53 protein-coding genes (1 of these 53 running past the window's edge) are annotated in these 57,671 nt (G+C 47.6%); 19 read left to right on the top strand and 34 right to left on the bottom strand.

Features of this window, described 5'->3' with window-relative positions; genetic code table 11:
• The 6 genes from A1OO_RS03815 to A1OO_RS03790 form a co-directional block, all read right to left on the bottom strand.
• Window positions 1-510: the 5' portion of a glutamate-5-semialdehyde dehydrogenase gene (locus A1OO_RS03815; RefSeq protein ID WP_017004691.1), read on the bottom strand. Its footprint begins 759 nt before the window's first position; only the first 510 of its 1,269 coding nucleotides appear in the window; it begins with the start codon at window positions 508-510; the stop codon falls past the left edge of the window.
• A 55-nt stretch (window positions 511-565) separates the two neighbouring features.
• Window positions 566-1,723 carry a glutamate 5-kinase gene (gene proB / locus A1OO_RS03810; RefSeq protein ID WP_016959686.1) on the bottom strand — a complete coding sequence of 386 codons (1,158 nt, stop codon included), beginning with the start codon at window positions 1,721-1,723 and terminating at the stop codon, window positions 566-568.
• Window positions 1,724-1,828: 105 nt separating this feature from the next.
• The gene (gene crl, locus A1OO_RS03805) at window positions 1,829-2,233 is read right to left on the bottom strand and encodes a sigma factor-binding protein Crl (protein WP_016959687.1); all 405 of its coding nucleotides are present in this window, start codon (window positions 2,231-2,233) and stop codon (window positions 1,829-1,831) included.
• A 225-nt stretch (window positions 2,234-2,458) separates the two neighbouring features.
• The gene (frsA, locus tag A1OO_RS03800; protein ID WP_017004690.1) at window positions 2,459-3,712 is read right to left on the bottom strand and encodes an esterase FrsA; all 1,254 of its coding nucleotides are present in this window, start codon (window positions 3,710-3,712) and stop codon (window positions 2,459-2,461) included.
• Window positions 3,713-3,868: 156 nt separating this feature from the next.
• Window positions 3,869-4,327, bottom strand: a complete 459-nt coding sequence (gene gpt, locus A1OO_RS03795; RefSeq protein WP_016959689.1) for a xanthine phosphoribosyltransferase — start codon at window positions 4,325-4,327, stop codon at window positions 3,869-3,871.
• A gap of 66 nt (window positions 4,328-4,393) precedes the next feature.
• Window positions 4,394-5,680 carry an NCS2 family permease gene (locus A1OO_RS03790; RefSeq protein WP_016959690.1) on the bottom strand — a complete coding sequence of 429 codons (1,287 nt, stop codon included), beginning with the start codon at window positions 5,678-5,680 and terminating at the stop codon, window positions 4,394-4,396.
• A gap of 898 nt (window positions 5,681-6,578) precedes the next feature.
• On the opposite strand from A1OO_RS03790, the gene A1OO_RS03785 reads away from it, so the two are divergent.
• Together A1OO_RS03785 and A1OO_RS03780 are read left to right on the top strand one after the other, a co-directional pair.
• Window positions 6,579-8,219 (top strand): methyl-accepting chemotaxis protein, encoded by a 1,641-nt coding sequence (locus A1OO_RS03785; protein WP_017004689.1) that lies wholly within the window; start codon window positions 6,579-6,581, stop codon window positions 8,217-8,219.
• Between the two features lie 126 nt (window positions 8,220-8,345).
• Complete coding sequence (locus A1OO_RS03780) at window positions 8,346-9,806, top strand: aminoacyl-histidine dipeptidase (protein ID WP_017004688.1); 1,461 nt, start codon at window positions 8,346-8,348, stop codon at window positions 9,804-9,806.
• An 82-nt stretch (window positions 9,807-9,888) separates the two neighbouring features.
• On the opposite strand, the gene dinB is transcribed toward A1OO_RS03780, so the two are convergent.
• From dinB to bolA, 10 genes are all read right to left on the bottom strand, one after another.
• Window positions 9,889-10,947, bottom strand: a complete 1,059-nt coding sequence (dinB, locus tag A1OO_RS03775; protein ID WP_016959693.1) for a DNA polymerase IV — start codon at window positions 10,945-10,947, stop codon at window positions 9,889-9,891.
• Window positions 10,948-11,106: 159 nt separating this feature from the next.
• Window positions 11,107-11,328 carry a (Na+)-NQR maturation NqrM gene (nqrM, locus tag A1OO_RS03770; RefSeq protein ID WP_016959695.1) on the bottom strand — a complete coding sequence of 74 codons (222 nt, stop codon included), beginning with the start codon at window positions 11,326-11,328 and terminating at the stop codon, window positions 11,107-11,109.
• Between the two features lie 10 nt (window positions 11,329-11,338).
• Complete coding sequence (locus A1OO_RS03765; protein ID WP_017004687.1) at window positions 11,339-12,355, bottom strand: FAD:protein FMN transferase; 1,017 nt, start codon at window positions 12,353-12,355, stop codon at window positions 11,339-11,341.
• Between the two features lie 257 nt (window positions 12,356-12,612).
• Window positions 12,613-13,836, bottom strand: a complete 1,224-nt coding sequence (gene nqrF / locus A1OO_RS03760; protein WP_016959697.1) for an NADH:ubiquinone reductase (Na(+)-transporting) subunit F — start codon at window positions 13,834-13,836, stop codon at window positions 12,613-12,615.
• Window positions 13,837-13,867: 31 nt separating this feature from the next.
• Window positions 13,868-14,464 carry an NADH:ubiquinone reductase (Na(+)-transporting) subunit E gene (gene nqrE / locus A1OO_RS03755; RefSeq protein ID WP_016959698.1) on the bottom strand — a complete coding sequence of 199 codons (597 nt, stop codon included), beginning with the start codon at window positions 14,462-14,464 and terminating at the stop codon, window positions 13,868-13,870.
• Between the two features lie 7 nt (window positions 14,465-14,471).
• The gene (locus A1OO_RS03750) at window positions 14,472-15,104 is read right to left on the bottom strand and encodes an NADH:ubiquinone reductase (Na(+)-transporting) subunit D (RefSeq protein ID WP_016959699.1); all 633 of its coding nucleotides are present in this window, start codon (window positions 15,102-15,104) and stop codon (window positions 14,472-14,474) included.
• Window positions 15,097-15,888, bottom strand: coding sequence for a Na(+)-translocating NADH-quinone reductase subunit C (locus A1OO_RS03745; RefSeq protein ID WP_016959700.1), 792 nt, complete (start codon window positions 15,886-15,888; stop codon window positions 15,097-15,099). Before A1OO_RS03745 ends, A1OO_RS03750 begins: the two co-directional genes overlap by 8 nt.
• Window positions 15,875-17,119: an NADH:ubiquinone reductase (Na(+)-transporting) subunit B gene (locus A1OO_RS03740; RefSeq protein ID WP_016959701.1), complete on the bottom strand. Its 1,245-nt coding sequence runs from the start codon at window positions 17,117-17,119 to the stop codon at window positions 15,875-15,877. Before A1OO_RS03740 ends, A1OO_RS03745 begins: the two co-directional genes overlap by 14 nt.
• Window positions 17,120-17,122: 3 nt before the next feature.
• Window positions 17,123-18,463 carry a Na(+)-translocating NADH-quinone reductase subunit A gene (locus A1OO_RS03735; RefSeq protein ID WP_035008722.1) on the bottom strand — a complete coding sequence of 447 codons (1,341 nt, stop codon included), beginning with the start codon at window positions 18,461-18,463 and terminating at the stop codon, window positions 17,123-17,125.
• Between the two features lie 499 nt (window positions 18,464-18,962).
• Window positions 18,963-19,286, bottom strand: coding sequence for a transcriptional regulator BolA (gene bolA, locus A1OO_RS03730; RefSeq protein WP_017004686.1), 324 nt, complete (start codon window positions 19,284-19,286; stop codon window positions 18,963-18,965).
• A gap of 126 nt (window positions 19,287-19,412) precedes the next feature.
• Here bolA and A1OO_RS03725 point away from each other — a divergent pair, with 126 nt between their 5' ends.
• The 8 genes from A1OO_RS03725 (at window position 19,413) to A1OO_RS03690 (ending at window position 26,138) form a co-directional block, all read left to right on the top strand.
• Window positions 19,413-20,540: a methyltransferase gene (locus A1OO_RS03725; protein WP_017004685.1), complete on the top strand. Its 1,128-nt coding sequence runs from the start codon at window positions 19,413-19,415 to the stop codon at window positions 20,538-20,540.
• A gap of 27 nt (window positions 20,541-20,567) precedes the next feature.
• A complete protein-coding gene (locus tag A1OO_RS03720) occupies window positions 20,568-21,140 on the top strand; it encodes a YajG family lipoprotein (RefSeq protein ID WP_017004684.1) in 573 nt (190 codons plus the stop codon).
• Window positions 21,140-21,709 (top strand): peptidylprolyl isomerase, encoded by a 570-nt coding sequence (locus A1OO_RS03715; protein ID WP_016959706.1) that lies wholly within the window; start codon window positions 21,140-21,142, stop codon window positions 21,707-21,709. The genes A1OO_RS03720 and A1OO_RS03715 overlap by 1 nt, the downstream gene beginning before the upstream one ends.
• A 16-nt stretch (window positions 21,710-21,725) precedes the next feature.
• Entirely contained in the window at window positions 21,726-22,094 is a 369-nt protein-coding gene (locus A1OO_RS03710; RefSeq protein WP_016959707.1) for a hypothetical protein, read from the top strand.
• A 48-nt stretch (window positions 22,095-22,142) separates the two neighbouring features.
• Complete coding sequence (locus tag A1OO_RS03705) at window positions 22,143-23,537, top strand: AmpG family muropeptide MFS transporter (RefSeq protein ID WP_017004683.1); 1,395 nt, start codon at window positions 22,143-22,145, stop codon at window positions 23,535-23,537.
• A gap of 255 nt (window positions 23,538-23,792) precedes the next feature.
• Window positions 23,793-24,542, top strand: coding sequence for an outer membrane protein OmpK (locus A1OO_RS03700; RefSeq protein ID WP_017004682.1), 750 nt, complete (start codon window positions 23,793-23,795; stop codon window positions 24,540-24,542).
• A gap of 119 nt (window positions 24,543-24,661) precedes the next feature.
• On the top strand, window positions 24,662-25,552 hold the full coding sequence (locus A1OO_RS03695) for a 2-dehydropantoate 2-reductase (RefSeq protein WP_017004681.1): 891 nt from the start codon (window positions 24,662-24,664) through the stop codon (window positions 25,550-25,552).
• A complete protein-coding gene (locus A1OO_RS03690) occupies window positions 25,539-26,138 on the top strand; it encodes a DJ-1 family glyoxalase III (protein WP_017004680.1) in 600 nt (199 codons plus the stop codon). Before A1OO_RS03695 ends, A1OO_RS03690 begins: the two co-directional genes overlap by 14 nt.
• A gap of 93 nt (window positions 26,139-26,231) precedes the next feature.
• On the opposite strand, the gene thiI is transcribed toward A1OO_RS03690, so the two are convergent.
• The 3 genes from thiI to pomA form a co-directional block, all read right to left on the bottom strand.
• Window positions 26,232-27,680: a tRNA uracil 4-sulfurtransferase ThiI gene (gene thiI, locus A1OO_RS03685; RefSeq protein WP_016959712.1), complete on the bottom strand. Its 1,449-nt coding sequence runs from the start codon at window positions 27,678-27,680 to the stop codon at window positions 26,232-26,234.
• A 129-nt stretch (window positions 27,681-27,809) separates the two neighbouring features.
• The gene (locus A1OO_RS03680) at window positions 27,810-28,739 is read right to left on the bottom strand and encodes a flagellar motor protein MotB (RefSeq protein WP_016959713.1); all 930 of its coding nucleotides are present in this window, start codon (window positions 28,737-28,739) and stop codon (window positions 27,810-27,812) included.
• Between the two features lie 10 nt (window positions 28,740-28,749).
• Window positions 28,750-29,511 (bottom strand): flagellar motor protein PomA, encoded by a 762-nt coding sequence (gene pomA / locus A1OO_RS03675; RefSeq protein ID WP_017004679.1) that lies wholly within the window; start codon window positions 29,509-29,511, stop codon window positions 28,750-28,752.
• A 351-nt stretch (window positions 29,512-29,862) separates the two neighbouring features.
• Between pomA and xseB the strand changes: the two genes are divergently transcribed.
• The 4 genes from xseB to A1OO_RS03655 all read left to right on the top strand — a co-directional run bounded on the left by xseB (window position 29,863) and on the right by A1OO_RS03655 (window position 36,089).
• The gene (xseB, locus tag A1OO_RS03670) at window positions 29,863-30,108 is read left to right on the top strand and encodes an exodeoxyribonuclease VII small subunit (RefSeq protein ID WP_016959715.1); all 246 of its coding nucleotides are present in this window, start codon (window positions 29,863-29,865) and stop codon (window positions 30,106-30,108) included.
• Entirely contained in the window at window positions 30,101-31,000 is a 900-nt protein-coding gene (ispA, locus tag A1OO_RS03665; RefSeq protein WP_016959716.1) for a (2E,6E)-farnesyl diphosphate synthase, read from the top strand. Before xseB ends, ispA begins: the two co-directional genes overlap by 8 nt.
• A gap of 29 nt (window positions 31,001-31,029) precedes the next feature.
• Window positions 31,030-32,892 (top strand): 1-deoxy-D-xylulose-5-phosphate synthase, encoded by a 1,863-nt coding sequence (gene dxs, locus A1OO_RS03660; protein ID WP_026024030.1) that lies wholly within the window; start codon window positions 31,030-31,032, stop codon window positions 32,890-32,892.
• Between the two features lie 260 nt (window positions 32,893-33,152).
• Complete coding sequence (locus tag A1OO_RS03655; protein WP_017004677.1) at window positions 33,153-36,089, top strand: sensor domain-containing protein; 2,937 nt, start codon at window positions 33,153-33,155, stop codon at window positions 36,087-36,089.
• A 72-nt stretch (window positions 36,090-36,161) separates the two neighbouring features.
• Here the strand turns inward: A1OO_RS03655 and pgpA are convergent, their stop codons facing one another.
• The 9 genes from pgpA to glyA all read right to left on the bottom strand — a co-directional run bounded on the left by pgpA (window position 36,162) and on the right by glyA (window position 43,671).
• Entirely contained in the window at window positions 36,162-36,650 is a 489-nt protein-coding gene (gene pgpA, locus A1OO_RS03650; protein ID WP_016959720.1) for a phosphatidylglycerophosphatase A, read from the bottom strand.
• Between the two features lie 14 nt (window positions 36,651-36,664).
• Entirely contained in the window at window positions 36,665-37,636 is a 972-nt protein-coding gene (gene thiL / locus A1OO_RS03645; RefSeq protein ID WP_016959721.1) for a thiamine-phosphate kinase, read from the bottom strand.
• 67 nt (window positions 37,637-37,703) lie between these two features.
• Window positions 37,704-38,177, bottom strand: coding sequence for a transcription antitermination factor NusB (gene nusB, locus A1OO_RS03640; protein WP_371732996.1), 474 nt, complete (start codon window positions 38,175-38,177; stop codon window positions 37,704-37,706).
• Window positions 38,171-38,641, bottom strand: coding sequence for a 6,7-dimethyl-8-ribityllumazine synthase (gene ribH, locus A1OO_RS03635; RefSeq protein ID WP_016959723.1), 471 nt, complete (start codon window positions 38,639-38,641; stop codon window positions 38,171-38,173). The genes nusB and ribH overlap by 7 nt, the downstream gene beginning before the upstream one ends.
• Before the next feature lie 212 nt (window positions 38,642-38,853).
• Window positions 38,854-39,963: a bifunctional 3,4-dihydroxy-2-butanone-4-phosphate synthase/GTP cyclohydrolase II gene (gene ribBA / locus A1OO_RS03630; RefSeq protein WP_016959724.1), complete on the bottom strand. Its 1,110-nt coding sequence runs from the start codon at window positions 39,961-39,963 to the stop codon at window positions 38,854-38,856.
• Between the two features lie 96 nt (window positions 39,964-40,059).
• Window positions 40,060-40,722, bottom strand: coding sequence for a riboflavin synthase (locus A1OO_RS03625; RefSeq protein WP_017004676.1), 663 nt, complete (start codon window positions 40,720-40,722; stop codon window positions 40,060-40,062).
• An 8-nt stretch (window positions 40,723-40,730) separates the two neighbouring features.
• The gene (ribD, locus tag A1OO_RS03620) at window positions 40,731-41,843 is read right to left on the bottom strand and encodes a bifunctional diaminohydroxyphosphoribosylaminopyrimidine deaminase/5-amino-6-(5-phosphoribosylamino)uracil reductase RibD (RefSeq protein WP_017004675.1); all 1,113 of its coding nucleotides are present in this window, start codon (window positions 41,841-41,843) and stop codon (window positions 40,731-40,733) included.
• Window positions 41,844-41,851: 8 nt separating this feature from the next.
• On the bottom strand, window positions 41,852-42,301 hold the full coding sequence (gene nrdR / locus A1OO_RS03615; RefSeq protein ID WP_016959727.1) for a transcriptional regulator NrdR: 450 nt from the start codon (window positions 42,299-42,301) through the stop codon (window positions 41,852-41,854).
• A 119-nt stretch (window positions 42,302-42,420) separates the two neighbouring features.
• The gene (gene glyA, locus A1OO_RS03610) at window positions 42,421-43,671 is read right to left on the bottom strand and encodes a serine hydroxymethyltransferase (RefSeq protein ID WP_017004674.1); all 1,251 of its coding nucleotides are present in this window, start codon (window positions 43,669-43,671) and stop codon (window positions 42,421-42,423) included.
• Window positions 43,672-44,202: 531 nt separating this feature from the next.
• Between glyA and A1OO_RS03605 the strand changes: the two genes are divergently transcribed.
• Window positions 44,203-44,772: a YitT family protein gene (locus A1OO_RS03605; protein ID WP_371732997.1), complete on the top strand. Its 570-nt coding sequence runs from the start codon at window positions 44,203-44,205 to the stop codon at window positions 44,770-44,772.
• A 127-nt stretch (window positions 44,773-44,899) separates the two neighbouring features.
• Here A1OO_RS03605 and glnB read toward each other — a convergent pair whose 3' ends face one another.
• The 3 genes from glnB to purL form a co-directional block, all read right to left on the bottom strand.
• The gene (gene glnB / locus A1OO_RS03600; RefSeq protein ID WP_016960918.1) at window positions 44,900-45,238 is read right to left on the bottom strand and encodes a nitrogen regulatory protein P-II; all 339 of its coding nucleotides are present in this window, start codon (window positions 45,236-45,238) and stop codon (window positions 44,900-44,902) included.
• 113 nt (window positions 45,239-45,351) lie between these two features.
• Entirely contained in the window at window positions 45,352-45,789 is a 438-nt protein-coding gene (locus A1OO_RS03595; protein WP_017004673.1) for a GNAT family N-acetyltransferase, read from the bottom strand.
• A 132-nt stretch (window positions 45,790-45,921) separates the two neighbouring features.
• The gene (purL, locus tag A1OO_RS03590; protein WP_017004672.1) at window positions 45,922-49,830 is read right to left on the bottom strand and encodes a phosphoribosylformylglycinamidine synthase; all 3,909 of its coding nucleotides are present in this window, start codon (window positions 49,828-49,830) and stop codon (window positions 45,922-45,924) included.
• Between the two features lie 370 nt (window positions 49,831-50,200).
• Here purL and mltF point away from each other — a divergent pair, with 370 nt between their 5' ends.
• Both mltF and A1OO_RS23520 read left to right on the top strand, forming a co-directional pair.
• Window positions 50,201-51,682 carry a membrane-bound lytic murein transglycosylase MltF gene (mltF, locus tag A1OO_RS03585; protein ID WP_016960915.1) on the top strand — a complete coding sequence of 494 codons (1,482 nt, stop codon included), beginning with the start codon at window positions 50,201-50,203 and terminating at the stop codon, window positions 51,680-51,682.
• Between the two features lie 109 nt (window positions 51,683-51,791).
• On the top strand, window positions 51,792-51,953 hold the full coding sequence (locus tag A1OO_RS23520; RefSeq protein ID WP_016960914.1) for a hypothetical protein: 162 nt from the start codon (window positions 51,792-51,794) through the stop codon (window positions 51,951-51,953).
• Between the two features lie 16 nt (window positions 51,954-51,969).
• Here the strand turns inward: A1OO_RS23520 and tadA are convergent, their stop codons facing one another.
• Window positions 51,970-52,491, bottom strand: a complete 522-nt coding sequence (gene tadA / locus A1OO_RS03580; protein ID WP_016960913.1) for a tRNA adenosine(34) deaminase TadA — start codon at window positions 52,489-52,491, stop codon at window positions 51,970-51,972.
• Between the two features lie 4 nt (window positions 52,492-52,495).
• A complete protein-coding gene (locus A1OO_RS03575) occupies window positions 52,496-53,428 on the bottom strand; it encodes a LysR family transcriptional regulator (RefSeq protein ID WP_017004670.1) in 933 nt (310 codons plus the stop codon).
• 171 nt (window positions 53,429-53,599) lie between these two features.
• On the opposite strand from A1OO_RS03575, the gene A1OO_RS03570 reads away from it, so the two are divergent.
• Window positions 53,600-54,730 (top strand): S-(hydroxymethyl)glutathione dehydrogenase/class III alcohol dehydrogenase, encoded by a 1,131-nt coding sequence (locus A1OO_RS03570; RefSeq protein WP_017004669.1) that lies wholly within the window; start codon window positions 53,600-53,602, stop codon window positions 54,728-54,730.
• A 58-nt stretch (window positions 54,731-54,788) separates the two neighbouring features.
• Window positions 54,789-55,634 (top strand): S-formylglutathione hydrolase, encoded by an 846-nt coding sequence (gene fghA / locus A1OO_RS03565; RefSeq protein WP_016960910.1) that lies wholly within the window; start codon window positions 54,789-54,791, stop codon window positions 55,632-55,634.
• Between the two features lie 204 nt (window positions 55,635-55,838).
• Here the strand turns inward: fghA and A1OO_RS03560 are convergent, their stop codons facing one another.
• The gene (locus A1OO_RS03560) at window positions 55,839-57,398 is read right to left on the bottom strand and encodes an AbgT family transporter (protein WP_016960909.1); all 1,560 of its coding nucleotides are present in this window, start codon (window positions 57,396-57,398) and stop codon (window positions 55,839-55,841) included.
• Between the last annotated feature and the right edge of the window lie 273 nt (window positions 57,399-57,671).

Genomic DNA, 57,671 nt, shown 5'->3' with positions numbered 1-57,671 from the left:
TTCCAGCGCGGTTTGGATAATTTTCACCAACTCAACGTTTGAATGGAAGGTTTCTCGACCGCCACGAAGGATGCTTGCGTTGCCCGTTTTTAGGCACAAAGAGGCAATATCAATCGTTACGTTAGGTCGAGCTTCATAAATCACGCCAATCACGCCGATAGGCTCGCGACGACGGCTCAACGTCATGCCGTTCTCAAGCACTTTGCAGTCCATTTCGCTACCGACCGGATCAGAAAGCGAAATCACGTTACGAACGTCGGCGGCAATACCAGCCAAACGTTCGTCGTTCAGCAGAAGACGATCTAGCATTGCATCAGGCAAGCCCGCTTCACGACCAGCATCGATATCTTTTGCGTTTGCAGCAAGGATGCTAGCTGCATTCGCTTCTAATTCATCAGCAATCACTGCTAACGCTTGATTCTTCTGCGCTGTTGGTGCCGTTGCCAATACATATGCAGCGTCTTTGGCTGCGCGTCCCATGGTTTGTAGACCGGTTGTTTGCAGACTCATGTCAGCCTCTATTGCTTATCCATAGCGTTAGCAGCAATGCTACTAACCAAATTAATTAATCAATGACGACGAGATCGTCGCAATGTATTGCAACGGCGCCGTGTGCATAGCCCAGAATATCTTGAATATCCTGACTGTGTCGACCTGCGATGGCACTTAAATCTGTACTTGAGTAGCGGCAGATACCGCGCGCTAATAGCTTACCGTTTTGATCACAAATACGCGCGACTGCACCACGATCAAAACGGCCTTCCACGCCGATGATGCCTTTAGACAATAGGCTGCTATGGCGTTCTACCACGGCTTTCGCTGCGCCTTGATCGATAATGATGTCGCCTGCAGGCGGAGGGCCGGCCAATATCCAACGTTTGCGGCTTTCAAGCGGTGATGCCAACGGTAAAAAGCGTGTGCCTGCAGGTTTTCCTTCAACCAAATGTTGAATCACCTCTGGGCGGCTACCTGCTGCAATAGTCACTTCAATACCCGCTCGACGTGCTACGTCAGCGGCCTGTAGCTTGGTCGCCATGCCCCCCGTACCCAAACCACTGACACTGCCGCCAGCTAACTTGTGTAAGGTCTCATCGATCGTATGCACTTCGCGGATCAGTTCAGCGTCTGGGTTGTTACGCGGATCTGCAGTAAACAAGCCAGGCTGATCGGTTAGAAGTAGTAATTTGTCAGCTTCAGCAAGAATCGCCACAAGCGCCGACAAATTATCGTTATCGCCCACTTTTATCTCAGCCGTCGCAACCGCATCATTTTCATTCACAACGGGAACGATATGATTATCTAGCAGTGCTTGAAGCATATCGCGGGCATTGAGATAGCGCTCGCGATCATCCAAATCTGCGCGTGTTAGCAGCATCTGGCCAATGTTAATGCCATAAATAGCGAACAGGCTTTCCCATTCTTGAATTAAACGGCTTTGCCCTACCGCTGCCAGCATTTGCTTGTTGGCAATAGTATTGGGGAGATCGGGATGATTGAGGTGTTGTCGACCCGCCGCAATAGCGCCGGAAGTGACAACAATAACCTGATGACCTAGGCGAATAAGCTTGGCACATTGACGCACCAATTCGACGAGGTGAGCGCGATCGATTTTGGTTGAGCCACCAGTAAGCACACTGGTTCCCAATTTTACAACGATGGTCTGGCGATCTTGTGTATCGCCAGATTCAGAAATCAAAGATGAAACGTTTTCTTGGCCTGACATGACATTGACAACATAAAAGCGAATATGCCTTTCTTTTATCAATCCCAGACCAAGATAACAAGTGATTAAAGCAACTGTCTCGCGATAATCGACAAATTAAGGCCTTTAAGCGGCAGTGCCCAATTTCGGTTTCTTCAAAGATGGTAGCGCTGTGATTTCTAGCGCCAACTCCCCTTCAACAAAGCCCGCAATTTTTTTATAGAAAGTATCGAGAGATTCCGTCACTTCCTGCACACATTTCTTCGGTAATTTTTCTTCCAGCCATTCGCCTTCGGTATTAAATTTCCCAAAGGTGTAGGAATATTCGAAGCCGCCTTCTTTTGGCGTTAACTTCATCCACCACCCCCAAAACTCACGACTTTCGGGCGTTTTTTTGGCATTAACACAAGCAGAAAGGCAATCAAAAAAGTAGCTTTCCCCCGTCGATTTCTTTTGACGCAAATAAGGACCAAGCTGAGCAAACCTTGTCAGCAGGCGTCCATGAGATAAGGTTTTAGTTTCTTCGGTCATAGCAAGCTCCCTTAAGGCGAATATCCATCTCTTTATTATCAATCGCATGTTTACTAGCGTAAGAAGTTGGCTGTACCGCCATTCCGTACTTTTAATCACCCCCAAAAGGAGGAAACGCTTAAACAGCAAACAATCACTGTATAACATGCAACCGGATAAAATTCGTCCTTTGGCAGAGAGCTTTGATTAATCTGTCTTTATCCCAAGGCAGTATAAAGATCTAGATCACAATGTTCTTGTGAACCACTCAATAGCTTCAAGCATAATTCTGTGATATCCGTCATGAATAGGTTTGCTCGGCAAGGTTTTTGCCCTTCCTCCATAACTGTATAGCGCAGCCAGTTGATTATCAGAATCTGGGCACACTGGATCGCCATCCAGACCAAGCGCCAAGATCGGTACCTTGGTTTTTCTGCCGTTGAGCAATCCCTGATGACGAAGTGATAATGCTTGAAGTTGTGTCAGCAGCGACGCAGACGCACTACTTTTCCCCATACGAGAAGCAATCGTATCTAAGTGCATTGGGGGGATATTCTTGAGACGCTTAGCATCTGTCAGCATGGCATGAAGAATACCGCCAACAGAAACGCAAGACTTAATTAGATTTTGCTCTACAAACGCCATTCTCACTGCGGCATTCGCACCAAACCTAATGCCTAAACAACCAACTCGATGTTGATCAACCCAAGGCACTGAGACCAACTCATGGAGCATCGCTTGATGCAAACGACTGCTATCTTCAGTGAGCTTCCACGCGCTGCTTCTACCAACCGAAGGCATATCAAGGGTTAACATCGCGATGTTTGCAGGCGCGAAATAGGTTTGGAATAAATGCCAGAGATCGGTCTGCAAACTATCTAAGCTACCACTCACAATAACAGTCGGAAGCGGCTCATCGGTATGAGGAATATAAAGAAACCCTTCTAGCGACTTACCGTCAACTTTAGTCACCACTTTTTCAATTCTGAACGTCGACTTTTCCATCGCGGAATGAAACGCTTTGTTAGCAAGGATTTCGGTTTGCTGTGAAAGAGGGTCACCTTTTAGGTGAGGATAGCCTGCAATGCTGAAACAGGTGCTCGCACGTAACCAATCAGTAAACGCACCCTCTTTATCGCCTTGTTCTTCTTTCAATAGCGCCGTTTTCTGGTGGCTGATACCCGTCTGTGTCCATTCATAAGGCCAGTTTCCCGAACGGTAACCCACTACGGTATCAAGCAGCTTATCATTGCTTCGGTCGTTGTCTGAGGCAGCAATGCGCGCAAGCGTTTCTTCCATCTCAATCGGATCAACACCTTGCCATGTCCATTGCGGACGACGCAGCACGCGATACCAACTGTTGTCACTGTCACCGTCTAATACGCTATCAATGTCGTTTGACGCTTGATTGACACTCCCTACGATGGTGGAGGTTTCTTTTGCATGTTTGGTGGGTTTGAAAAGCTTAACGGATAGGTTTTCTGACTCTGTTTCTCTCACGGAATATCTCCAGAGCATTCATTTCAACTGGCTCCAGTGTAAACCATGGTAAACAGAAAACCATGATCTTACCGAGGGGTAATAATACCGAACAACATTTACTTAACTCTGAGCATAAAAAAAGCCCCTTTCGGGGCTTTTCAGTAAATCGTTATTTTAGCGCTTAGCAACAGGCTCGACAAACGTCACAGCCATATCCCAAGGCTGCTCAATCCAGCAATCTTGAGCAATGTCGACAACGTAGTCATCCACTAAGTGTTTGCCCGCCGGTTTCGCACATACCGTCACGAACTTGGCTTTCGGGTACATGTTACGAATGACTTCAGCAGTACCGCCAGTGTCGACCAGATCGTCAACCACGATAAAGCCTTCGCCATCGCCGTCAGCTTTCTTTAAAACTTGCATATCACGCTGATGATCATGGTCGTAGCTCGCGATACAAACCGTATCTACATGACGAATACCCAGCTCACGCGCCAAAATCGCAGCAGGAACCAAACCACCACGGCTCACCGCGATAATACCTTTCCACTGCTCAGCAGGTAAAAGCTTTTCAGCCAATTGGCGGGTATACATTTGCATGTTGTCCCAGGTGATAACAAACTTGTTGCTCATTTCAGAAAACCTCGGAGGCGATGGTCGCCTTTTAACTCACTAAAAAATATTGCGGCATATTGTGTCTTACATAACGAATTTCAGCAAGAACAGGGCAGCCAGAACCCAAATACTGATAGGTACATCACGTCCCTTACCACTAAATGCTTTGATTGCGCAGTAAGAGATAAAGCCTAAACCGATACCGTGTGCAATTGAGTAGGTCAACGGCATCAGTAAGCAAACAACCACAACGGGTGCCGCTTCTGTTAGGTCACGCCAGTTAACGCTAACCAAACCAGACATCATCAAAATAGCCACGTAGAACAAAGCACCTGCTGTTGCGTAAGCTGGCACCATACCCGCCAATGGCGAGAAGAACAGTGCAAGCAGGAACAAAATACCGACCACAACAGCGGTCAACCCCGTGCGACCACCAGCAGCAACGCCTGACACACTTTCAATGTAAGACGTCGTATTTGACGTACCCAGCATTGCACCCACAGTGGTTGCAGTACTGTCCGCCAACAGCGCACGGTTCAAGCGTGGTAGTTTACCATCTTTGTCCATCAGGTCCGCTTTTTGTGCCACACCGACTAAGGTGCCAGCTGTATCAAACAGGTCGACGAAAAGGAATGCAAACACAACAGAAATCATGCCGACTTCAAATGCACCGGACAAGTCCATTTGCATGAAGGTTGGAGCAAGACTTGGCGGCGCAGACATTATGCCACCGTACTGAACGTTACCTGTCGCAACAGCAATACCTGTCACAACAAGAATAGCAATCATCACTGCGCCTTTAACGCCGCGATTCACCAAGCCAATGGTCAGGAAGAACCCGAGTGCTGCCATTGCAGGTGCAAATGAGGACAGATCTCCCATGGACACCAAGGTTGCTGGGTGTGCCACAACGATGCCGGAGTTTTGCAGCGCAATCAGCGCCAAAAACATACCGATACCGGCAGAGATACCTGTTCGTAGAGAAAGAGGTATGGAGTGAATAATCAACTCTCGAACCTTAAACAGGCTCAAAGCGATAAAACACAAACCAGACAAGAAGACCGCACCCAATGCTACCTGCCACGAATATCCCATTTGGAATACGACCGTGTAAGTAAAGAAGGCGTTCAAACCCATACCTGGTGCTTGGGCAACAGGATAGTTCGCAACCAAACCCATCACGAAACAGCCAATTGCCGCAGCCAAACAGGTCGCAACAAATACCGCTCCACGGTCCATGCCTGTTTCAGACAAGATCGCTGGGTTCACAAAAATGATGTAGGCCATTGTCAGGAAAGTTGTCAATCCCGCAATGATTTCGGTTCGAATATCTGTACCTTGCTCTTTTAACTTAAATAGACGCTCAAGCATGGCTTTCGGTTCCTTGGAAAGTGTGTGTATGCCAGTCAATAAGACACGAACGTTTTACGAAAACGTTTGCGTCGAAATTTGACGCGAATCTTACCCGCCACTTCGTGAAATTTCCAGTGTGAATTGCATCACTTAGACTCCGATCGGTGGCGAAACAAGCGACTTATCATCATCCTGATGATTTAGTCAGTTTAAGGCATACATATTAGAGGGGAATTTAGATTAAGAAATGAACAAACCGTAAATCTGAGACGAGCATACCCCCCATTTACCTCAAGGTGCCTGTTCAATCAGAGACAAAGCCAATATTTCAGAATTTAAGACAAAAAAAACGCCACTAAAAAGTGGCGCCAGATAAAAGTCTGATTTCCAAAATGGAAACGAAATATCTGTTAGAGCGGGGTAATTCTTCTATCAGCAAGCCATTAGTTACTTGCTTTTGTATCCGAACGTCGCCGGATAACGAAAATTATTGGTGTATACGGAACTACGATTCCAGTAATGACACGCAGAGTTGCCTTTCATCATTTGTACCTCAAAAAATTCGAATCGAATAAATGCAGCTTTAGTAAAGCTCGGTTCCGTGGAGACGAATAATTTCGGGTTTATCCATAAACAAATGCTAGCGCATGGCTGTGTCTTTGGGCTCACTGCCCATCCAGAAGACGGTGAGATAGTAGCCTTTACGTTATTTAATTACAATGCAAAAAGAGATCTAAATCACATTAACTACTGCATATGAAACTATTGTGTAATTAAATTACACAATAAAAACGTCTCGAAAATAATAATGTTATATGTGGCAACAATTTAGGCTCACATGCTTGCAGCGTAACCAGTTAGTTGAAAAAGTATCCATCCCGAAACAACAAAACAATAGAAATAGGGATTGTTATTGATGCTTGTTGACGTAATTCGAAATATCAATATACGCAACCGCGTATTCTTCCTGGTTGCAATCACACTAAGTGCAATGCTACTGCCGATCTACCTCTTTGCCACTCAGAACTACAACAATCTGATGGTCTTTAAAAAGGATGAAACTAAGGTACTGGTCGATAGTGCTCATAGCTTGGTAAAACATCATTATCAGCGTTTTATCGATGGCGAACTAAGTGAAGCGCAAGCCAAGAAACTCGCTCTCAACGCTGTAGCCTCACTCCGCTATGATCAAAATAACTACTTTTGGATAAATGACAGTCACCCAACCATGATCCTTCACCCTATCAAGCCAAAGCTTAACGGTCAGGATTTGACAATGTTTGAGGATAAGGCTGGGAAACGGTTGTTTGTCGAAATGGCACAGGTTGCCACTCAGTCTGGGGGTGGTTTTGTTGACTACTACTGGAGTAAGCCCAGTTCAGACAATCCCGTCGAGAAAGCGTCTTATGTAAAATTGTTCAAACCATGGGGATGGGTGCTAGGCACTGGCATCTATGTGGATGACGTTGCTACCGCGTTCACCAAAGAACTCACCTTTTTGCTCATCAACGTCTTTGGCATATTGGTCATCGTTCTATTGATCAGTGCCGTCATTGGGCAATCTATCGTTGCACCCAGTACGCAAACGGCCAAAGCACTACGAGACATATCAAGCGGAGAAGGTGATCTCAGCCATAAGCTATCACTCAAAGGGCGAGATGAACTTAGTCAGATAGCCCGCTTTTTTAACCGATTTATCGATCAGATCCGTGGCATAGTCAGCGAGATCAACCCAGTCTCTGACACTATCTCTCGTTCGGCAAATGAGATAACCCGTCTATCCGAGACCTCAGAACGCCTTGCCAACCAACAAAGTACGGAGATAGATAGTATTTCTGCCGCGGTCAACGAATTACTTGCCAGTAATCAGGAGATCGCAACGTCAGCAGCCCATGCTGCGGATGAAGCTCAAAACGCAGCAGACGAATGCAATGGCGGGCAAAGCGTGGTTAATGATATGCGCGAGCAAATGTTGGCAATGGTAGATAGCCTTCAAAGCGCCGCAACCGAAGCCACGGTGTTGGCTGATGATTCTAAAAATGTCGGTAAAGTATTGGACGTTATCCGCACTATTGCTGAGCAAACCAACCTTTTGGCACTCAATGCGGCCATTGAAGCTGCTCGTGCAGGCGATCAGGGACGCGGCTTCGCCGTGGTTGCAGATGAAGTTAGAACACTGGCTATTCGCACTCAACAAAGCACAGACGAGATAGAAAACATCATCACGACATTGCAAACACGTGCCACATCGTTAAATAACACACTCGGTACAACACAAAATCTGTCGAAAGCCACCGCAGAACATAGTCAGCATGTCCTCCACTCTCTGACTGAAATTGATGGTAAAGTTTGCGAAATCACCGCCATCAATCAATCCATCGCGTCCGCATGCCACCAAACGGCGGCGGCTACGGAGGAGATCAATGTCAATCTTCACAACCTTGTCGACAAAGGGAAAGAGACGGTAGAACAAAGTCGCGATTTGACTGAGCAAAGCTTGGCGCTTTCGGCAGTTGGCGTTCAGCTTAAAAGCGCTATCGGGCAGTTTAAGATGTAGGCATTTCATACGATATGTAGCGATATGCTTTTAACAAGGCATACTTTTCGGCTGCAAATTCTGTTAGCTTATTGGCATGCAGTACTGCATGCCTTTTTTCATTCTGTGTTTTTCTGGAGATCGCCCGTGTCAGAGATCAGCCAATTGTCGCCGCAACCTGTGTGGCAGTTTTTCGACAAAATTTGTTCCATTCCTCACCCGTCAAAGCATGAAGACCAGCTCGCACAATACATTGTGGACTGGGCAACCCATGAAGGTTTGTCGGTGTGTCGAGATGATGTGGGTAACGTCATCATCAAGAAACCAGCAACACCAGGAATGGAAAACAGAAAAGGCGTGGTGCTTCAAGCTCACATAGACATGGTGCCTCAGAAAAACGAAAACACAGATCATGACTTCGTCACCGACCCGATTCGTCCGTACATTGACGGCGATTGGGTAACGGCTGACGGCACAACGCTTGGCGCAGATAACGGTATGGGCATGGCAACCTGTCTTGCTGTACTTGCCGCCAATGATATTGCTCATGGCCCTCTCGAAGTGCTACTCACTATCGACGAAGAAGCGGGCATGACTGGCGCATTTGGCCTCAAAGAAGGCTGGTTAGACGGTGACATTTTGCTAAACACTGACTCGGAGCAGGAAGGCGAAATTTACATGGGCTGTGCAGGCGGTGTCGATACTTCCATTGCGTTCACCCTAGAGCGAGAAGCACTAGGAGAAGGCTATGTGGGTAAAGCACTGCAAATCAAAGGTCTCAAAGGCGGACACTCTGGTGTTGATATTCACACTGGTCGCGCCAACGCCAACAAACTTCTTGGACGCTTTCTTGCCGGTCACGCTGACGATTTAGGCTTACGCCTTATCTCTATTCGCGGTGGTACATTGCGTAATGCAATCCCACGCGAAGCCTTTGCCCATGTCGCGATACCTGCTGAGAATGCCGAAAAATTAGCGTCACTCTTTATGCATTTTGAAACAGTGCTAAAAGAAGAATTGGCGGCCATTGAAACCTCTATTGCATTATCAGTATTAGATAACGAGATCAGCGAGCAAGCACTGACATCTAACGTACAAGGTCGCATCATTGCCAGTATTAATGCCTGTCCTAACGGCGTGATCCGTATGAGTGATGATATTGACGGTGTCGTAGAGACATCGTTAAATCTCGGTGTGATCACCACAGAAGAAAATACCATGACACTGCTTTGCCTTATCCGCTCACTGGGGGATAGTGGTCGCAGTTATGTTGAAAGCATGCTGCGATCATTGGGTGAACTAGCCGGCGCTGAGGTGACATTCTCAGGCGCTTACCCAGGCTGGAAACCAGATCCAGAATCAGAAATTATGCACATCTTCCGCAAAACCTATGAAGACATCTACGGCCGCGTGCCGGACATCATGGTGATCCACGCAGGTTTGGAATGTGGTTTGTTCAAAGAGCCATACCCAAACATGGACATGATCTCTTTCGGCCCAACGATCAAGTTTCCGCATTCTCCCGATGAGAAAGTCAACATTGCTACTGTTGGTCTGTTCTGGGAACAAATGATTGCTATGCTCAGTGCCATTCCGGAAAAAGCATAATTGCATTAAATAAGAGCGCATTAATCATGACAAATGATTGATGCAAGGAAGCTAAACGTTAAGAGCGCCGATTGGCGCTCTTTTACCATTCAAAACTCAACTGTGCGGCCTTGTCTTTGTCTTCCGATTTAAGCCCGACGCTTAACCCTATCAAACGCACACCTCTTCCTTGTTGGCGAGCTAGCGCTTCTTTTAAGAGATCAGGAAACACATTCGTATCGAAGCACCACTGACGATGTTCAACCGAGGTTAACTGAAAATCGGAAAATTTAAGTTTGACCCCTTGGCGCGCAATGTCCATATCAGGACACACTCGCTTTAAACGCGTTTCCATCTCATCATAAAGTGACTCCATGACGGCCAAGCACTCCGCTTCGGTGCGAATGTCTTCTGGCAAAGTCCGCTCCACCCCCACCGACTTGCGAACACGGTCGGTTTCAACGTCTCTTTCATCAATGCCCTGACATCGATTCCATAACGCATGACCGAATTTACCAAATCGCTGAAGTAATAGATTTTGATCAAACTGCTGAACGTCTTCACCTTTAAATAAGCCAAGTTCATGCAGTTTCACCAAGGTCACTTTACCCACGCCTGGAATTTTCTCCAACGGCAAGTTCTTCACAAATGCATCGATTTCATCCGGCGTGATCACATAGATACCGTCAGGCTTGTTTAAATCAGATGCCACTTTGGCGATGAACTTAACGGGTGCCACCCCGGCTGACGCTGTTAATCCGAGCTCGCGTTTAATCGCTTGTCGAATGTCTTCAGCGATAAGCGTTGCTGAGCCTCTAAATAGTGAGCAGTCACTCACATCAAGATAAGCTTCATCAAGGGATAGGGGCTCTACTTTGTCGGTATACCGAGCAAAAATGGCTCGAATTTGAAGAGAAACGGCTTTGTACTTGTTCATGTCACCACGAACTACCGTGAGGTTGGGGCAAAGTTTCTTAGCATGTGCCGTCGCCATCGCTGAGCGAACACCATATTTTCGAGCAAGGTAATTACAGGTCGATATCACACCTCTGCGCGTTTCTGAGCCGCCAATGGCAAGAGGAATATCCCGCAACTCAGGGCTATCACGCATCTCTACAGCGGCATAGAAACAATCCATATCGATGTGCACAATTTTTTTCATGGATAGAGAGCCTGACAATCAGATACTGTATGTATACACAGCAACCGATGCGGTTGTCAATCTTCGAAGCAAAGGTGTTAGGGGCTTTGGAGGCAGGGAACTACCGATAAAAAAGGCCAGTCTGTGACTGGCCCTCATGAGTCAGATGATTCAAATAGATCAAATGATTTGATTCTTCTTCCACTCAGCTGCTTTGGCAGCACGCGCTTCGCGCTTTTGCCTTGCATCACAAGGTTCTGGACAGTCACATTCTTTTTCAATGCCAACAGAGCCCAGACCACCACAGCTTCCACTGATGGTTTTGCGTTGAATAATGTAGCCGATCGCCATGCCAGCAATCACTAGCAAGAAAACCGAAAACGTTATCAGATACTCAGACATCTCATTACCCTTAACGTGTTAGATATTGTTTAAATGCGTCCGATGCGATTTCTTTAAATCCATTATCGGTCTTTACAATGAAAAATGCTGGAATATTTTCACTGTTAGCCAGCGCTAGTGCATTTTCTGGCCCCATCACCATAAAGGCAGTCGAGAAGCCATCAGCCGTCATACATGATTTATCCAGCACAGTCACCGACACCAAACGATGATTGATCGGCTTGGCTGTTTTTGGATCAATGGTGTGAGAGTAACGTATGCCATCTTCTTCAAAATAATTGCGATAATCCCCTGACGTCGCAACGGCCATATCACCCGGCGCAATGATTTCTTGGACAGTTTGCTGTTCAGTGCTTGGTTTTTCAATCGCGATACGCCAAGGCACACCTTCGGCATTCACGCCATGAAGTTGAAGTTCACCACCAATCTCAACCAAGTAGTTTTTAATCCCTAACTCCGCCAAATAGTTAGCAACCACATCAACACCAAACCCCTTCGCAATCGACGATAAATCGACATAAAGATCAGGGTTGGTTTTCGTCAGAAAATGACCATCAACCTCGATAAATTCGATGCCGGTCATTGCTCTGCGTTCAGCCACTTGAACATCACTAGGCGCGCGATCAGGTCGTCCCTCAGGACCAAAGCCCCAGAGATTCACTAATGGCCCAACAGTAACATCCAGCGCACCCTCAGACAGCTTATTGAGACGAATGGCTTCAGCGACAACCAATGCGGTATCTGCCGACACAGAAAATGGCTCACTGCCTTTTTGCTGATTAAAGCGACTCAACTCGGAGTCCTTGCGGTACGTCGACATTTGGTCGTTCACCCGCTCCAAGCGAATATCGATCTCGGTCTGAATAACATCATGACTTGGCACGTCACCATCCGACATGTATTTCACCGAATAGTAGGTCCCCATAGTAGAACCAGTGAGATGAACTTGTTTTGGTGCTTGTTCACATCCTGTAAGCACAAGCAGGCTGCTTACAATAAGACCGAGAGACAACAGGAATTTTTTCATTACTTCATCCAGTTGGTTGAAATTAGACACACAGACCATGATTACGATGGGAGATTGAGGTCCGCTTAATACGAATCGCAGTATGTATTTGCGGTGAGATAGCAACGTATCTCAGTCGCAGAGACAGCCAATTGATGAGACGCGAAAATATCTACTGAGATTGGTATCTGTGTATTCATATCGATGTGTTCGTATCGATGTATATGCAAAATGGCTGACCCTAAGGCCAGCCATTTGTCTTTTCGACTTAGCGGTGTTTAGCCACCGAAATCATCAAGCAGGATGTTTTCGTCTTCAACACCAAGGTCTTTCAGCATGCCGATAACTGCCGCATTCATCATTGGAGGACCACACATGTAGAACTCACAATCTTCTGGGGCGTCGTGATCTTTAAGATAGTTCTCAAACAACACGTTATGGATAAAGCCAGTGTAGCCTTCCCAGTTATCTTCTGGCAGTGGATCAGAAAGCGCACAGTGCCAAACGAAGTTTTCGTTTTCAGCAGCTAGGCCGTCAAAATCTTCTACATAGAACATTTCACGCTTAGAGCGAGCACCGTACCAGAAAGACATCTTACGCGTAGAGTTCAGACGCTTGAGCTGGTCGAAAATGTGAGAACGCATTGGTGCCATACCTGCACCACCGCCCACAAATACCATTTCTGCATCAGTATCTTTCGCGAAGAACTCACCAAACGGTCCTGAAATCGTACACTTATCGCCTTCTTTCAACGACCAAATGTACGAAGACATAATGCCTGGCGCAACAGTTGGGTTGTTAGGTGGCGGCGTAGCAATACGCACGTTTAGCATGATAATGCCAAACTCTTCAGGGTAGTTCGCCATTGAATACGCACGAATGGTTTCTTCGTTAACCTTGGACTCGTAACGGAACAGGTTAAACTTCTCCCAGTCTTCACGATATTCTTTAGGAACATCGTAATCTGCGTACTTAACGTGGTGAGCAGGCGCTTCGATTTGGATGTAACCACCCGCACGGAAAGGCACTGACTCGCCATCTGGAATTTGCAGCTTCAGTTCTTTGATGAAGGTTGCTTTGTTATCGTTAGAGATAACTTCACATTCCCACTTTTTCACACCAAAAATTTCTTCTGGCAGCTCGATGTCCATGTCAGTTTTCATTGCTACCTGACAGGCCAAGCGCTCGCCTTCACGTGCTTCACCTTTGCTGATGTGATCAAGCTCAGTCGGCAGAATGTCACCGCCACCTGATTTGATCTTCACGCGGCACTGACCACAAGAGCCACCGCCACCACAAGCTGAAGAAACGAATACGCCAGCGCCCGCAAGAGCGGTCAGTAGCTTGCCACCTGGCTGTGTGGTAATTGCCAGATTTGAATCGCCATTTACAGAGATGATGATGTCACCTGAAGGTACCAGTTTTGATTTGGCGAACAAGATCACCAGAACCAATACCAGTACGATAAGAGTAAACATCACTACACCAAGAATAATGTCCATTGACTAATCCTTATATCGCGGTTTACCCGACTTACAGTTGAACACCAGAGAAAGACATAAAGCCCAACGCCATCAAACCTACGGTGATAAAGGTAATACCCAAACCACGTAAAGCAGGAGGAACATCAGAATACTTCATTTTTTCACGAATACCTGCCAGCGCAACAATCGCTAGCATCCAGCCGATCCCCGACCCTGCGCCGTATACCACTGATTCTGCGAAATTGTAGTCACGCTGAACCATGAAAGATACACCACCGAAAATCGCACAGTTAACTGTGATAAGCGGAAGGAAGATACCCAGTGCGTTGTAAAGTGGCGGGAAAAAGCGGTCTAGGACCATTTCCAGAATCTGAACCAACGCCGCGATAACACCGATGAAGGTGATAAAGTTCAGGAAGCTCAGATCAATGCCTGGTGCCAACGCGCCGTCTTTCAAAATCAGGTTATAAACCAGATTATTGACAGGAACAGCGATGGTCAGTACGACGATAACTGCGACACCTAGGCCAAACGATGTTTTTACTTTCTTGGAAACAGCCAAGAAAGTACACATACCTAGGAAGAATGACAGCGCCATGTTCTCGATGAAAATCGAACGAACCATAAGGCTAATGTAATGTTCCATTACGTCCTTACTCCTTCGCTTCTACTTGTTCAGGTTTGAACTCACGTATAACCCAGATCATAAAGCCGATCAGGAAGAACGCTGATGGAGCCAGCAACATCATACCGTTTGGCTGATACCAACCGCCTTCTGAAGTCAGAGGCAGAATAGACACGCCAAACAATTTGCCAGAACCCAACAGTTCACGGAAGAAACCAACAGTGATCAGTACGAAGCCGTAGCCAAGACCATTACCAATGCCGTCAATGAATGATGGCAGTGGCGCAGACTTCATCGCATACGCTTCTGCACGTCCCATAACGATACAGTTGGTGATGATCAGGCCAACGAATACAGATAGCTGTTTAGAGATATCGTAAACGTACGCTTTCAAGATCTGGTCAACCACGATGACCAGCGATGCAATGATCGCCATCTGCACGATGATACGTACAGAGTTAGGAATGTGGTGACGAATAGCCGAAACAAACAAGTTAGAAAACGCGGTTACAAACGTAACTGCTATCGTCATAACAAATGCAGTTTCTAGCTTGGTGGTCACTGCCAATGCAGAACACACACCTAGAACCTGAAGGGCAATCGGGTTGTTGCTAAGTATCGGCGCCCATAGATTCTCTTTCAGTTCTTTAGTATCAGCCATTGTTCAGCTCTCCCTTTTGAACCATCTTCAGGAACGGGCCAAAGCCATTGTTACCGAGCCAGAAGTCGAATGTGTGCTGAACACCGTTTGAAGTCAGTGTTGCACCCGACAGTCCATCTACACCATGGATGTCACCCGGTTGTGCGCCACCTTTAACGATGCGAATTGCTGGCTGACCTTTGTCATCAAACAGCACTTTGCCTTCGAATTGTGAACGCCAGCGCGGGTTTTCAACTTCACCACCCAGTCCCGGAGTTTCGCCTTGCTGGTAGTATGTGATACCACCAACGGTGTTACCGTCAGTCTCAACAGCAACAAAAGCGTACATCATTGACCACAGACCATTACCGTGCATAGGAAGAATCACTTCGTCAGTCCCGCCTTGGTCATTCTTAACCAAGTAGACCTTCGCTAAATTAGCGCGACGACCAATCTTCGCCAAATCCTGCTCTGCAGCAAGCTTGACTGATTGAGAGGGATCCGACGCTGCAACGCGTTGGTCATAAGCTTCAGCTTCAGCTTCCGTACCCGTTAGCTCACCCGTTGAAAGATCAACAAGGCGAGGAACGATGAATTTTTCAAAAGCTTGGTTAACTTCGGTCTTGCTCGCTCCAACAGGAATACCAGCAACAGACAGGATGTTGCGCTGAACATCGAGTACTGCATTTTCCTGCTGTAGTGGACGCAAAGACACCGCTGCAAAAGAAACCACGACTGAACAAACTAGGCTCAGCGCGACAACTACGGTCAGCGTTTTTTTAATGCTATCGTTATTGCTTGACACGAGCCAGTCTCCGTTTGATGTTACCCTGTACTACCAGGTTGTCGAACAGCGGGGCAAACAGGTTCGCAAACAGGATAGCCAGCATCATACCTTCTGGGTACGCTGGGTTAACCACACGAATCATCACTGCCATCGCACCAATCAGGATGCCATACCACCACTTCGCTTTATTGGTGAAAGACGCTGAAACTGGGTCGGTTGCCATGAACATCATACCGAATGCAAAGCCACCCAAAACCAAGTGCCAGTGCCAAGGCATGCTGAACATTGGGTTGGTGCTAGAGCCTGCAATATTGAATAGCGTTGCCGTTGCAACAAGACCAATCAACGTACCCAGAATGATGCGCCATGATGCAATTCGCATTGCAACAATCATTGCGCCACCAATCAAGATAGCCAGCGTCGATACTTCACCGATGGAACCAGGGATGTTACCGATGAAAGCATCCATCCAAGTGATCGTGCTACCAGAAACGTTGTTCACTAGTGCGCCTTGACCGCCTGCAGCCCATTGGCTAAGCGCCGTTGCACCAGAGAAGCCGTCAGCCGCAGTCCAAACCAAATCACCAGAGATTTGTGCAGGATAAGCGAAGAACAGGAATGCACGGCCAGCAAGAGCAGGGTTCAGGAAGTTACGACCAGTACCACCAAAGATTTCTTTTGCAACAACAACACCAAAGGTAATACCTATAGCTGCTTGCCACAAAGGAAGTGTAGGCGGAACGATCAACGCAAACAGGATAGAAGTGACAAAGAAACCTTCGTTGACTTCATGCTTACGCACCATACAGAACAACACTTCCCAGAAACCACCGACGATAAATACCGTCGCGTAGATTGGTAGGAAGTAGGTTGCACCAAGCAACATTTTGCTTGCCCAACCTGCATCAGGAGACAGCGACCCCCCTAGCATTTCTGTTAACCAGTAATGCCAGTTACCACCCACAATGGCTGCAAGTTGATCAGCGCTATACATCGAGTTCAGTGCCATAACAGCCTGATTACCCGAGTTGTACATACCGAAGAACATTGCTGGGAATACAGCCAGCCATACCATGATCATAATGCGCTTCAGATCGATGCTGTCACGAACGTGAGCACCGCGCTTTGTCACTAGACCAGGGGTGTAAAAAAGTGTCGCTGCAGCTTCGTAAAGCGCAAACCATTTCTCGTGCTTACCGCCCGGTTCAAAATGCGGTTCGATATCTTCAAGAAATTTTTTCAAGCCCATCGGTTACCCTTCCTTCTCAATTTGATCAAGGCACTCACGTAGCATCGGACCAAAATCGTATTTGCCAGGGCAAACAAATGTACACAGAGCAAGATCTTCAGGATCCAGTTCAAGTGCACCTAGCTGAGCCATGCTGTCCAGATCGCCTGCACAGATATCTCGTAGCAAAAGTGTTGGCTCGATGTCCAGTGGCATAACACGCTCATAGTTACCAATTGGTACCATTGAACGCTCACTACCATTAGTGGTAGTCGTCATGTTAAACAGCTGACCTTTAAAGAACTGACTCAAATACGCACGCGTAACTGAGAATTTGTTTTTACCTGGAGTGATCCAGCCAAACAGTTCTTTTTCACGACCTTCGCGCAACGCACTTAATTGTAAGTGGAAACGACCAAGGTAACCGTGAACACCACCAGCTTGTGTTCCACTTAGTACGGAGCCAGAAATGAGACGGATTTCTCCAGGCATCAATTCGCTGTTTGTCAGCTCATTGATTGACGCACCGATTTGCGTACGGATAAGGCGTGGGTTGTTAACCACTGGACCTGCCAAAGCAATCACGCGGTCGGTATACAGCTCACCCTCAAGGAAAAGCTTACCGAACGCAATCACGTCTTGGTAGTTCAGGTGCCAAACCTGCAACTCTGCGCCAACAGGGCGAAGGAAGTGAATGTGAGTACCCACCAGACCAGCTGGGTGAGGGCCATTAAACACTTGCTCTTCAACGTTAGACTGCGAGCTACGTGGCAGGCTAGACTCACCTTTACACACGTAAACTTTGCCGTCTGTCAGACGCGAAAGAACATCCAAGCCTGCTACAAACGCTTCTTGCTGCTCATTAATGATCAGCTCAGGGTTTGCTGCGAGAGGGTTGGTATCCATTGCGGTGACGAACACAGCAGAAGGTTTCGCATCAACCGCAGGGTTTTTACTAAATGGACGAGTACGAAGCGCAGTCCACAGACCCGATTCCACCAATTGGTCAACAACCATTTGGCGATCAAGACCTGCAATTTCAGAGGCTTCATATTTATTGAAAGTGACTTGCTCGTTGCCTTCGATTTCGATGACAACAGACTGAAGAACACGTTTTGCACCACGGTTAATCTCAACCACAGTACCCGCTGCAGGCGCAGTGAATTTAACGCCAACATTCTTTTTATCTTCAAAAAGAATCTGACCTTTTTTCACTACATCCCCAACACGAGCATGCATTGTTGGACGCATGCCAACGTACTCTTCGCCTAGCAAGGCGACTTTTGTGATGGCTGAGCCATCATTTATCACCTGAGCAGGAGTCCCTGAAATTGGGATATCCAAGCCCTTTTTTATTGTAATCATACGCACTTGCACTACATTAACGGGAAAAATTCTGTTATTGCGCAGTTGATACACGACTTTCTACTGTTTGGCGGGATGATACACACCCCAAGCCTTCGCAACTTCCTCATCACCAATCCGCAACAATTGTGCGGACGGGGTCAGTTTTCAAGCGATGGATTCTATCATCAACCAAAGATGCTATTCCACGGCAATCACCGTGATGCACCCTGAAATTTCAACAACTGAGCAAACTATCGCCAATTGAGAGTGATAAGTATGAGCCGGTGCACAAAATGTCATGCAAACGTAGTGTGTAAAAAGTGTTACAAAATCAACATAACTCACGAAAGCCTGTCTTAATGTTGAATTGATTAATACACTACATTTCTTAACAATCTGCTGACGACCATTGCCATACTCTGAATCCAAAGCCGTTATGTTGAACAGCTGGAAATCTTAGTCGAACATATTACTGCGCAGTAATGGGTTGTTTGTTTAACAGCCCATCGCGATATTATTATTTCTTATCGTGTAAAGACCCACCACGACACGGTGGTGAGTTCGGTGAATGCCCAATCAAATCATGCCACTCACTCTCAGTATATGTATGAATTGCCAATGCATGGATATCATTTTTCAACTCATCCGCCAGTGTTTGGTTTACCGCACGATGCCTTGTGATTAAACGCTGCCCTTCAAAGTCACCACTAACAACCGTCACTTTGAAATGACTTTCTGACCCAACAGGCACATTGTGCATATTACTTTCATTAAGCACTTCTAAAAAGATAGGCGAAAAAGCAGTGTTCAGTTTCTGCTCAATATTTTTTTGAACAATCATACGTCCCTCTTTTACATATTAGCTTTTTTCTGCATTGTCTTTCTTCGATCGCTGCAAGACAATTGCAGTATTCCTGTCATCTGCGACAATATACCTCATTCTCACAAGCGCTTCGCTGATACCCCCATGAAAACCACATTACAAATCGAAGGCATAGCGTTAGAACTGCGTCGCTATCCCCTTCAAAAAAACGAAACATTACAAGCTTGGGATGCTGCCGATGAATATCTCATCGAGCACATCGAAGCGACAGATTTGGAATCCGGTGCACATATTCTGTTCATGAATGACGGATTCGGTGCGCTTAGCTGCTGGGCTTCACTGAAAGGCTACCAAGTCACTGCGGTTAATGATTCTTTGTTATCGCAACAAAGTATTCAACATAACCTGAATAACAATGCGCTTTCTCATGTTCGGTGTTTGTCATCGCTGGATACACTACCTGACGATGTCGATCTGGTTGTGATGAAGTTGCCAAAAAACAACCGCCTTTTGATTTGGCAGTTGCAGCAAATTGCACAACTTGAACGCGCCCAACTCACCACGATCACGGGCGCGAAAACCAAAGACATTCATACATCTACACTTAAACTGTTCGAAAAACACTTGGGGTCAACCCATACTTCTTTGGCAAAAAAGAAAGCGCGTTTAGTTTTCTGTAACAAAGAGAAGTCGTTGAATATATTGCCCCCAGCAACGACGTCATTTGATGTTCCGGACTACCAATTGTGTCTGGTAAATCATGCCAACGTGTTTTCTTCAGAAAGTTTGGATATTGCCGCCTATTTGATGCTTCAACACATGCCACATGACGAAAGCATCAAACACATTATTGACCTAGGGTGTGGAAACGGTGTTTTGGCGATTCAAGCGGCGAAGCTAAATCCTCAAGCACGCGTTACTGCCGTAGATGAAAGCCACATGGCAATCGCTTCTGCCTCGCTGAATTTAGCCACCCATGGTATTGAGCCGACAAGAACGCATTGCCTCGTCAATAACTGCCTTGATGACTTTGCACCTGAAAGCGCAGATGTCGTGATGTGTAATCCGCCGTTTCATCAACTACAAGCAGTAACGGATCACATTGCATGGCAAATGTTTTGTGACGCTCAGCGAGTTCTTGAACCCAAGGGCAGAATTGTGGTCATTGGTAATAGGCACCTCGGCTATCATACTAAATTGAAACGTCTTTTTGGCAATGCACAAGTCATTGCTTCCAACCGTAAGTTTGTTATTGTCGAAGCTTACAAATAGCCAGACTCTAAAGGGATGCGTTAACTCATGAAAAAACTTCTGCTTGTTTCCGGACTTGTCATCGGCTTGAGCGCCTGCTCTGCACCTCAAGAGCCTCAATTGACTGTCGCACCTCAACCTACAATTTCACCCGTACCCGTTGCTCAAAACAAATCTGTTGCGGTTGAAAGTCGTGATTTACGAACCGCACAGTTTGTCGCAGTTGTAGATAATGGCCGTAAAAATGTGCAACCCATTCAATCCACATCAAATGTGCGTGTCGTTCTGGAAGATGCACTCACCCGACAGCTAAACTCTCAAGGCTATCGTGTTATTACCGAAGGCAAAGGAAAACTTCGCTTAGATCTGCTCGACGCATTGGTGAAAGTGGAGCACTCAGTGTTCTCACACGACATGATTACCAATGTGCAGATCCAACTGGTTGCAGAAACCGGTGAAAACAAATTTGTTAAGCGCTATACAGGTAAATCAACGTCTGAAGGCGCGACCAGTGCGTCAGTTGAAGATATGGAAATCGCACTTAACAGTCTGCTAGAAGCCGTGTTGCAAGACATTGCTCAAGACAAACAACTGATGACCTTTATGAACGAGAACTTTTAATGCGAGCTTTGTTTAAATCAATCGTTGTTGCGGCAACAATGACGTTGGCACTTCCTACACTGGCTGCCAATCCTATTGTTGATGTAGAAACCAACATGGGCAATTTCAAGCTGGAGCTTTATCCAGATAAAGCGCCCAAGTCCGTTGAGAATTTTTTACGTTATGTCGAAGATGGCAGTTACGTAGATACCCAGTTTCATCGCGTGATAAAGGGGTTTGTGGTTCAAGGTGGCGGCTATGATGCTTCTTTTAATCCGCGCCCGAGCACTTATGGTGAAGTGGTTAACGAATCAAAGAACGGATTGAACAATGACCGCGGCACCATTGCGATGGCGCGTAAATCCACGCCAGATTCAGCCACGCGACAGTTCTATATTAATCTACAAAATAACAGTAACTTGAATGGTTCTACCAACAAGTTTGGTTATACCGTTTTTGGTAAAGTGATCTCAGGTTTCAACGTTATCGAAAACATGGCGAACACGAAAACGGTCACAATCGCTCAAGCTGGCATGCGAGATGTTCCACAGCAACCTATACTAATTGAGAAAATTATCATTACCAATTAGTCGTAGGAATCAGGGAATGCTAAAACTCATTGCAGACAATCCCGAACCTGAAATAAATCAAGCACTCGCCGATGAGCATATTCACACTTATGCCCCGGCGTTTGCCGCTGAAGTCATCCGCTTCATTTTAAGGCAATCGCCTTATGATGAGCTGAAAGATATATGCCGTCAGCAGTTTATTGATTGGTGGAAGCTTTCGATGCCCAGCGGCTCACCAAAAGACAACTATGAATCTGTTTATTGGTACTTGTTGTACTTAATCGAGTCGAGACGAGAAGATGAATTACGTGGTAATCGCTTCGCCAATCGGCGCGTAAAAGAATGTGCTTGTTATTTGATGAACAAGGGAAAATTTCCTGATTACGCGCGTGGCATTCGCCCTTGAAGCACGGTAGCATGACGTTACTTATGTTACTCACAAGGACGTCACTACATGTCCCAAGCACCATCCCCTACTTGGCGAGAAACCGTTCACAGTTACCTTGACCGCCGACTCTTATGGGTTTTTCTTCTTGGCTGTGCAAGTGGCTTTCCTTGGCTTTTAATTGGGTCAAACATGTCGGGTTGGCTCAAGGATGCAGGTCTCACTCGAACAGCGATTGGTTTATTTGGCTCCATCTTTGTGGTTTATGCCATTAACTGGATGTGGGCGCCGCTCATTGACCGAATTAAACTTCCCTATCTTTACAATAAACTAGGTCAGCGTCGCAGTTGGATCGTGCTCATGCAATCGATCATGTTAGTGTGCACCTTATTTATTGCAAACACCGACCCTTCATTCAACTTGTGGCTCACCTCGGTGCTGGCGCTTACCATTGCCCTTGCATCATCGACTCAAGATATCGCCATTGATGCCTTTCGTATCGACAGCTTCAAGGAGCAGGAAAAGTCTAAAATGCCTCAAGCTGCTGCCATGGCAGTGATTGGATGGTGGACAGGCTACAGCCTCCCCGGTTATTTCGCTTTCATCAATGCTGATAGCATTGGTTGGAATGGCGTGTATTACGGGATGGCCGTCTTTATTGGACTATTAATCCTATTTACACTTTTCGTCGGGGAACCCGATTCTGAGCGTGAAGCATTGCAGGCAGAAGCCGAAGCGCGCTATGCAAAGCGACTTAAACATGGCGAAAACAGAGTCTTGCTATGGTTGTCAGTCACCCTCGTTGAGCCTTTTGCGGAGTTCTTTCGCCGAAACGGCGTGAAAGTCGCATTAACCCTGCTGTTATTCGTTTTCCTGTTCAAAATTGGGGAAGCATTCCTTGGTCGAATGTCGATCGTTTTTTACAAAGAAGTCGGTTTCAGTAACGAACAAATTGGCCACTATTCCAAACTCATTGGCTGGGGTGCCATGGTGGTGTTCACCTTGATTGGTAGTGCTATCAACGTTCGTTTCGGCGTGGTGAAAGGGCTGCTGATTGGTGGTATTTCCATGGCAGCTAGCAATCTTATGTTTGCGCTCATGGCGCAAGTGGGTCCAAACGAAGATCTTTTCCTTGCCACCATTATCGTGGATAACTTCACGAGTGCATTTGCCACGATTGCTTTTGTCTCTTTCTTGACCTTTCTAACAGGACGCGCCTTTTCGGCCACACAGTATGCTCTGCTCGCATCGCTAGGCAACTTAGGGCGAACGACACTGTCATCGTTTAGCGGCGCCACTGTCGATTGGATAGAGGGCTTTGAGTGGCTGCATGACATCACTTGGCTCAATCCATGGTCATTTTTCTTCATTCTTACCACGGTCATGGTTGTACCAAGTCTCGCCATGATTATTGGACTCAAGCATCACTTCCAAGCGCTTACTGACAAGCAAAACCTCACTTAAATGTGTTTAATCCGCGACGCCTGTCGCGGATTACCCCCCCTCAAACCTGTTGAATCCTTTATCCCTGTCATCTTTTGAAACACTTATCTCTCATGCAATCTATTTCAACGAGATCTAAATCACATTTAGCAAACGATTGCGGTTTCATTGCATTTTCTTTTTTGAACTTTCCCATAGAATGGCGCTCGCAACGGCGAGGTCCAACCATTTGGTGTCTTTGCCACTCCAATCCTTACGATGTAAAGAGAGCTAACGATGCGTAAATCTGTAGTAGCACTGAGCGTTCTGGCAGCAGCAGCGGCTGTCCCTGCACAAGCGGAATACCTATTTGGTTTTGGTGGCATGTATGCTGACTACCAAGTTTGGGATCATGGTATTGGTAACGATAACGATAACTTCGGTGGCGACATTTCAGATCGCAACCAAGCAGTAGTCGGTATCGAAGGCGGCGCAGGCTTTACTTGGGGTCAAATCTACGGATTCTACGACTACGAAGGTGTGGATCGCGGAACTGGCGATCGTGGTGCATCGGCAAAAGGTACTATCCACTACAACCTGACTGATGCTGGTGTAAGCCTTTATGCTCAAATTTATAACACTGATGCTGACAACGGTTTCCACGAACAAAACCGCGTATTGGGTCTAGGTTATACTGGCCTTAACGGTGACGGCTGGGCATTCACGCCATTCATCGGTGTACACGAAATCAACTCGGGTGACATCAGCGGCGCAAACGGTGGTATGGCTGGTTTCGTAGGTTTCTACAACACCAACATCGGCAGCCAGAACTTTACGTTCTCTTCTTGGGCTGAATACGAGTTTGGTCGCCAAGAAGCATACGCAGCAGTGCAAGGCGATGACTGGGGTCTAAACGGCTCTGTTAATGCAATGTGGAACATCAACCAAAACTGGTCAACGGGCGTACTTTACCGTTACACCGTAAACAAGTTGGCGCGTAAAGATTACCAAGACATCATGATCTACCGCGTACAATACAACTTCTAATTTATAGAAGTATAAAAGCGCTTCAAGAGGCAGCCTTCAGGCTGCCTTTTTTGTTTTCCATTCGATGAAAGAACCAATAATGGTATGCTGGTTTTCGAAACAGGAAAGAGGAATAAAAAATGCATTTCACGATTGTTGGCACCGGTGCAATCGGTTCGCTTTGGGGCTTAAAGCTACGACAAGCAGGCCACCAAGTGCACCTTCTCACTCGCCATCAAGAAGTCACGCTTGAGCGCGCTTTTGAGAAGGCTCAGCCAGTGTATTTTGCTGCCAACCAGCCAGATTTACTCAAAGACAGTGATTGCATAGTGATCTGCGTGAAAGCATTTCATGTCGAAGCCGTGATACACCGCATACTTCCTAACCTGCATCCTGATATACCCGTGGTACTGATGCACAACGGCATGGGAACCACTGACACGGCGCTACGTTTAGTGAGCAACAATCCTTTGCTGTTTGCTACCACGTCTCACGGCAGCCTGATGTTGTCCTCTACCGAAGTTAAACATACGGGCATTGGTGAAACGCGAGTGGGTGGCATTAACGCACTTGGTAAGCGCTGCGATTTTCTCGCGGACGTATTAGATCACGCACTCTCCCCATGTTGCTGGGATGAGCATATCCAGCAAGCGCTTTGGCACAAGCTCGCTATCAATTGTATGATCAATCCATTGAGCGCCATTGATCAAATACCGAATGGGGACCTGTTGCTTCCGCGTTATCAGGAGCAACTGCTTTTACTCAGCAAAGAAATTGCCCAAGTAATGAATACAGAAGGAATAGCGACCAGCGGTGGCGACGTTCTTCACAAAACACTGGACGTTGCTCAAGCGACCGCAAGTAACTACTCGTCGATGAATCGCGATATCTTCCACCAGCGACGCTCAGAGATTGATTTCATTACGGGCTATTTAATCAAAAGAGCTGCATTACACGGTATCGCCACACCAAAAAATACGGCGCTCTACAAGGCTATCAAGAATTTGGAATCATCCTATGACAACACCTAGTGTATTGGTGTGCCTCGCTCCAGGCACGGAAGAAATTGAAGCCGTAGCTGTGATGGATATTATGGTACGAGCCGGTTTTAACGTCACTACCGCCAGTGCGGCAGAAGATGGAGACCTTACCGTGACTTGCTCCCGCGGCGTAAAGATCCTTGCCGACGCACCATTAGTCAAAGTCGCTGACGAAGAGTACGACTGTATTGTGGTACCCGGTGGAGTCGAAGGCGCGACGTGTTTAGGCGAAAGCGCGTTGGTATTAGAAATGATCCGTCAGCAGCAGTGCGATCAAAAGTGGGTAGCCGCTATCTGTGCAGCCCCTGCGCTCGTACTAGAGAAAAACGGCTTATATCCAGACGCACACAAAGCATGCCACCCTGCGTTTATTGAACAGATTAACGCGGAAAAGCGTAACAGCAAGCGTGTGTTTACCGATCACGACCACAAGCTGATCACCAGCCAAGGTCCGGGCACTGCGTTAGAGTTTGCCGTTGAGATTGTGTTGGTGTTGGCAGGAAAAGAGAAGGCGAAGGAAGTCACCGATCCTATGGTGATGATCCCGAGCCTTCACTATGACAAGAAGTTTGCGTAGTTAATCCAAGCCCTTACAATAAAAACAAAAAGCCAGCATACATGCTGGCTTTGGTTTTCTCGACCCTATGAGCTGCGCTTCCTAGGACCTGCTTTAAGGGCGATATACCTTCACATTCGCGTAGCCATTTTCTTGCAAATACAACGCTTGCAATCGGCTCATTACGCCACGGTCACAGTAAAGCAAATAGGTCTTGCTCTGATCTAAATCGCCAAACTTGGTTGCCAATTTGAAGAAAGGAATGTGAGTGACTTCCACACCGTCAATCACCAATGGGTTACCATCTTCTTCATCAGGGCTGCGAATATCTAGCACCACTGCACCATGAGCAATTTCATCAACCAGTTCAACGTCTGGCGCTTTTTCTTTACTTTGCTTTTCAATCTCACGAATATCAATGGTACGTGCATCACGTACCACCTGATCGAGAATATCAAAGTTGAAGTTCGCTTCTTCAATATCTAGCTTCGCTTTCTCGGCCTTGATCGTTGGCTTACGAGAAATCACACCACAGTACTCTGGCATGGTTTTAGCAAAATCTTCAGTACCGATATGGCGCGCCATATTGATGATGTCTTCTTTGTCCCAGTTGATCAAAGGACGCAGGATTAATGTGTCGGTCACGTTGTCGATATGACGAAGGTTGGTCAGCGTCTGGCTAGAGACCTGCCCTAATGCTTCACCTGTCACCAACGCTTGAATACCGTTTCGCTCAGCCATCATCGATGCAGCACGCATAAACATACGTTTTAGTACTACACCCATCTGACCATCTTCAACCTTTTCCAAGATCTCAGCCACAACAGGTTCAAAATCGATAGAGACAAATTTCACCTTTGCAGAAGAACCAAATTTCTCCCACAAGTAATAAGCCGTTTGTCGAACACCAATTTCATGTGCCGCACCACCAAGATTAAAGAAGCAGTAATGCACCTTACTGCCGCGCTTAATGTGAAGATAGCTCGAAACGCCTGAATCAAAGCCACCCGAGATCAAACTCAGCACTTCTTCTTGTGTACCTAGCGGGAAGCCGCCCAAGCCTTTAAAGCGCTCGCGCACAACGTTGACATTTTCTCTATCCACATCAAGGTGAACGGTGATGTCAGGGTTCTTTAATCGGACACTCGCAGATTCAACATCTTGATTCAAACCACCCCCCACGTAGCGCTCTACCTCAGTAGAGGTAAATGGATGATTACCACGACGCTTAGCGCGCACACAGAATGATTTACCTTCCAGTTGGTGGCTTACTGTTGCAGCGACGATCTCATAGATGTTGTGCAAATCAGTGAATGGCGTTTGTTCAACTTCCAGCACATGGTGAATACCTGGCGTATTCGTGAGGACTGAGAGTGCAATATCACGATCAGAAGCATTTTTCAGCGAAACCTCGATATGGTCACGACGGTTGAATACCGCCACAGCATCTGACTTTCGCTTAAGAATAGTTCTGATGTTCGATTCCAGAATTTTCGTGAAGCGCTTCCGTACAGATTCACTTTTAACCATCACCTCAGGGTGAATTTTTACGATAAATTTCATATCAGGTTTCGCTACAGCTTCTTTAAAGGCGCGGATTATACATCAAGCATAACGTATTCGAAATAACCGACTAAAACGAAAAAGGCAGTGCCTTCGCACTGCCTTAGTAACATAAGCGCATCGATGCACTTAATTTTCCTGAATAGGTTGCACTGGCGTATCTGCTGAAATCTCATCAGATTCTCGCGGCTTACCTTGCATAACAGCAATTTCCACACGGCGGTTTTGTGAGCGATTCTCTGGCGTATCATTCGCCACACGAGGCGTCGTACCCGCCATCCCTTCTACTCGCATTCGCATCGGGTCAAACCCGTCTACTTTTTCCATCTCCTGAGCCACCGACACAGCGCGCTGCGCGGACAAATCCCAGTTGGAACGGTAGAGCTCTGAATCCAACGGCGTATCATCGGTATGGCCGGAAACTCGGACAATACCGGGCACATCTTTGACCAAACCAGCAATTTGTCGCACCAATGGCCTAAACTTCGGCTGTAAGAACGCGGAGCCCGCAGGGAAAGCACCATTTTCACGAATACGAATAATCAGCTGCTGGCCAAGGTTTTCAACCTCAACAGCCCCTTCTTCTACTTCCCGCTCTAATGCCTGCACGACCATTTGCGCGGTACTGGACATCTGTTCGGTGTCTTGTTCTTGCTCTTGCATCGACGCTTCAGTCGCGGTTGAACCACCATCTAGTTTGGCGGACTCACGTTGAGAGCCACCCGCCCTGTCAGATTCACCATCCTGAAAATCCAATGACCGCTGTGTCATGTCGATGGTCTGCTGCATAATCACTTCAATGGGTGTCGGCTCAGGGCGACCAGGGCGAAATTCTTGCGCAATCACGCTGGTACCTTTGGGTATGTCTTTCACTTCAAGAAGATTTTGCACACCAAACGCAAATTTCATTGAGCCCGCGATTTGCTTGAACTTCAGTACGTCCATTTCCGAAAACGAAAGGAGCAGTACGAAAAAGCACATCAATAGCGACATCAAATCCGCGAACGTACCCATCCAAGCTGGTAGGCCTGGGGGGGGACATTTGCATTCTTCTTCCATACCAGACTCCTTATGCGTCTACGTCAACGGCGCGTTTTTTCTCGTTGAGGTAGTTTTTCAGGTAGCCATCGATAACGCGTGGGTTTTGACCATCTTGTATCGCAAGCAAACCGTCCATAATTAAACGACGATTTAGCTTTTCCTGATCTTTGCGTAAACGCAGTTTGTCCGCGATAGGGATCGCGACCATATTCGCAAGCATCGCACCATAGAGTGTAGTAAGAAGTGCTACCGCCATTGCGGGACCGATCGCCTTGGGATCATCCATGTTTGAAAGCATGGCGACCAGACCAACCAGTGTGCCGATCATCCCCATCGCTGGTGCAACGTCAGCGAGCGCACTATAAAATTGAGCCCCACCATCATGGCGTTCATCCGTCATGAGGATATCTTTTTGCAGTGTCATCTTAACAACTTCAGCATCGTGACCATCCACCAGCATGTCGACACCTTTCTTCATAAAAGAGTTAGTCACTTCCATCTCTTCTAATGCAAGAAAACCGCCTTTACGTGCTGCGTCTGCCATTTCAACTATTTTGGCAATCAGATCTTCCGGATCATCAGCTTTGAACATAAAAGCCTTGCCCGCAATTTTGAAAGCACCGAAGAACTGCCCCATTGGGTATTTCATCATCACAACGAAAAGACTACCGCCAAATACAATCAGCGCAGACGGTACGTCGGCAAACATACTCAAAGTACCACCGAGTAGCATCGCCATTATGATGAAGGCAAAGGCGCCAATAAGTCCTATGAGTGTCGCCAGATCCACAGAACGATCCCCTTAATTTTCGACAAAAGAGTGAATGTTGAAGTATGAATAACGCTATTCGCTGACCAAGTTATCGGCAGCAACAAAAATAGATTTAGCGCGTATTAATGATTTTATACCCAACTCGTCTCAAGATGCAGATTTCGTTCGCAACTTTAAGCTCAATCTCCAGTATTAAGCAAAAACCCTCGCAGAACGAGAGTAAATCGGTCTTTCTTTCTCTTCATTTTTTGCTCACGCAACGAATTCACCTTGAAATCCCTTTTAGATACACAGAAATTCGTTCAAGAGTTTGACCGCTATCAGGCACTGAGTTAACTTCTCCGCCATTCCCTACTATCTAGGATTATCATGGCGACCAAGAAACCCGAAAACATGACCTATGAGGAAACCCTCAAGGAACTAGATACGATTGTTAATGGCCTAGAAAATGGCGAACTGCCGTTAGATGTGGCACTAAAACAATTCGAACGCGGTATTTCGCTCGCCCGACAAGGTCAAAAAACCTTGTCGGATGCAGAGCAACGCGTCGAAATCCTTCTTGCACAAGACGACAATACCCCTTTAGAGCCCTTTGAAGACGCGCGCGATGAGTAACAACGATTTAAAATCCACTCTTCTTCATTATCAACAACGTAATAATGAGCAACTAGGGCTTTGGATTGATGCGCTAGGTAACACTGACCAATCTTTAATTAAGGCCATGAAGTACGGCACATTAATGGGAGGGAAGCGCGTTCGCCCTTACCTCACCTACGTCACTGGCCAGTTGTTTGGCATGGCTGACGATGCGTTAGATACGCCTGCTGCTGCCGTTGAATGTATACACGCCTATTCACTGATCCACGATGATTTGCCCGCCATGGATGACGACAGTCTGCGTCGCGGCCAAGCGACCTGCCATATTGCCTTTGATGAAGCCAATGCGATTCTTGCTGGCGATGCACTGCAAACCTTGGCGTTCAGTATTTTGGCAGACGGCAAGCTTTCGACTGAAGGTGACACTTACCGCATTCATATGGTCAAAGAACTGGCAACCGCTTCGGGTGCCATGGGCATGTGTCTTGGTCAAGCGCTCGACTTGGCGGCAGAAGGGAGGCAGGTCGATTTAACTGCTTTAGAAACTATTCATCGCAACAAAACGGGTGCTCTGATACGCTGTGCAGTCAGATTGGGCGCTTACGCCGCTGGTAATAAAGGGGTTGCCTGTCTTACACAACTTGATACCTTTTCAAATGCCATCGGCCTTGCCTTTCAAGTGCAAGATGACATTCTGGATATCATCAGTGACACAGAGACGCTCGGTAAGCCTCAGGGGTCAGATCTAGCGGCAGAGAAAAGTACTTACCCTGCTCTTCTTGGTCTTGAAGGCGCGCAAGAAAAAGCCGCGCTTTTGTATCAAGAAGCACTACAGGCTCTGCATGCGATCCCCTACAATACAGAGCAATTGGAGCTGTTCGCCCGGTACATCATCGAGCGAAATAATTAAAAGCAATGACGTTGCGCCAAAACGAATTTATGACTCTCAATATCGCAAAATACCCAACGCTCGCGCTGGCGAATACGCCCGATGAATTGCGGACTCTTCCGCGTGACATTCTGCCTACGCTATGTGATGAGCTAAGAACTTATCTATTGAACTCCGTCAGCCACTCAAGCGGACACTTTGCGTCTGGCTTGGGCACAGTTGAACTGACGGTGGCGCTTCATTTCGTCTATAACACACCATTTGATCATTTGATTTGGGATGTTGGCCATCAAGCCTACCCACACAAGATCCTAACTGGTCGCCGTGAACAGATGCCAACCATTCGTCAAAAGGGCGGGTTACACCCTTTCCCATGGCGTGAAGAAAGTGAATACGACGTTCTTTCTGTCGGCCATAGCTCCACCTCTATCAGCGCCGCATTAGGCCTCGCTATTGCCGCAGCCAAAGAAGGCCGTGAGCGAAAAGTGGTGAGCGTGATTGGTGACGGTGCAATTACCGCAGGTATGGCGTTTGAAGCCATGAACCATGCCGGTGATGTTCACCCCGACATGCTGGTTGTCCTCAATGACAATGAGATGTCGATTTCTGAAAATGTCGGTGCACTCAATAATCATTTAGCCCAATTGCTATCTGGTAATTTCTATACCTCAATCCGCGAAGGCGGAAAGAAGGTACTTTCTGGTGCACCACCGATCAAAGAATTGGTTCGTCGCGCAGAAGAGCACCTTAAGGGCATGGTGGTCCCTGGCACCTTGTTCGAAGAACTCGGCTTTAACTACATTGGCCCCGTTGATGGGCACGATGTAGAAGAGTTGGTTAAAACGTTGAAAAATATGCGTGGACTGAAAGGCCCGCAATTCCTTCACGTGATGACCAAAAAAGGCAAAGGCTACGAGCCCGCGGAAAAAGATCCGATTGGTTATCACGCTGTGCCTAAGTTCAACCCAGCTGACAACAAACTGCCCAAAGCCCAAGCCTCAGGCCCAACATTTTCCAAAATCTTTGGGGATTGGTTGTGCGACATGGCCGCAGAAGATGAAAAGCTACTTGCTATCACGCCAGCGATGCGCGAAGGCTCAGGCATGGTGCGTTTTTCGAAAGAATTCCCAGATCGCTACTTTGACGTCGCGATTGCCGAACAACATGCCGTTACTTTAGGCACAGGCATGGCCATTGGTGGCTATCACCCCGTTGTTGCCATTTACTCGACATTCTTACAGCGTGGTTATGATCAGCTGATCCACGACGTTGCCACCATGAACCTGCCTGTGATGTTCGCTATCGATCGCGGCGGATTGGTCGGTGCTGATGGTCAAACTCACCAAGGTGCGTTTGACCTAAGCTTTATGCGCTGCATTCCTAACATGGTGATCATGGCACCAAGCGATGAAAATGAATGTCGCCAAATGCTTTACACCGGTCACAAGCACAATGGTCCTACCGCCGTGCGTTACCCACGTGGTACAGGCTGTGGCGCAACCGTCGAAACATCCATGACCCAATTACCGATTGGCAAAGGTGTGCTTCGCCGTCAAGGTGAAAAGGTAGCGATACTGAGTTTTGGCACCATGTTACCAGCCTCGCTGGAAGCGGCAGACAACATCAATGCAACCGTGGCAGACATGCGATTCGTGAAGCCATTGGATGAAACCATGATCGACGATCTTGTCTCAACACACGATGTGTTAGTGACGGTTGAAGAAAATGCCATAGCTGGCGGTGCTGGCTCTGGTGTGGTGGAATATTTAATGAAGTCTCGTCAAATCAAACCTGTGCTTCAAATCGGCCTACCTGATACGTTTATTCATCAGGGTACCCAGCAAGAACTGCACGAAGAATTGGAACTTGACGCTAAAGGTATCGAAGCACAAATTCGCCGTTACCTTAACTAGCACTTTTCACCTTCGTCTTTGTTCAACACTCCTCATTATTCAAACGGCGCTCAAGCGCCGTTTTTTGTATCTGCACATTCTTATATTTAACACTACAATTAGTAGGCGTAATTAAGTTCTTCTTATCAATTAGTTATTGCTGATTTATCAATAGGTGTAACTCGTACTGATGCATCGTCGGCCTCACGGGCGGCTCATCGTGACTCAAGGGCGGGTTATTTCGGGGAGTAATCGCCATAGGCTCAGCCGGGACAACCACAATGACGCGTACTTTGACGCAAAAACCGAAGCTATTTACTCACATTACCTTTGCCGTATCGCTCGCTGTCATTGTCGCTTTTAGCATTTCATCATTCCTCACTTATCACTATCAACGTGACGAACTCATTGTTGATCTTGAAAGCCACGCACAAGAGAGCTTAATGCGCTTAACCAGCGCGATAGCGTCTTACCCCGTTTCCGTTTCCATCAACGAATACGAAAAACTGGCTTATACCGAGGCCAAATTCAAGCAATTCATCGCCGTGATCATTGATGCGCATGAAAAAGCGAACATGGTAGACGAATCGAGCTACGCCACGGGCTATGTCAGAGCAAATGACAATGAACTTGAACGGTATCGTCTGGGTTTTATCTCCCATAAAAACCGCCTTGATGCTGCATTTTTCGATGTCACTGCCCCCATTAAATCCAACACAGGAATAGTGTTAGGGAATATCACCATCTATGTCAGTAATGACATGATTGAGAAGGAACTGCATCAACAGATAGTTCAAACACTACTGACGAGTATTGCGACTGCCTTACTGCTTATTCTCGTCCTGCTATATTTAGCTAAGCGACTATTTATAACGCCTGTAGAACAAATTTCCGATGCTATCAAAAACCAAGATTCCATTGGTATTCCATTCTCTAATATTCCAGAGTTTGGTAATCAAGAGCTCTCCTCACTCAGCCAAACCATGAATAGCATGCTGGAGATGATTCGTTGCTCTCACCACTCACTACGGTTAGAGCACTCTCGTTTGCTGAACGTCATTCACGGCACGCGTACAGGCACATGGGAATGGAACGTTGGAACAGGACACGTTGAATACAATGGCGCGTGGCAAGAAATACTGGGATGGGGCATCGCTGTGCTCAACGGCCCACCGAACAAAGATTGGCAAACGTATATTCACGCCGAAGATAGATCCAGTTCTGATGCCATGCTCAAAAAGCTGTTTGATAAAGAGATAGAATATTATGACTGCGAGGTAAGGCTACAACATAAATCTGGAATCTGGATTAACGCGCTAGGGCGCGCAAATGTCGTTGAGTGGGATAAAAATGGACATCCACTAAAAATACTGGGAACACATCAAAATATTACCGCTCATAAAAAAAACGAAGATAAATTGCGATTAGCCGCAAAGGTGTTTACCCACACTCGGGAAGGGATCATCATTGCAGACAGTCAATCACGTATCATTGAGGTCAATGACGCTTTCACTCGTATTACTGGCTATTCCATTGACGAGGTACGAGGTGAAAAGCCAAGCATTCTTCACTCAGGCCAACAAGATGCCGAGTTTTACAAGAAGATGTGGCATTCCTTAACCGATAAAGGCCATTGGAGCGGAGAACTTTGGAATCGCCGTAAAAATGGCGAGATATACCCAGAACTGCTTACCATCAGTTGCGTATTCGGCGAAGACAATAAGCCCATGAATTATGTCGCTGTTTTTTCAGATATAACGTCATACAAAGAACACGAGCATAAACTAAAACAAATTGCTCATTTTGATACGCTCACTGAGTTACCCAATCGATTTTTGTTAGGCGATCGCTTAAAAAGTGCCATGAAACATGCAAAACGCAATGAGCAATATGTGGCGATCATTTTTCTTGACCTTGACGGATTCAAGTCAGTGAATGATACCCACGGGCACGAAGTTGGCGACATACTCCTTCAAGAAATCGCAAAGAGAATGCAACGTTCAATGCGCGATAGCGACACAATAGCCCGTATTGGTGGCGATGAATTTGTCGCAGTTTTAACGGGGCTTACCTCACCAGAGGACTGCCCTCCTTTGCTTCCAAGACTCGTTGCCGCAACCTCTGGCCCCGTCAATGCCAATGGCAATTTGGTTCAAGTATCCGCGAGTTTTGGTATCACCCTCTTTCCACAAGCAGAGGACGTTGACGCGGACACGCTTCTCCGTCAAGCCGACTACGCCATGTATCAGGCCAAATTAAATGGAAAGCGCCGCTGCCACTTCTTCGACGCTGAGTTGGAACGCACCCTCAAAAGCCAAAACGAGCATTTGCGTTCAATCGGCTATGGCCTATCAAAAGCAGAGTTTTTCTTATGCTACCAGCCCAAGATCAGCTTTCGAACGGGCGAGATCATTGGATTAGAAGCCCTGATTCGCTGGCAGCACCCCACTCAAGGCATCCTCATGCCAAAAGATTTCATCTCATCCATAGAGAATCACAGTCTTATTGTCGAGGTGGGTGACTGGGTATTGGAAGCCACACTTCAACAATTAACGGAATGGCAAAAAAAAGGATTTGTCACACAAGTTAGCGTTAACATCGCCCCACACCAACTGATGCAGCCTGACTTTATGGATAAGCTAATATTGCTGCTGGCGCGCTTCCCTCACATTCATCCCAATCAGTTACAATTAGAAATTCTTGAAACCAGCGCGTTGGAAGATATTGTTGTCGTATCACAGATCATCACGCGGTGTCAGTCCATGGGAATTTCATTTGCGATTGATGATTTTGGCACAGGTTACGCTTCGCTGACCTATCTCAAAAAGCTGCCTGCAGAAACACTCAAAATAGATCAAAGCTTTGTGCATGACATGCTGGATAACAACGATAATTTAGCGATTTTAGAAGGCATTATCACCCTGGCTAACACCTTTGGAAGAAAGGTTCTGGCTGAAGGCGTAGAGAAAAGAGAACAGGTACAACTGCTACTCTGGTTGGGTTGTGAATTCGGACAAGGCTTTGGCATTTCGCGCCCTATGCGCGCTGAAAATGTACTCGCTTGGACCAAGGAATGGAGACTCGACCCCACGTGGCATCAAAGCCCTAAGATCAAAGATGAACTTTGCCCACTCATAGACTCTGTCGTCATAAATCGCGCGCGCACCGAGCGTATGCAATCGTACCTGACAAAAAGAACCATCGGTAATACGAAATAACGGATGATATAAAAAACGGCGCTATCGCGCCGTTTTTCCGAGGTGTATTGAGGTCTAGCCATCACTTGGTTCTTACCACCAGCCCAGATAAGCGTGTCCTAACCACAGTATCACCATCGACATCAAACCAGCCACAATATCGTCGAGCATGATGCCGAAACCACCGTGAACTTTTTTATCCAACCAGCTAATAGGCCAAGGTTTGACCATGTCAAAGAAACGGAAGATCACAAAACCGGCCAAGATCGTCTGCCAATCCATTACCGGCACCAACAACATGGTAATCCAAAAGCCAATAAACTCATCCCACACAATACTGCCGTGGTCATGAACCCCCATGTCTTTTGACGTGCGGCCGCAAAGATAAATACCTATTGCGCTACCCAGAACAATCGCAACAGGGAGCAATGTCGTGGACAATGAAACAATCAATAAATAAACAGGGATGGCAGCCAAGGTGCCCATCGTGCCAGGGATCAAAGGAGAGAGGCCGGAGCCAAAGCCTGTCGCAAGAAGATGTACAGGGTTTGATAAGCGAATTTTACTGATCGGATTATTCATTTTTTTCTACAACCTTACGCGGAAAAATGGTCCCAACCAGAGAGAGACCAATCAACTTGTTTTCCCTCCCACATGACGTTCAAACCTTCACCATGACGGATCTGACCAATACAGGTAATTGGTGTGTTGGTATGGGTAAGTGCCGCATCCAACGCGCCACGATGACTCTCAGGCACAGTAAAGCAAAGTTCGTATTCTTCGCCGCTGCATAATGCCAACTTCGCGGCGGCCTCACGACTGCCAGCATACTGTAACAGTTCGTCAGATAACGGCAATTGATCAGCATTGACCACGGCAGAGACGTCACTGGCTTTGAGAATGTGCTTAAGATCAGCAATCAGTCCATCGGAAATATCCAGCGCTGAAGAGGCTATATCACGAAGTGATTGTCCCGCTAACACTCTGGGTGTCGAATAGTAGTGGCGATGCAGTAGCGTGTTTTCTATGTCATTTGAAGGGGTGTTATCACGCAAGATAACATCTAGCCCAGCCGCGCTATCACCTAGCGTTCCGGTGACATACAACCAATCACCTGCGCTTGCACCATGGCGACAAATTGCTTTGCCTGATGGGATAAAGCCTTGCAGCGTAATGGTAATGCTCAGTGGGCCTTTGGTGGTGTCTCCACCAATAAGTTGGACGTGATAATATTCTGCGAGTTTGTAAAAACCGTCACAAAAGCTTTTGAGCCAGACTTCGTCTGATGAAGGCATTGTGAGTGCCAAAGAACACCATGCAGGTATTGCGCCCATCGCAGCGAGGTCACTTAGATTCGACGCCAGCGCTTTGTGTGCCACTTTCATAGGGTCAGCATCAAGGAGAAAGTGATTGCCAGCCACCAGCGTGTCTGTCGTCACCACGAGCTGACTGCTTTCTGGCATGGTCATCACTGCAGCATCATCACCGATGCCCAGCACAACGTCTTTTCTTGAGACAGGCTGTGCTTTGAAGTAACGGTTTATTAAATCGAATTCGTTACCAGCCATCATTCCTTTCCAAGCAAACGAGAATAAGAAAAAGGCCAGCGAGGCTGGCCTTGTCATTACTTTTTATTTATTTCTTTCGCAGAGTCGGTACTGCTTTATCCAGCACCCCGTTCACGAATTTGTGGCTGTCTTCGGCGCCGAAACGCTTCGCCAACTCAATCGCTTCGTTGATAACCACTTTGTAAGGAACATCTTGGCGCTTGCACAGTTCATACATAGCAAGACGCAGCAGTGCGTGCTCCATCTCATCCAGATCTTGGATCGGGCGAGACAAGTACGGACGCATTTTGCTGTCCATTTCTTGGTAGTTCAAGACTACGCCCGAGAACAAATCACGGAAGTACTCAACGTCTGTGTCTGGTTGACGAAGACGTGGCTCATCAGCCTGGTGTTCTTCTTCTTCGTAGTTATCTGCCGCGAGAAACTGTGCTTCAATATCAGCAACGTTGCCTTTGGTCAATTGCCAAGAATAAATGGCTTGTAGTGCAAAATGACGCGCATTGCGTCGTGCGGCTGGTTTCACGATAACCCCCGTTAGGATTCGATTTGGGACAGGACATTTACCATTTCAAGCGCGCTCAGTGCAGCCTCTGCCCCTTTATTACCAGCCTTGGTACCCGCGCGTTCGATGGCTTGTTCGATGGTATCTACGGTTAGCACGCCGAAAGCAACTGGAGTATCAAACTCTAGTGCTACTTGTGCCAAACCTTTGTTACATTCTCCGGCCACATAGTCAAAATGTGGCGTACCGCCTCGGATCACAGATCCTAGCGCGATAATTGCGTCGTAACGACCGCTTTTTGCAACACGTTGCGCCACTAATGGCAGCTCGTAAGCACCAGGACAACGTACTACAGTAATATTTTCTTCGCTAACTTGGCCCTGACGCTTCAGCGCATCAATAGCACCGTCCAGCAGACTTTCGTTAATGAAGCTGTTGAAACGAGATATAACGATAGCAACTTGAGCATTTGGTGCTGCGAATGCACCTTCGATTACCTTCATGGGCCTTCCTGTGACTTTTTTATCCGGATTAGAAACCGCGGGATTCTAACACACTTTTCTGCAAAGCATCCAGCGCTTATCCCTCTTGGCTCACGCCCTGCAAGGAGGAGGACAGGAGCGGGAGCAAGCGGATGAAATCTGTTTAACATGACTAAAAAACGCAGCGGTTGCTGCGTTTTTCTCTGTACGTTTATTGGCGGTGTATAGCCAGCTTAGTCACAAACGTACTCTACCACTTTCAAGCCAAACCCTGATAATGCATGGTAACGCTTGTTGGCCGAAGAAAGCAGGCGCATTTCGGTCACCCCTAAATCTGCCAAGATTTGCGAGCCCACACCGACACGACGACTGGTGCCTTGCCATTTTGCTGACGCTGGCTGGTCGCCGTTATCTTGCGCTTCAAAAGTACGTACTTTATTGATAATAGCGTCAGAGGTCGATTCTTTACCCAAGATCACCAAAACACCGCCATCGGCGTTAATACGTTTCATGGCATCAGTCAGTGACCAACTTCTTTCCGCTGAACGATCGGAATGGAGCAGATCAGTGAATGTGTCTTGAAGATGTACACGCACCAACGTTGGCTGATTAGACACTTCGCCTTTGAGCAGCGCGTAGTGTACTTGATTATCAATGGTGTCACGGTAAGTAATCAGGTCAAACTCACCATATTCCGTCGGCAATTTACACTTTGCCACACGTTCAATGGTGGTTTCATTGTTATTTCGATATTCAATCAGGTCCGCAATAGTGCCAAGCTTGATGTCATGCTTCTCGCCAAACACTTCTAAATCAGGACGACGCGCCATGGTGCCATCTTCATTAAGGATTTCGACGATAACTGCGGCTGGAGAGCACCCTGCCAAACGCGCCAAATCACAGCCAGCTTCAGTATGACCCGCACGGGTCAACACACCACCATCTTGAGCCATCAACGGGAAAATATGTCCTGGCTGAACCAAGTCAGCCGCAACCGCATTAGGTGCAACAGCGGCATCGACGGTACGCGCTCGGTCGGCCGCAGAGATCCCCGTGGTGACACCTTCAGCCGCTTCAATAGACACCGTAAAGGCCGTGGAAAACTGTGCATTGTTGTCGCTAACCATCAAGGGCAAGCCAAGACGCTGGCAGCGCTCTTTCGTCATGGTCAAACAAATCAACCCTCGGCCGTACATCGCCATAAAGTTAATCGCTTCCGGTGAGATTTTTTCGGCGGCGATAATCAGGTCGCCTTCGTTCTCACGATCTTCGTCATCCATTAAGATGACCATTTTTCCATGACGAATATCGTCAATGATTTCTGCAGCGCTACTGATCGGCATTGTTCTGTCCCTGTTACTGTCAGTGCACATCGGCACGGTATTATTTGTCTACGCGAGTTAGCCCTGAGAGCTAACTACGTTATTTATCTACGCGAGTTATCTAATAAAACCAGATTCAGCAAGTTTTGCCATGGTAAGCCCACCCGTACCTGCTTGTTGAGCGGCACGATCACCCATCATCAGGCGCTCTAAATAGCGTGCGATAACATCAACTTCAAGGTTAACCTGCTGCCCGACACGTAACACTTCAATGGTCGTTTCAAGCGCAGTGTGAGGCACAATGGTCAGCTTGAAGCGATTGCCATCGACACCATTAATGGTAAGACTAATACCATCAATGGTCACCGAGCCTTTTTCTGCCAAATATTTGGCAAGACTTGCTGGGGCTTCCAACCAAAATTCGATAGCACGGCCTGATTGCGTGCGAGATACCACGGAGGCCAAGCCATCAACATGCCCCGACACCATGTGACCGCCAAATCGCGTGGTAGGTAGCATGGCTTTTTCAAGGTTCACGACCTGACCCGCTTGATACGTCGTAAATGCGGTGCGCTGAAGCGTTTCCATCGAGAGGTCAGCAACATAGCCATTACCCGTTAATTGCACGACGGTCAGGCAAACCCCATTGGTCGCGATACTGTCACCCAATTTCACATCCGATAAATCCAGATTGCCGCTTTCTACGGTCAGTGAAATGTCTTTGCCTTTTGGTGTGATTTTTCCGATGCGACCAACCGCTTCGATAATTCCTGTAAACATACGATTCTTTACTGCTTTTTCATACGAAGACGCACGTCATTACCCATTTGGCAAACATGCTTCAATTCAAAAGAGGGCACTTGATCCATCGCGGTCAAACCGCCGAAATTCGCCAGTGCGCGACCATCTTGCCCGATCAGTTTAGGTGCTTGATAGAGAATAAGCTCATCGACAAGGCCCGCGTTGAGCAGGCTACCCGCCAATGTAGCCCCCGCTTCCACCCAAAGATGATTAATCCCTTTTGCGGCAAGCGCTCGCAATGCGACATTCAAATCCAGCCCATGTTCATCTTTGGGAACACAAATCACATCAACATTTTCATGCGGATACGACACGTCAGTCGACGCCGTCAAAATGATGATCTCACCCTCGAGGGTGAACAAATGCGCGTCCGGTTTAACCTTGCCATGCGTATCGAGAATAACGCGTACAGGTTGACGCAACGAACCGACATCATAGTCAGCTTGAATGCCCTTCGGCAGTTGCGCCCAACGAACATTCAGGGAAGGATTGTCATCCAGTACTGTCTGACTAGTCGAAAGCACAGCACCTGATTGGGCGCGAAAAACCTGCACATCGGCTCGCGCTTCGGGTCCGGTGATCCATTGGCTCTTGCCGTTTGACAATGCCGTTCGACCGTCAAGGCTCGCCGCCAGCTTTAGCTGTACATACGGCAATCCTGTTTTCATCATCTTGATGAAACCCGCATTCAGCGCTTCAGCTTGCATTTGCATCAAACCAACATCAACTTGAATGCCAGCGTCTCGCATGCGCTGAATACCGCGCCCTGCGACTTTCGGATTGGGGTCAACCATGGCGCAAACCACTCGGCTGACACCAGCAGCAATTAATGCGTCGGCACATGGCGGCGTTCTGCCATGGTGCGAGCAGGGCTCCAGCGTGACATAGGCTGTCGCGCCTTTTGCTTTTTCACCTGCGCTGCGCAAAGCATGCACTTCAGCGTGCGGCTCGCCAGCGCGAAAATGAAAGCCGTCACCAACAATGTCATCATCTTGCGTGATCACACAGCCAACATTGGGGTTCGGTGCAGTGGTAAAGATGCCGCGTTTCGCCAAATCAATGGCGCGCAACATCATGTCTGAATCAAAAATAGAAAACATGTGATCGCTTACTTTTCCAGACGAGCAATTTCTTCGCCGAAGTCTCTGATGTCTTCAAAGCTATGGTACACAGACGCAAAACGGATATAAGCCACTTTATCGAGCTCTTTCAGCGCCTCCATAACCAAATTTCCTACCATGGTTGACGACACTTCGCGTTCACCGGTGGCTCGAATCGTGGATTTTATGGTGTTGATGGCCTTTTCGATATCGTCCGTGCTGACAGGACGTTTTTCAAGTGCTCGCTGAATACCACCGCGCAGCTTATCTTCGTCAAAAGGCTCTCTATTGCCATTGGTTTTGATGATACGCGGCATCACCAGTTCTGCTGTTTCAAACGTCGTATAACGTTCGCTACACGCCAAACACTGACGACGGCGACGCACCTGATGGCCGTCTGCGACCAATCGTGAATCAATGACTTTGGTGTCATTCGCACCACAAAATGGACAGTGCATCTCGCCTCCTCAAACAATTAACCAATAGTGTACCCGATTTAATCGCAAGGGTAAGCGGTGTTAAAGGAATTTCGGGCACAAAAAAAGCACCCGAAGGTGCTTTTTCAATCAGTCATAACTTACGCGTAAACAGGAAGGCGTTTGCAGATTTCCAACACTTTCGCTTTTGTCGCTTCAATCACTTGCTGATCGTTGATGTTATCCAACACATCACACATCCAGTTTGCCAATTCTTTAGCATCACTTTCTGTAAAGCCACGACGCGTGATCGCAGGCGTACCAACACGGATACCAGAAGTCACAAACGGGCTACGTGGGTCGTTAGGCACACTGTTTTTGTTCACAGTAATGTTCGCAGCACCCAAAGCAGCGTCGGCTTCTTTACCGGTGATGTCTTTGTCAATGAGGTCAACCAATAGCAGGTGGTTTTCAGTGCTGTTAGAGACGATTTTATAACCGCGCTCTTGGAACTGACCAACCATGGCTTTTGCATTAGCAACAACACGATGTTGATACGCTTTGAACTCAGGCTCCATCGCTTCTTTGAATGCGACCGCTTTTGCTGCGATAACATGCATCAATGGGCCACCCTGACCACCAGGGAATACTGCTGAGTTCAGCTTCTTGTACATGTCTTCGCCTGCGTTAGACAGGATAAGACCGCCGCGAGGACCGGCCAACGTTTTGTGCGTGGTGGTGGTCACAACATGTGCGTGTGGGATGGGTGTTGGGTAGGCGTCAGCTGCGATCAAACCTGCAACGTGTGCCATATCAACAAACAGGTAAGCACCCGCCTTGTCCGCGATTTCACGCATACGCGCCCAATCTACGATTTGTGAGTAAGCAGAAAAACCACCGATGATCATCTTAGGTTTGTGCTCAAGCGCCAGCGCTTCCATTTCGTCGTAGTTGATTTGACCCGCTTCGTCGATACCGTAAGGGATCACATTGTAGTGCTTACCAGAGAAGTTTACTGGTGAACCGTGAGTCAAGTGACCGCCGTGTGCCAAGCTCATGCCCAGAACCGTATCGCCTGGGTTCAGCAGAGCCATGTACACAGCGCTGTTTGCTTGAGAACCCGAGTGTGGCTGTACGTTAGCGTATTCTGCGCCAAACAACTCACAAGCACGATCAATCGCCAATGCTTCTGCTTTGTCTACATATTCACAACCGCCGTAGTAACGCTTGCCTGGGTAGCCTTCTGCGTACTTGTTGGTTAGCTGGGAACCCTGCGCTTCCATAACACGAGGACTGGTGTAGTTTTCTGACGCGATGAGCTCAATGTGCTCTTCCTGACGTGCTGTCTCTTCTTGGATCGCGGTAAATAGTTCCGGATCGTAATCAGCAATATTCATGTCACGCTTTAGCATCTGTATCTCCTGACTCAGATTGTTCCCTAGGCTAACGAATGTAACCAAGCTGACCGAATGACTCGTTGAAACAAAGCATCAGGTCAACCTGGTTAATACCTCACAATGGATAGATGACTGTCAATTCAACAACGTCAGTATCCGCGTAGACGCAAACGTTTTCGTCATGACCATCCTATCGCTGCGATTCTACAAAATTTGTTGCGCAACAGGTAGTAGCAATCACATTTTTTTTGTATCAATAAACATGGTCATTTTTCATTCTAGTCATGAATTGAATTCATTTTGACCAAAACAACCGTGTGTAAACCTTTGATCTTTACAGTGCGTAACAAGGCGCTGACACTTGTGAGGCGCCAAATTTGCCCGTCCTCTTTTCTACGTATTGCATAGTCTTTAAGATGCCCTGCTTTTTGATTTATTTTGCATGTCGTTGCGTCATTTTCGCATTCATTCACGACACGTGAATTAGCCGTTTTCTAAGGAGTTGAAACGTTGATCCCACAGCCCAAACATACCACCATTGAAGATATGATCGCCATTTTGTCTGGCACTTTTCTTGTCGCCCAAGGTGTGTACTTTCTTCAGCAAGCAGGGCTACTCACAGGTGGAACAACAGGTCTTGCCCTGCTTGTTACGCAATTCGTCGATCTGTCTTTTGGTACGCTGTACTTTTTATTCAACATCCCTTTTTACATCATGGGCTGGCGACGATTTGGCACTCAATTCGCTTTACGCAGTGTGTTCGCGGGCGGTATGGTCTCGCTGATTGTTGATCATATCTCTCATGTATTTACCATCGGCTGGCTGTCACCGCTCTATTGCGGCTTGATTGGTGGGTTATTGATGGGTGTCGGCATGCTGATGATCTTTCGTCACAATGCGAGCTTGGGCGGGTTCAATGTTCTGGCGCTTATTTGTCAGGATAAATTCGGCATTCGTGCCGGTAATGTACAAATGGCCATTGATCTCGGCATTCTATTGGCATCATTCTTCTTTGTTTCGCCGTGGCTGCTGGCCTGTTCGGTGCTGGGCGCGGTTGTGCTGAACCTTGTGCTCACCATGAACCACAGGCCTGATCGCTACGTCGTGTGCTATTGACTGAACGGCCTCAAATAGGCTCTAGAATAGAAAAGACCGCCAAGCTGGCGGTCTTTTTGTTTGTCTCGAGCATTGCGCTAACGCGCAAAGGTACAAAGGTACAGAAGTACAGAAGTACAGAAGTAGATTAAATCGCTTCTTCGTCTTCTTCACCGGTACGGATACGCACCACGCGCTCCACTTCAGTGACAAAGATTTTACCGTCGCCAATCTTGCCCGTTTGTGCGGTTTCAACAATGGTGTCGACGCACCGATCTGCTGCATCATCCGATACAACGATTTCTAATTTCACTTTTGGGAGAAAATCCACCATGTATTCAGCACCACGATACAGCTCAGTGTGGCCTTTTTGACGACCAAAACCTTTTACTTCCGAGACGGTCATACCCGTGATGCCGACTTCCGCCAATGCTTCACGTACATCGTCCAGTTTGAACGGTTTAATAATCGCTTCAATTTTTTTCATTTCGCATTCCCTTTAAATACCCGCTTTAAGCTTTAGCCAAGCGTTAGCGCCAATGTATTAATTGTAACCCCACTGCGAAGGCTTCGCGCAGCTTTCACAAAAAAATGAGTGGGTTAAACCAGTGATTTCTTCCATTGTGTGGTTTTGGCTTCTTCACAAGCAAATGGCGGTTGATAACCAGAATGGGCTAACAATGCCTGCATGGGCTTACGACCAATCACAGCGCCACAGTCCACTTTTAATTCATGAGTCACGGTCGCGGCGTACGCTTCTAATGCATTCAACAGCGCCTTACCAATACCCTGAAGGCGAGAAGCCTCGTCCACTTCAAGAAGCGTAATAGTCGCATCACTTACCATGATGCCGTTGTGGCGCTTTTCATGCTGTAACACGGCCACAGCAACAGGCACACCGTCTTTCTCTGCCACCAGCATGGGTAACTCCAGGTCGTTTGACGGAACCACCAATGACAACAAAGAAGGAAAACGGGCTTGAAGGGTGTCAGGGGCTTGCCCTGTCGGAATTAGCGTTAAGTTGATTGCACTATCCATTGCTCTTCTCTCCATGTTTTGCCGAAACACTTTACCCTCTCGCCAATACTGGACGCAATCAGATAAAAAAGCCGCCACCCGAAGGTAGCGGCTTGTGTCACAAGTTTTGCATATTTTGCTCGTTGGATACTGCTAACCCAAAGTCACACGTGCGTTGCGGAACATACGCATCCATGCACTGTCTTCACCCCAGTTGTCTGGGTGCCAAGAGTTAGCGACGGTACGGAACACTCGCTCTGGGTGAGGCATCATGATCGTTACACGACCGTCAGTGGTGGTTAACCCTGTGATACCGTTTGGCGAACCATTCGGGTTTGATGGGTAGCTTTCCGTCACTTTACCGAAGTTATCCAAATAACGCAGTGCAATGGTGCCTGATTGCTCAATAGCAGCAAGATGCTGGGCATCACGCACTTCCACACGACCTTCACCGTGAGAAACGGCAATCGGCATACGAGAACCGGCCATGCCACCAAGGAACAAGGATGGGCTTTCCTGCACTTCTACCAGACTGAATCGCGCTTCAAAGCGCTCAGATTCGTTGCGAACAAAACGTGGCCACAAATCCGCACCGGGGATCAGCTCATGCAAGTTAGACAGCATCTGACAACCATTACATACGCCCAGCGAGAAAGAATCACCGCGTTGGAAGAAGCGCGCGAATTGGTCGCGTGCATCATCGTTGAACAAAATCGACTTCGCCCAACCTTCACCCGCGCCCAGCACGTCACCGTACGAGAAACCGCCACAGGCAACCAGACCGTTAAAGCCGTCCAATGACACCTTGCCGCCAAGAATATCGCTCATGTGAACGTCTTTGGCATCAAAACCTGCACGGTCAAACGCGGCGGCCATTTCGACATGAGAGTTAACGCCTTGCTCACGTAAAATCGCCATTTGAGGGCGCGCGCCTGTCGCAATAAACGGCGCGGCAATGTCTTCTTTCACATCAAACGTCAGTGCCGCAGACAAACCTGGGTCGGTCACGTCTTTCTTGGCATCAAATTCTTGTTGTGCGCACGTTGGGTTGTCACGCATTGCTTGCATCTGGTACGTAGTTTCCGCCCATACAGCGCGAAGTTCCGTACGATTTTGTTCTAGCAACAGTGCATCACCGTTCCAAATACGCACCGTATCGTCTTCGATAACCGTACCAATAACGTGAGTGCAATTTTCCAAACCATGCGCAGACAGCGTTGAAAGTACGGAATCTAATTCATCCGTGCGGACTTGAACGACTGCGCCCAACTCTTCGTTGAACAATGCAGCCAGTTCGTCATCACACTCTTCATTGGCAGACAAGGTATTGATGTCTACTTCCACGCCGGTGTGGCCCGCAAACGCCATCTCCGTCAAGGTGACATACAAGCCACCATCACCGCGATCATGGTAAGCCAACAGCTTCTCGTCACGCACCAAAGATTGCATGGCAAGGAAGAAGCCTTTTAGCAGCTCCGGGCTATCAACGTCAGCAGGCTTGTCACCCAATTGTTTGTAAACTTGCGCCAGTGCCGTAGCACCAAGGCGGTTTTGACCCTGACCAAGATCAACCAGCACCAGCGCGCTGTCACCTTTATCAGTACGAAGCTGAGGCGTCACCGTTTTACGCACATCGTTCACACGGCCAAAGGCTGTGATCACCAGTGACAATGGAGAGGTATTTTCTTTCTGCTCGCCATCTTGCTCCCAACGGGTCTTCATCGACATGGAGTCTTTACCGACTGGAATCGTCAAATCAAGCGCGGGACACAGCTCTTCACCAATCGCTTTCACGGCTTCATAAAGACCCGCGTCTTCGCCCGGGTGACCTGCTGCAGCCATCCAGTTTGCAGACAGATTAATGCGTTTCAAATCGCCAATATCCGCACACGCGATATTGGTCAGCGCTTCCGCGACCGCCAAGCGTGCAGAAGCGGCGAAATCAAGCAAGGCCACTGGCGTACGCTCACCCATCGACATGGCTTCACCATGGTAGGTGTCGTAACTTGCTGCCGTGACAGCACAGTTCGCCACAGGTACCTGCCATGGGCCAACCATCTGGTCTCGTGCAACCAAACCTGTGACCGTGCGATCACCAATGGTGATCAGGAAGGTTTTCTCGGCAACCGAAGGCAAGCGCAGTACGCGCTGTGACGCTTCTTCGACAGAGATGCCTGCACGTTCAATCGCTTTGCCTTCCACTTTTTGTGTTTGCACGTCACGGTGCATTTTAGGGGGTTTGCCCAGCAAAACATCCAACGGCATATCAATTGGCGTATTATCGAAATGGCTGTCTTCCAGCTCAAGATGACGCGCTTCGGTGGCTTCACCGACAACCGCATATGGCGCACGTTCACGCTGACAAATCGCATCAAATACGCCCATGTTTTCTGGCGCTATCGCCATCACATAACGTTCTTGTGATTCGTTACACCAAATTTCTAACGGGCTCATGCCCGGCTCGTCGTTTGGCACGTTACGCAATTGGAATTTACCACCACGCTCGCCATCATCCACAAGCTCAGGCAAGGCATTAGAAATACCGCCCGCACCCACATCATGGATAAACGCAATTGGGTTGTCGTCACCCAACTGCCAACAACGGTCAATCACTTCCTGACAACGACGTTCCATTTCTGGGTTTTCACGCTGCACAGAAGCAAAATCCAGATCTTCCGCTGACTGGCCAGAGGCCATTGAAGACGCTGCACCACCACCCAAACCAATGTTCATGGCGGGGCCACCAAGTACAATAAGCTTGGCGCCGACTGGAATTTCTTTTTTCTGAACATGCCCATCGCGAATGTTACCCATACCACCGGCAATCATGATCGGCTTGTGGTAACCACGGACTTCTTCACCGTTGTGCGAGGTGACTTTTTCTTCGTAGGTGCGGAAATAGCCCAATAGGTTAGGACGACCAAATTCGTTGTTAAATGCCGCGCCACCTAATGGGCCTTCTAGCATAATGTCCAACGCATTCACGATACGGCTAGGCTTGCCGAAATCTGTTTCCCAAGGTTGTTCAAAACCTGGGATACGCAAGTTGGACACGGAGAAACCGACCAAGCCTGCTTTTGGCTTACCACCGATACCAGTAGCGCCTTCATCGCGAATTTCACCACCTGACCCCGTCGCTGCGCCAGGCCAAGGTGAAATAGCGGTTGGGTGGTTATGTGTTTCCACCTTCATCAGAATATGTGTCGCTTCCTGATGGTAATCATACTGACGTGATTCAGGGTTCGGGAAAAAACGTCCTACGCTTGAGCCTTCCATAACAGCAGCGTTATCTTTGTACGCAGATAACACATAGTCGTTGTTATGCTCGTAGGTGTTCTTGATCATCTTGAACAGGCTCTTGTCCTGATCCACACCGTCAATAGTCCAATCAGCATTGAATATTTTATGGCGACAATGCTCTGAGTTTGCCTGAGCAAACATCATCAGTTCGATATCGTTAGGGTTGCGACCCAGCTTGGTAAAGCTTTCCACCAAATAATCGATTTCATCGTCAGCCAAAGCAAGACCCAACTCCACGTTGGCCACTTCCAAGGCTTCACGACCCGCAGAAAGGATATCTACCGCTTTCATCGGTGCTGGCGTTGCTGCTGCAAAGAGTGCTGACGCCGCATCCATATCAGCAAATACCACTTCCATCATTCGGTCATGGAGCAAACCGGCCAACACTTTATGTTGGTCAACAGACAGTTCAGATGCCAATTCAACATAATAGGCCGTGCCACGCTCAAGGCGTTTAATCGCATTTAGACCGCAGTTGTGCGCGATGTCAGTCGCTTTTGAAGACCAAGGAGAAATCGTGCCAGGACGAGGGGTTACAAGAATAAGGGTGCCCGTAGGCGCGTGCTCAGCAATCGTTGGCCCATAAGTGAGCAGACGATTCAGCTTTTGCTTCTCATCGGCACTCAAGGGAGTACTGATATCAGCAAAGTGGATATACTCGGCATAGAGGCCAGTCACAGGCAAGTCATTCGCCTGACAGCTTTCTATCAGTTTATTGACTCGGAATTCGGACAGAGCGGGGGAACCACGCAAAATTTCCATGTGCGTACGTCTCTCGGTTAGCGGTGAATTAAAGTGATATTGGCCTAACCCCATGAGTTTTATGTCGTAACATAAATGGGAAAGCTACGTCGATATCACTTCTGTTCTTGCTGCTAGGGTATCTCCTAGTGTTCGGGGCGCTATTATAGGGTAAAAATGTGGGCGACGTAACACTTGACGCAACCGTTTGCGCAACTTTTTTTCCTCGACGATGACTGTCATTATTCTGCGTCTAAACTAAGGTACCCATCCAGCTTCACTTTATGCGGGATGCCACCTTTGATATAACAGTCGGTAATCAATAAAGAGTGAGCATAACTTTTTGAACGCGAATGCTATAAAACGAATCTATCAACTGCTTGTTGGCACAATGTTAGTGCTGTTTCTTTCCGGTTGTGAATGGAAATACGATGACAGAACTGAACTAGACAAAATTCGTGACAGTGGCGTACTTCGCGTAGGGACACTGAACAATCAACTTTCCTATTACATTGGCCCAGACGGCCCAACAGGGCTCGACTTAGAACTTGCCTCGCAATTCGCACAAAGTCTTGGTGTGAAACTGGAAATGCAGCCTGCTTACACCCTTTCAGGTCTTTTTCCAGCGTTAGAGCGTGGCGACGTCGATATCATTGCTGCTGGACTAACGATTACCAAAGATCGCCTTGACCATTTTCGCCCAGGTCCTGCTTACTATTATGTCAGCCAGCAATTGGTCTACAAAAAAGGGCACTGGCGTCCGCGAAACCTGTCAGAGCTGAACAAAGATGGTGCACGCATTGCCGTGGTTGAAGATTCCAGTCATGCCTTGACACTGCAAGCCATACAACGTGAATTTCCAGAAATGATCTGGGAAAGTGTTAAAGACACCGATGACGACGAATTGCTGAAACAAGTGGCGGATGGCCAATTGGACTTCACCATTGCCGATTCCGTCGACATTGCGTTGATTCAGCGCATTCACCCCGCTATTACTGTTGCATTGGAGCTGACAGAAGACGAACCCGTCGCTTGGTTCATGAAAAAATCACAAGATGACAGCGTTTACGCTTTGATGATTGAGTTCTTCGGCAAAAAAACACAAAGCGGTGAATTAGCAGCGCTAGAAGAAAAGTACTTTGGCCATGTCGACAGTTTTGATTACGTCGATACTCGCGCCTTTTTGCGCGCTATTGACAGTAAACTGCCGAAGTGGGAGCCGTTATTTAAAAAATACGCGGATCAGTTTGATTGGCGAATGCTGGCTGCACTGTCCTATCAAGAATCACACTGGAATCCACGCGCTGTTTCACCCACCGGTGTTCGCGGCATGATGATGCTGACGTTACCCACGGCAAAATCAGTCGGTGTGAAAAACCGTCTTGATCCGGAGCAAAGCATTCGTGGCGGCGCTGAATATCTCTATAAAATGCTGCAACGAGTACCAGACAGCGTCAACGAAAATGAAAAAATCTGGTACGCACTGGCATCCTATAACATCGGATTTGGCCACATGATGGATGCGCGTCGATTGACGAAATCACAAGGCGGCAACCCTGATTCATGGGCTGATGTGAAACAGCGCTTACCATTGCTTGCTAAACGCCAGTACCACAAACAAACGCGTTATGGTTACGCCCGAGGTTATGAAGCCTTGAGTTACGTTGAAAACATTCGCCGTTATTATCAAAGTATTGTTGGCTATGAGCAGGATAAAGCGCAGGCAATTGGTGCAGATCTTACGGATAATCTTGATGGATTGCAGACGATCAATATTGAGACTTCGCCCGATGAGGTGGAAGCATTAACACAAACCGATGTGATTGAGCCTGTCTCAGAAGAGAGCCCAGCAAAAGAAGCCAATGACAAATAGGGGCTCCCTCTTGTCATAGTGTGTTCACAATGGCAGGTTATAACCTAGGTGTCAGAGACAACAAAAACGCAGCACTGGCTGCGTTTTTGTCTAAATAGGAACTGAAACTATGTTTGCTAACAAACGAAAAACGCAGTCCACTTTTGCACGTAACTCAAGCTCAGCATCAAACCGACGTAAGCGCATGCGCAACGTTAACCTGAAAAAAGTATTGTGGCGTCAACGCACCTTTGCCATTCGAGAATTTGCCATGATGGACGAGAGTTTCTAATTCGGCAAAGCGTCGCTTACTCTAGGTCTTGCGCTGAGTCGTTAATACGCTTACGTGCATCTCTGTCGGCTTTTTTCTCCGCGCGACGACGACGGAAAAAGGCTTGTAACTGCGCCCGACACTCCTCTTCCATCACCCCACCTTGATAAGCAACATGGTGGTTAACACCGTCGTAGCTCAGTAAGTTCATCACACTTCCCGCCGCGCCTGTTTTGTAATCCGGCGCACCATACACGACCCTTCCAACGCGACTATGCACCATCGCACTCGCACACATTGGGCACGGTTCTAAGGTCACATACAACACAGCGTCTAACAGTCTGTAGTTTTGTAGCACCTTACCCGCTTGACGAAGAGCCATCATTTCAGCATGCGCCGTGGCATCATGTTGACCGATAAGACGGTTCCACCCCTCACCAATCACTTCGCCGTTAAGTACCACGAGTGCACCAACTGGCACCTCACCTTCGGCTTCCGCTTTGGCAGCTAATGTCATCGCATGCTGCATAAATTGCTGATCTAATTCGTTTTGAGTCACTGTGCTATCTGCCTGAGGATGTTGCAGCGCGCAGTATATCATTCTGTGTAGCGGTTGATCTCGCTCCGTTTGCTAAACCGTCAGCCAAAAAATCCACCAGCAATTTCACCCGTAATGATTGCAAGCGACGATGAGGGAACAACGCCCATATCCCCTCTTCCATATCTTGATACGCATTCAGCACGCGAACCAACTCGCCCGATGCCAACGCTTCATCAATGTAATAATCAGGCAATTGAACCAGCCCCATCCCGCGCTTGGCGGCATCAACCAAGCCCACACCACTGTTGCAACGCAGGCTGCCCTTAACGCGCACCGTGCACTCTTTGCCACTCTCACGAAAACGCCAGTAATCATGCTGTCCGCGCAGGCAATTAAAATGCGGTAGTTCCGACAAGGTATGAGGTGTGCCAAATTTAGAGAGAAATTCTGGCGCACCACAGACAATTAATTTACGGGTTGCGAGACGCTTACATACCATGGAGGAGTCCGTCAGTCGCCCCAATCGCAGTGCAAAGTCACAACCAGAGTCAATCAAATCAAGCGGCGTATTGGTCAGGTCGATATCAACATGGATTTCAGGGTACCTGTCCATAAAATCGAGAATCAACGGCATGACCACTTTTTCCCCGTAAGTGACAGGTGCGGTCAGTTTGATATGACCATTAGGAGTTTCTTGCAATTGTGTCACGGCACTTTCCGCTTCTTTTAGCGCATCAGCGACCATACGACAGTGCTGGTAATAGACATCACCTTCTTCAGTCGTCGACACTCGGCGAGTCGTTCGATAGAACAATCGCGTATTTAGCCTTTCTTCCAGCATGGCGACTTGCCGGCTTACGTGTGCCGTCGAAATACCCAGCCTTTTTGCCGCCTTGGTAAAACTTGCTGTTTCAACCACTGCCAGAAATTCAGAAACACCCTGCCAATTCGCCATTGTTACACACCAGTAAAAGTTAATTGCTAGGATTATGGATTATCAATACCAACGAAACAATTAGACTAGGTAATGAAAGTGGGGTTGTCACACAATTGGACACATGATCCCTTCAAATTTGACCTACGGTTAGTCGAGAAGGACTGATCACATGCATAGAGGACAGAGTCAATGGCGGAACAATTTATTAAATCTCGCGCAGCAGTCGCTTGGGAAGCAGGCAAACCGCTAAGCATAGAAGAAGTTGATGTCATGCTACCTAAAGCCGGTGAGGTATTGGTACGTATCGTTGCAACAGGCGTATGCCACACAGACGCATTCACTCTGTCAGGCGATGATCCAGAAGGTATTTTCCCTGCGATCCTAGGACATGAAGGTGGCGGTATCGTCGAGCAAATTGGCGAAGGCGTAACCAGTGTTAAGGTTGGTGATCATGTGATCCCGCTTTACACGCCAGAATGTGGCGAATGTAAATTCTGCCTGTCCGGTAAAACCAACCTGTGTCAGAAAATTCGCGAAACCCAGGGCAAAGGACTAATGCCAGACGGTACCACGCGTTTTTACAAAGATGGCCAGCCGATTTACCACTATATGGGTTGTTCAACGTTTTCTGAGTACACCGTGTTACCCGAAATCTCACTAGCAAAAGTGAACAAAGACGCCCCTCTCGAAGAAGTCTGTTTGTTAGGCTGTGGCGTAACAACAGGTATGGGCGCGGTACTTAACACAGCGAAAGTACAAAAAGGCGATACCGTTGCTATCTTCGGCCTGGGTGGTATTGGCCTATCTGCCATCATCGGTGCTGCGATGGCGGGCGCTAGCCGCATTATTGGTATCGACTTGAACGAAAGCAAGTTCGAGCTGGCAACGAAGCTAGGCGCAACCGATTGTATCAACCCAAGCAAGTTTGATAAGCCAATCCAAGATGTGATCGTGGAAATGACCGACGGTGGTGTCGATTTTTCGTTCGAATGTATTGGTAACGTCAACGTGATGCGTTCAGCCCTCGAGTGCTGTCACAAAGGTTGGGGCGAGTCGGTGATCATCGGCGTGGCAGGCGCAGGCCAAGAAATTTCAACACGCCCATTCCAATTGGTGACAGGCCGCGTATGGCGTGGCTCTGCATTCGGTGGCGTTAAAGGCCGTTCAGAACTGCCTGAAATTGTTGATCGCTACCTCGCTGGCGAGTTCAAGCTTGATGACTTCATTACCCATACCATGGGCTTGGAAGGCGTTAACGAGGCGTTTGACCTGATGCACGAAGGTAAGAGTATTCGTTCTGTCATCCACTTCGACAAGTAGCCCTTTACGGTGACAACAACGTGGGCGCACTCATGGTGCGCCCACACTGGAGCCCAACATGAGTCTTGAAAATACCAGCAGCAATCGCAGCTTTGGCGGTTGGCACAAGCAATACACACACACTTCTCGCACTGTGCACTGCAACATGCGATTCGCCATCTATCTTCCGCCGCAAGCTTCTGAATCAAACAAAGTGCCAGTGCTCTATTGGCTATCAGGCTTAACCTGCTCAGATGAAAACTTCATGCAAAAAGCGGGCGCGCACAAGTTGGCGGCAGAATTAGGCATCGCGATTGTCACCGCTGACACCAGCCCGCGTGGCGACAATATTCCTGATGATCCCGATGGCGCGTATGATTTTGGCGTCGGCGCTGGGTTTTATTTAAACGCTACCGAAGCACCGTGGAATCGTTATTACTACATGTACGATTACGTGGTGAAAGAACTGCCTGCGGTGATTGAAGGCCATTTCCCTGTCAGCGATGTGAAAGCTATCTCAGGCCACAGCATGGGCGGACATGGGGCACTAACCATTGCACTGAAAAACAGTGATGCCTATCGCTCGGTATCTGCATTCAGCCCTATCGTTAATCCATCAGTCGTGCCTTGGGGACAGAAAGCCTTTACCAATTATTTAGGTGACGATACGTCGACGTGGCTGGAATATGATGCATGCGCTCTGATCAAAACCGCGGAGAAACACGTGCCAATGTTGGTTGACCAAGGGGATGGCGATCAGTTTTTGCATGATCAGTTAAAACCAGGCCATCTGCTGCAAGCAGCCGAAGAAGCGGGTTACCCGTTAGAGCTTCGCATGCAGGAAGGTTATGACCACAGCTATTACTTTATTGCCAGTTTCATTGATGATCATCTTCGCTTTCACGCACAGCACCTCAAAGGCTGAATGTCTAGCTAGCATTTGAAAACAAAAAACCGGCCGAGGCCGGTTTTTTTTATCTGACGGGGCAACTAACGGTATTCATTAGAAGCCCAGTGGAATGTTGAAGTTAACCAACACCATCAACATTGCGGTCTATTCCCTGACGAAAACAGCCGCCTATAACGTCATACCAATCAGAAAAAGCGAAGTCGCTTATTGCTCACTCGGCTACAACTGATAGGTGTACGGTGCTTGAATACCCAATGGAATACCCAATGCCCAGTATGCCAGCAAGAAAAGACTCCAGCCGATCAACATAGCAATCGAGTAAGGCATCATCATTGAAGCCAAGGTACCAATACCAGTGTTCTTCACGTAACGCTGACAGTAAACCACCACTAATGGGAAGAAGACCATCAACGGAGAAATGATGTTAGAGACAGAGTCACCGACACGATAACCTGCTTGTGAAAGCTCAGGGGAAATACCCAATGCCATCAACATCGGCACAAGGATTGGACCAATCAACGCCCACTTCGCAGAAGCAGAGCCAATCAACAGGTTCACACACGCCGTCAGTAAGATCATGCCAATAATTGTCATTTGACCTGGCATGTTAAGTGCTTTTAGAAGCTCTGCGCCTTCTAACGCCAACAATGTACCAATGTTTGATTGGCTGAATGCGGCAAGGAACTGCGCACAGAAGAATGACATGACCAAGTAGCTACCCATGGTAGACATGGTCTGGCTCATTGCCACAATGATGTCGCCTTGCTTCTTGAACGTCCCTGCTACGCGGCCATATACCACACCAGGAATGACGAAAAGAATAAAGATCAGCGGTACAATTGACTTCATCAACGGTGCAGAGAATGCAGTTAACTCACCTTCTGGTGAACGCAGTGCTGATGTTTCAGGAATAAGCGCAAAAACTAGTAGCGCAATACCCGCCAGCATCGCAAAGCTTGCGCGATTGAACGCCTTGCTTTCAATGTCGGTGAAGCTACCCAGATCAGGGGCTTTCTCGGCATCGTCATCAATAGGCAATTTGCTTAGACGCGGCTCGATGATTTTTTCAGTCACATACCAACCGATTGCCACGATCAAAATCGAAGACAAGCCGGTGAAGTAAATGTTTGCCAGTGGGTTTACCAAGTAATCTTTATCAAGTACTTGTGCCGCTGATTGAGTAAAGCCGGCAAGAAGCGGGTCGATACCAGAAGGAATGAAGTTCGCAGAGAAACCGCCTGATACACCAGCAAATGCCGCCGCAATACCCACAAGAGGATGGCGACCTGCCGCGTGGAAGATGATGCCACCCAGCGGGATAACCAGAACGTAGCCCGCATCTGCTGCGGTGTGCGAAACGATAGCCACCAAGATCAATGCTGGCGTCAGCAATTTCTTCGGTGTCACGTTCAGCATTTTCTTCAGGCCGGTGGTGATAAAACCTGAAGCATCCGCAACACCAACGCCCAACATCGCCACCAGCACGATACCCATAGGGGCAAAGCTAGTGAAGGTGGTGACCATGTTAGCGAGGAAGTTAGCTAGCGCAGTGCCAGTCAACAAGTTATTAATTTCTACAGTCTGGCCGGAGATTGGGTGTATCAGGCCAAAATCAACCTGAGAAAGAACGGCAGACAGACCCCATACGATTAATAACCCGTAAAAGAACAGTAATGCTGGATCAGGGATTTTGTTCCCTGCTTTCTCAATCCCATTGAGAAACTTGTCCATTGCGCTCATCGGCGCGTCTGGAATGTTGTCCATAGCATGGTTACTCATGTAAAGCTCCATGGTTAATTGTGTGTGTTTGCATCGTGTATTCTGAATCTTTCGATTCAGACGACGTCATCATTATTCAGCAGCATAAAATACATACTTAATTCTTTTTTGGCAGGGGTAAATATCAATTTAACTCACAAAAAAAGAAGATTGATTCAATATTCACACAACAAATAAACACAATGGATACAAGGTGAATCCTGAGCGGCAACAATTCCAAAGAAATCGTTACTTCAGAACGAAAGAAAGAGTATTAGGCAAGGTTAGGGCACG

Source organism: Enterovibrio norvegicus FF-33 (assembly GCF_000286835.2).
GTDB lineage: Bacteria > Pseudomonadota > Gammaproteobacteria > Enterobacterales > Vibrionaceae > Enterovibrio > Enterovibrio norvegicus_A.
The sequence above is the reverse complement of the archived record's forward strand: the minus strand, read 5'-3'. Positions and strand labels throughout refer to the sequence as shown.

What these genes read in the sequence shown, in the direction of transcription:
- proB (WP_016959686.1), bottom strand. Translation starts at nt 1,723, where the DNA reads ATGTCAGGCCAAGAAAACGTTTCATCTTTGATTTCTGAATCTGGCGAT.
- crl (WP_016959687.1), bottom strand. Translation starts at nt 2,233, where the DNA reads ATGACCGAAGAAACTAAAACCTTATCTCATGGACGCCTGCTGACAAGG.
- gpt (WP_016959689.1), bottom strand. Translation starts at nt 4,327, where the DNA reads ATGAGCAACAAGTTTGTTATCACCTGGGACAACATGCAAATGTATACC.
- A1OO_RS03790 (WP_016959690.1), bottom strand. Translation starts at nt 5,680, where the DNA reads ATGCTTGAGCGTCTATTTAAGTTAAAAGAGCAAGGTACAGATATTCGA.
- A1OO_RS03785 (WP_017004689.1), top strand. Translation starts at nt 6,579, where the DNA reads ATGCTTGTTGACGTAATTCGAAATATCAATATACGCAACCGCGTATTC.
- dinB (WP_016959693.1), bottom strand. Translation starts at nt 10,947, where the DNA reads ATGAAAAAAATTGTGCACATCGATATGGATTGTTTCTATGCCGCTGTA.
- nqrM (WP_016959695.1), bottom strand. Translation starts at nt 11,328, where the DNA reads ATGTCTGAGTATCTGATAACGTTTTCGGTTTTCTTGCTAGTGATTGCT.
- A1OO_RS03765 (WP_017004687.1), bottom strand. Translation starts at nt 12,355, where the DNA reads ATGAAAAAATTCCTGTTGTCTCTCGGTCTTATTGTAAGCAGCCTGCTT.
- nqrF (WP_016959697.1), bottom strand. Translation starts at nt 13,836, where the DNA reads ATGGACATTATTCTTGGTGTAGTGATGTTTACTCTTATCGTACTGGTA.
- nqrE (WP_016959698.1), bottom strand. Translation starts at nt 14,464, where the DNA reads ATGGAACATTACATTAGCCTTATGGTTCGTTCGATTTTCATCGAGAAC.
- A1OO_RS03750 (WP_016959699.1), bottom strand. Translation starts at nt 15,104, where the DNA reads ATGGCTGATACTAAAGAACTGAAAGAGAATCTATGGGCGCCGATACTT.
- A1OO_RS03740 (WP_016959701.1), bottom strand. Translation starts at nt 17,119, where the DNA reads ATGGGCTTGAAAAAATTTCTTGAAGATATCGAACCGCATTTTGAACCG.
- A1OO_RS03735 (WP_035008722.1), bottom strand. Translation starts at nt 18,463, where the DNA reads ATGATTACAATAAAAAAGGGCTTGGATATCCCAATTTCAGGGACTCCT.
- bolA (WP_017004686.1), bottom strand. Translation starts at nt 19,286, where the DNA reads ATGATTGTTCAAAAAAATATTGAGCAGAAACTGAACACTGCTTTTTCG.
- A1OO_RS03725 (WP_017004685.1), top strand. Translation starts at nt 19,413, where the DNA reads ATGAAAACCACATTACAAATCGAAGGCATAGCGTTAGAACTGCGTCGC.
- A1OO_RS03720 (WP_017004684.1), top strand. Translation starts at nt 20,568, where the DNA reads ATGAAAAAACTTCTGCTTGTTTCCGGACTTGTCATCGGCTTGAGCGCC.
- A1OO_RS03715 (WP_016959706.1), top strand. Translation starts at nt 21,140, where the DNA reads ATGCGAGCTTTGTTTAAATCAATCGTTGTTGCGGCAACAATGACGTTG.
- A1OO_RS03710 (WP_016959707.1), top strand. Translation starts at nt 21,726, where the DNA reads ATGCTAAAACTCATTGCAGACAATCCCGAACCTGAAATAAATCAAGCA.
- A1OO_RS03705 (WP_017004683.1), top strand. Translation starts at nt 22,143, where the DNA reads ATGTCCCAAGCACCATCCCCTACTTGGCGAGAAACCGTTCACAGTTAC.
- A1OO_RS03700 (WP_017004682.1), top strand. Translation starts at nt 23,793, where the DNA reads ATGCGTAAATCTGTAGTAGCACTGAGCGTTCTGGCAGCAGCAGCGGCT.
- A1OO_RS03695 (WP_017004681.1), top strand. Translation starts at nt 24,662, where the DNA reads ATGCATTTCACGATTGTTGGCACCGGTGCAATCGGTTCGCTTTGGGGC.
- A1OO_RS03690 (WP_017004680.1), top strand. Translation starts at nt 25,539, where the DNA reads ATGACAACACCTAGTGTATTGGTGTGCCTCGCTCCAGGCACGGAAGAA.
- thiI (WP_016959712.1), bottom strand. Translation starts at nt 27,680, where the DNA reads ATGAAATTTATCGTAAAAATTCACCCTGAGGTGATGGTTAAAAGTGAA.
- A1OO_RS03680 (WP_016959713.1), bottom strand. Translation starts at nt 28,739, where the DNA reads ATGGAAGAAGAATGCAAATGTCCCCCCCCAGGCCTACCAGCTTGGATG.
- xseB (WP_016959715.1), top strand. Translation starts at nt 29,863, where the DNA reads ATGGCGACCAAGAAACCCGAAAACATGACCTATGAGGAAACCCTCAAG.
- ispA (WP_016959716.1), top strand. Translation starts at nt 30,101, where the DNA reads ATGAGTAACAACGATTTAAAATCCACTCTTCTTCATTATCAACAACGT.
- dxs (WP_026024030.1), top strand. Translation starts at nt 31,030, where the DNA reads ATGACTCTCAATATCGCAAAATACCCAACGCTCGCGCTGGCGAATACG.
- A1OO_RS03655 (WP_017004677.1), top strand. Translation starts at nt 33,153, where the DNA reads ATGACGCGTACTTTGACGCAAAAACCGAAGCTATTTACTCACATTACC.
- pgpA (WP_016959720.1), bottom strand. Translation starts at nt 36,650, where the DNA reads ATGAATAATCCGATCAGTAAAATTCGCTTATCAAACCCTGTACATCTT.
- thiL (WP_016959721.1), bottom strand. Translation starts at nt 37,636, where the DNA reads ATGGCTGGTAACGAATTCGATTTAATAAACCGTTACTTCAAAGCACAG.
- ribH (WP_016959723.1), bottom strand. Translation starts at nt 38,641, where the DNA reads ATGAAGGTAATCGAAGGTGCATTCGCAGCACCAAATGCTCAAGTTGCT.
- ribBA (WP_016959724.1), bottom strand. Translation starts at nt 39,963, where the DNA reads ATGCCGATCAGTAGCGCTGCAGAAATCATTGACGATATTCGTCATGGA.
- A1OO_RS03625 (WP_017004676.1), bottom strand. Translation starts at nt 40,722, where the DNA reads ATGTTTACAGGAATTATCGAAGCGGTTGGTCGCATCGGAAAAATCACA.
- ribD (WP_017004675.1), bottom strand. Translation starts at nt 41,843, where the DNA reads ATGTTTTCTATTTTTGATTCAGACATGATGTTGCGCGCCATTGATTTG.
- nrdR (WP_016959727.1), bottom strand. Translation starts at nt 42,301, where the DNA reads ATGCACTGTCCATTTTGTGGTGCGAATGACACCAAAGTCATTGATTCA.
- glyA (WP_017004674.1), bottom strand. Translation starts at nt 43,671, where the DNA reads ATGCTAAAGCGTGACATGAATATTGCTGATTACGATCCGGAACTATTT.
- A1OO_RS03605 (WP_371732997.1), top strand. Translation starts at nt 44,203, where the DNA reads ATGATCGCCATTTTGTCTGGCACTTTTCTTGTCGCCCAAGGTGTGTAC.
- glnB (WP_016960918.1), bottom strand. Translation starts at nt 45,238, where the DNA reads ATGAAAAAAATTGAAGCGATTATTAAACCGTTCAAACTGGACGATGTA.
- A1OO_RS03595 (WP_017004673.1), bottom strand. Translation starts at nt 45,789, where the DNA reads ATGGATAGTGCAATCAACTTAACGCTAATTCCGACAGGGCAAGCCCCT.
- purL (WP_017004672.1), bottom strand. Translation starts at nt 49,830, where the DNA reads ATGGAAATTTTGCGTGGTTCCCCCGCTCTGTCCGAATTCCGAGTCAAT.
- mltF (WP_016960915.1), top strand. Translation starts at nt 50,201, where the DNA reads ATGTTAGTGCTGTTTCTTTCCGGTTGTGAATGGAAATACGATGACAGA.
- A1OO_RS23520 (WP_016960914.1), top strand. Translation starts at nt 51,792, where the DNA reads ATGTTTGCTAACAAACGAAAAACGCAGTCCACTTTTGCACGTAACTCA.
- A1OO_RS03575 (WP_017004670.1), bottom strand. Translation starts at nt 53,428, where the DNA reads ATGGCGAATTGGCAGGGTGTTTCTGAATTTCTGGCAGTGGTTGAAACA.
- A1OO_RS03570 (WP_017004669.1), top strand. Translation starts at nt 53,600, where the DNA reads ATGGCGGAACAATTTATTAAATCTCGCGCAGCAGTCGCTTGGGAAGCA.
- fghA (WP_016960910.1), top strand. Translation starts at nt 54,789, where the DNA reads ATGAGTCTTGAAAATACCAGCAGCAATCGCAGCTTTGGCGGTTGGCAC.
- A1OO_RS03560 (WP_016960909.1), bottom strand. Translation starts at nt 57,398, where the DNA reads ATGAGTAACCATGCTATGGACAACATTCCAGACGCGCCGATGAGCGCA.